Raw genomic sequence first — 56036 nt, forward strand, 5'->3', positions numbered from 1 at the left:
GCGACATGGTCGAGCAAGCCATCTCGCGCCACCTTCCGCCTGAACAATTCCAGATACTGAAGACAGCGGAGAACAGCGAACGCGAACTGATCGCAAGACTTGTTCGCAGGATTGGAGGATCAGCATGATAGAACATGTCCTCCTTGCCGCGCGCTGCGAGCTGCATGAACTCGCCGATGCACACCTGGTCGAGACGTTGGCGGTTGTAAGGACGCTGGGCATCGACCTCAGGGTAGTCGGCTGCCATATTGGTGGGATCGTCGTGACATCGATCTCGCTCTATCCTGGCGCCCGCTTCGACTTTTCGGTCGTGGACGACAACGAGGCCCTGGTGTTCGAGGCATTCGGCGTCGACGACGAGACGGTCGTCGACCTCGTCGCCATCCCGCTCGCCAACAAGGCTGCGGTCACGACGATGTTCGGCAGATGCGCACTTTTGGGGCTCTGCGCAGCGCTCAATCCGGCTACCTATTTCATGGGCGGCAGCCTCGCCGTCCACGAAACCGCGCTTGAGTGGATGAGGTCGGCCTGCCGCGGTGCCGCCATCGTCGAAGCCGGTCAGGCGGCACGTATCCTGCGTGACCTGCAGGGTCCGATCGCTGCCGCCAACATTTTGCATGGCCGCAGGCTGAAGTCGCTCATCGACACCGTTCCGACGCCTTCAATTCTGGTTCCGGAGAGGCGCGTTGCATGACCGGCGACCTGATACCCCTCACCGGACCCATTGCCGAGGAGAACTGCCCGCCGGCCTTCTCTGACGAGGCACTTGCCCTGCAATTTGCGGAGCAGCATCGAGATGACCTGCGCTACGTCGCGGCCTGGACTAAATGGCTGCGCTGGACTGGAAAGTGGTGGCAGATTGACGAAACGCTGTTCGCCTATGACCAGGTACGAGCCATTTGCAGGCAGGCTGCTTCCGAGTGCAATGATGGCAAGATTGCCTCATCCATTGCCAGTGCCAGGACCGTGGCCGCCGTTGAGCGATTGGCAAAGTCCGACCGCAGACTGGCTGCGGACGCCGATCAATGGGACGCAGACCCCTGGCTTCTCAACACGCCGGACGGCATTGTCGAGCTACGGACCGGCGGGACGCGCCCGCATAGCCCCTTAGACTACTGTACAAAAATTGCCGCAGCCTCGCCTGGAGGAAGTTGTCCCAACTGGCTGTCGTTCCTCGATTGTATTACCGCTGGCGACAGGGATCTCCAGCACTTCATACAACGCATGCTCGGCTACACGCTGACAGGAGATACATCGGCACATGCGCTGTTTTTCCTCTTCGGCAGTGGTGCCAACGGCAAGTCGGTGATGATCGATACGGTCGCGGGTATCTTCAACGATTACCATAGGACCGCGGCGATGGAGACGTTTACGGCCTCATCTCCAGAGCGGCACCCGACCGATCTGGCGGGCCTTCGCGGCGCGCGGCTGGTGACGGCAATCGAAACGGAGGAAGGACGCCGCTGGGCGGAGAGCCGCATCAAGACATTGACGGGCGGCGACCGGATCGCAGCGCGTTTCATGCGCCAGGATTATTTTGAATTCTCCCCGCAGTTCAAACTGGTCATCGCCGGCAACCACAAGCCGGGGCTTCGCTCTGTCGACGAAGCCATCCGGCGCAGGCTCCATCTGCTGCCCTTTACGGTGACTATTCCTCCAGAGGAACGCGATCCTCACCTGCCAGACAGGCTGAAGGGCGAATGGCCGGGCATTCTTTCCTGGATGATTCACGGCTGCCTTGACTGGCAACGGGCGGGGCTGATCCCACCAAAGGCGGTGCAGGACGCGACCGCTGCCTATCTCGACGCTGAGGACGCCGTCGCGGCCTGGATTGATGACTGCTGCGTGCGTGACCCAAGCCGGTGGACCTCCAGCACCGTTTTGTTTGAATCGTGGAAGACCTGGGCCGACGAGGCCGGCGAGTTCATAGGCTCCGCAAAGCACCTTAGCCAGACCCTCGAGACGAAAGGTTTCCAGCCCAATCGAAAAATGACTGGTCGCGGGTTTCAGGGTATCGCCGTCGAACGACCTGTCTGAGACGTATCCCGCTCCATGACGGATATGACGCCTGCTATGCTATCCACCGTTCACGCGCGCGTGTAACGGCGATAATCAGACAAAACGTCATATCCGTCATGGCCTGATTTTATGGGCGCGAATTGACGGCCTTTGCGCAATCGAGCGAAATGAAGAGAAAAACAGCAGGGATAGCAACAGCTTGGCCCTGATCTATACTTCCCGCATGCAATGAGGCTAGCGGGAAAATGGACAAGGGCAGCACCATCACTGACGAAACCTCGCACCGGGCGCCCGGTGATCAAGCACCTCCAAAAGTGCATGACGGGGCAGATCCCTGCCCTCTTGCGGTCGAGTACCGCCCTGCCTCTGACCTGATCCCTTATGCGCGTAATGCTCGCACGCATTCGGATGCGCAGGTGGCGGAGATTGCGGCGTCGATGCGGGAGTTCGGCTGGACCAACCCCATCCTGGTCGACGGCGAAAATGGTGTCATCGCCGGCCACGGCCGGCTGCTGGCGGCGAGAAAACTTGGAATGGCAGATGTTCCGGTGATCGAGCTTGCCGGTCTGAGCGAGGCGCAAAAGCGGGCCTATGTCATTGCTGACAACAAGCTTGCGATGAATGCCGGCTGGGATGCGGACCTGTTGGCGCTGGAGTTCGGCGACCTGCAGGACCTCGGCTTCGACCTATCCCTCACCGGCTTCGGCGAAACCGAGATCGGCAGCTTGATGAGCCGGGCAACACTCGGGCTCACCGATCCCGATGACGTGCCGGACGTGCCCGATGTCGCCACCAGCCGTCAGGGTGATCTGTGGCTTGTGGGCCGACACAGGCTGCTCTGCGGTGACAGCACCGATCGCGACGCCGCGGCGCGTGTGCTGGGTGGCGTGCGGCCTATTCTGATGGTGACCGATCCTCCCTATGGCGTCGACTATGATCCCGAGTGGCGCCTGAGGGCTGGTGTGGCCACCAAGGGCGAGCTTGCCACCGGCAAGGTGCTCAACGATGACCGGGCCGACTGGCGCGAGGCATGGGCGCTTTTTCCGGGCGATGTCGCCTATGTCTGGCATGCTGGCCTGCATGCGGGGACAGTCGCCGACAGTCTCGCCGCCACCGGCTTCCGGCTGCGCTCGCAGATCATCTGGGACAAGGGCCAGCTGGTGCTGTCGCGCGGCGATTATCACTGGCAGCACGAGCCCTGCTGGTATGCGGTGCGCGAGAGCGGCACCGGTCACTGGGCGGGTGACCGCCGGCAGACCACCGTCTGGCAGATTCCGAAGCCTGCCCGCAACGAAACCGGCCATTCGACGCAGAAGCCGGTCGCGTGCATGCGCCGCCCGATCGAGAACAACTCCTCACCCGGACAGGCCATCTATGAGCCATTCTGCGGCTCCGGTACCACCATCGTCGCGGCCGAGATGGCTGGTCGATGCTGTCATGCCATCGAGCTCAATCCCGCCTATGTCGACATGGCCATCCTGCGCTGGCAGGCATTTACCGGCGAGGCCGCGATCCTGGATGGCGATGGCCGCGCCTTTGCACAGGTCAAGGCAGATCGTTTTGAAGGGAAAGACTGATGGGGCGCCCGAGACATGAGCCGGATGCTTACCATCGGCGCCAGGTCGAGACGCTTGCCGGTTATGGCATTCCGGAGACGGAAATTGCCGGCCTGATCGGCATCGATCCAAAGACCTTGCGGCGCTACTATCGCCAGGAGCTCGACCATGGCCACACCAAGGCCAATGCCAAGGTTGCCGAGAACCTGTTCCGCAAGGCGACCGGCGAAGGTCGTGAGTCGGTGACAGCGGCAATCTTCTGGCTGAAGGCCCGTGCCCGCTGGAAAGAGACCAATGTCACCGAGATTGCGGGTGTTCCCGGCCAGCCTTTGAAACAGGTGCATGAGATCAGGCGCATCATCGTGTCTCCGGTCGAGCGCGAGGAATGGAAGCGTGAACGCGACGAACGCGTCAAGCGTCACATCGAGGCCGCACGCGATCAGGACCTGAGCATATGGAAGCCTGTCCAGTCATGAGTATCCATGAGAGCCACTTCACACCTATTCCCGGTCCTGCACAGGTAGAGGCTTTGGCGGGTTATGGGCTTTCGTCGGCCGACATTGCGAAGGTGCTGGATATCGATGAGGCGCTGTTGCGCTCGGCCTTCGAACACGAGCTCGACTGCGGCGGCATGAAGGCCAATGCCAAGGTTGCCGAGAACCTTTACCGCAAGGCAACGGGCGAAGGGCGCGAATCCGTCACCGCTGCCATCTTCTGGCTGAAGGCGCGTGCGCGCTGGAAGGAGACGAGTATCCACGAGGTGGAGGGCAAACTTGATACGAACGTCACATTCGTTACCACCTACGAAGAGCGTCCCTGCGACCGCTTGGAAACGAAAGTCCACGACGCCCGCCCGACGGGGCAACAGCCAGGAGAGACCTAGCAATGGAACAGGAACCTGAAGATCTCGGTCACGGCTTGCCGCTTGCCAAAGTGGAAGCTTTGGCCGGCTTCGGGCTATCGCCAGAGGAAATCGCCCATGTCCTGGAGGCAGATCTCGATGTCCTGAAATCGAGTTATGCCCGAGAACTCGAGAACGGCCGCATCAAGGCCAATCTGCGCGTCGCGGAAAGCCTGTACAGGAAGGCGACCGGCGAAGGTCGTGAGTCTGTCACCGCAGCCATCTTCTGGTTGAAAACTCGTGCCCGCTGGAAGGAAACCACCTCCACCGATGTTCAGGTCAGCTTCGCTACCCACGAGGAGATACTGGAGCAACTGCGCTGAGCGGGCCACGAACCAACCAGCGCCAATTAAGCGCTGCCTGTCGATCCAAATATTTCCGGCACGACCTGGGACCAGTTCAGACTTTCCCACGCTGAAAGAGGGCACTCTCTGATTGCCGACGCTCAGCGATCGGATCGTCCCAGGTAAGCTGCTCAATCTTGGAAATGACCAAATCGAACGTCTTTGACTCTTCCAACAGGGCCATATCGATGTCGCCGTTTTTCAGCGCGTTCAGCATGTTGACCTTGAGATCCGCGGCGGCCTCTTCACCCTCATTCTTGGCGACATGCCTCATCGCGTATTCGATGCACAGATAGAGCGTATTGAGGATAATCTTGACCTGTTCAATTTCGGGGCCTGCCATTTCCTCCATATTGTCAGCCATTTACGTTCTCCACATAGTCGTAGGGGAGCAACGCGAGCGCTCGTGAAGGGTTCCCCCGTTCATGTGGTCGCCGAACCCAAGATTTCGGTCTGCCTGTTACGCGCTGCCGACAGTCACCCGATCTGGAACCTATGCTGCGACCACGGGGCTCCCGTCGCCCATCGGCGTTCCTTCCGTCCACAGCGGCAGACTTCCCCCGAAAACTCCACAAGATCAGCAGCTTGACTTGCACATCGTCACGTATCGAGCACACTGCAAACGGTGGTTTGCAGTTTGAACACCCAAGGAGTTTTGCAACATGTCGAGCGCGGTGGCCTACTACAGGGTCTCGACACAACGACAAGGCCGTTCGGGTCTTGGCCTGGAGGCGCAGCGAGATGCAGTCGCCCGTTTTGCCGAAGCCGAGGGCATCTCGATCCTGGACGAGTTCAAGGAAGTGGAAACCGGTAAGGGAACTGATGCGCTCGATCGCCGCCCGCAATTGGCCGCCGCCCTCGCCTCAGCCCGGCTGGCAAAGTGTCCGGTCGTTGTCGCCAAGCTCGACCGCCTGTCGCGGGATGTCGCCTTCATTGCCGGCCTGATGGTCCAGCGCGTTCCATTCATCGTCGCCGAATTGGGCGCCGATGCCGATCCCTTCATGCTGCACCTTTATGCGGCACTCGCCGAAAAGGAACGTCGGATGATCTCGGAGCGAACGCGGGCCGCACTCGCCCTGCGAAAGGCAAGCGGTGCGGCTCTCGGCAACCCGACAAACTCCGCCGCAGCGGCAGCCAAGGGCCGAACCATCTCGATCGCCCAGGCTGACAGGTTTGCCACCGCCGTGCTTCCTATCGTCGAAACCATCCGCAGCTCCGGCATCACCAGCCTGCGCGGGATAGCGCGGGCCCTCAACAACCGCGGCGTCCGCACTGCCCGCAATGGCCGATGGCAGGTCTCCAACGTGCGCAATCTCTTGGCTCGATCACCAATGGCGAGATGAAGTCTCGAAATTCCTTTTATAGTCGGGAATAATACTACAGCGCTCAGGCGACCACTCGCAGTATATAAAATTGCACCCGCTGGGGCGCACCCCACATCATTCAAGACGTCATCGTGTTTGCACACCGGCAGATACCGGCGGCGACGTCCACCTCGTCGGCATGACGCTTCAGGAGATCGACGCCCTGCAGACGAAGATGCTGAAGCATCCGGCAAACTGCTTCAATTCTTCGGCGCTCGGTCGCTACCAGATCGTACGCACCACGCTGCGAACCGTCCGCAAATCGCTCAGCCTACCCGCCAATGCCCTGTTCGACTCCGAGATGCAGGATCGCTGTGCCTGCTATCTGCTCGGTCTGCGTGGCATCGACAAGTATCTTGCAGGCCGGCTTTCCGAAGACACCCTCATCGACAATCTTGCCCGTGAATGGGCCTCGCTTCCGACCGTCTCCGGCAATGGTGCCTATGCCGGTCAGAAGGCCGCTGTGAAGCCAGACCGAGTGCGGCAGTTCTTGTCGGAAGTCCGAGAACGCCATGCTGCAGGTCAGCCGGCCCGCGAAATCGTGGTCGAAAAGGAGATCGACAAGCCGGTCGTCCGCATCAGCGTCGAAGCAGAAATTTGCAGGCGTACTGATCGATGGAGCTGGATCACCACCATCTTCGGCTCTGGCGGCGCAGGCCTCGCCGCGTTCGCTGGCATGGACTGGCAGACCGTCACCGCCATCGGCGCACTCGCGCTGGGCTGCTTACTCATTACGCTTCTGCTGCGACGGCAAATCGTTTGTGCAGTGCAGGAGGTTCGCAGGATTATTGAAACCGGATGAATGGCAGTCATGGAAGGTCTATCGAGCACGGCGATGGGCACAACTGTGCTCCCCTTATCAGGACCGGCCTTGGCGCCTCGACCTCGCTGTTGCTGTGGTCTGCTGGGTTGCCGGAATCTTCGCTTTCCCGACACAGGTTGGATAGCGGACACAGCCGAGGAAGCGCCCGTATGCGCCGCTGCGCTCGACTAGCCAGCCATCTTCGCATTCCGGACAAGTCTGATAGCTGGCACCGCAGCCGCATCGGTCCTCGGTCGTCCCATCCGCTCGGCGGGGCAGAGCCGTTCCGCAGGATTGGCATGCAGGCATAAGATTTCCACAATGCTGGACATGCTCGCAGCGAAACCAGATGGGACCGTCCTGTCCCATGACGCCCAGCAACCGCCCGCCACATTCCCCGCAGATATGAGTTGCGGGTTCCGTGCCCGGCGCCGCAGTTGACTGTGTATCTCAACCGCAACATAACAGACTCGAAACTGCATAGCGTCTATCGTCGCTGGTATCGAGGCTGACGTTTATGCGTCGCTTGGCAGCACTGCTCACGCACCCTTACTTGTCGTAAACGCCTCCCGGATGGACGTAAATTGGGGCGGGTCGGTGCGTGGTCAGTTGGGCTACGCTATCGATCGCTTCTTACCCTACGTGACAGGCGGCCTGGCGTTCATTGACTATGAAGGCGGCACAACCGCAGCGCTGGGTCAGCCAGTGTTCCCTGGCACCGGCTACAGCAAGACGACGTTAGGCTGGACGGTTGGTGTTGGTGCTGCCTATGCTGTCACAGACAATGTAGTCTTGAACCTCGAATATCGCTATTCAGATTACGGCAAAGAAACGTTCTCGACGCCCGCCGCTAGCGGGGGACTAACGTCAGTTGATCTCAAAGACCACGCGATCAAAATGGGCATTTCTTTCAAATTCTGATCGCGCAGATCAAACACACTGCCTAGCCCGGCCATCGCGCCAGGCTTTTCCCTTGGTCCTAGGTGACCTGCCACTGAACTGTCACCCAGCGGCGATTAGAACCTCGGCCGTTTCTGATCCGATACCATTCTTTGAACCGCCGGAAGGTGGAGTTTTCCGGCTGCTTCACGATGGCGGGCTGGTGGCACCCTCGGGATTGATCAACGAGATCGGCACCTTAGGTTGCTCACGATGCCGTTTCGAGCATTCCAACCAATGTTTTACCTGCAACTCCGGCCGTCCCTGTAAGACGGACAGCCGCACGCGCTAGGGCCAGGTCTGCTGCCGGTCCCGTCGGCTGCGGCGCTACTGTTTCAGAACTCCTTCCCCATCCGCCGGTCGATTGATAACCTGCCCCCGCCAAAGGCCCTATGATCGCTCCGCCTGCGGCCCAGAAGGTCGAATTGAATTCTGCCCTGCTCTGGACCTGGTGCAAGAAGGCGGCTCCGCCATCTACAAGCAGGTTTCGCTGACCCTCGACCGTAAGATATTGCAGATTCTCCTTGAGGAAGGCCATGCCCTCCGATGTCAGGAAAGCGTCCGAGCTTTTCGAGCAGATGCTTTTACAGGCTTCTTAAGGCATGTGACCACCGGCTAGTGCAACACGATTTCGTTCCGGATCGACCCGTAGGCTGAGTGGCCCACCCGTCCGCAAAAACTGGGGCGGAGGAAGATGGGCGTCTAGCTCCAATCAGCCTTCGCCCATGCCCTCAACAGGTTCGGCAGCGCTTCCTTGACGCACCTTTTGCTCAATAAGGCTTCCGACTTCTGCGTCGATTTGGTTCCAATATGCGAACGCTCGGCTCAAAACCGGCTCACGCACGCCACCCAGAAGGCTGCCCGCAACCTGTTCAACAAGCCCGTCGCGTTGCGCATCGCTGAAGACCTTGCGCACCAAGGTGCCAGGCTGACCAAAATCGTCGTCATGCGAATGCAGATTGTAGGCGCTGCGGACCATGTCGCCATCGGCCTCCCAGCCATCGGCGACTGGGCCAACATTGTCTGCCCAGCTTCGCCCGCCGCTGTTAGGCGCATGGACAGGTGCATTTCCACTATGGTGATATGCCATCTGGCCATCGAACATGTATGTGTCGACCGGAACCCTCGGCTGGTTCACCGGCAACTGGTGAAAGTTCGTGCCGATGCGGTTGCGCTGCGCATCGTTATAGGCAAAGGCGCGGCCAAGCAGCATCTTGTCTGGCGACAAGCCAATGCCCGGCACTGTGTTACCCGGCGAGAAAGCCGCTTGTTCGATCTGGGCGAAGAAATTTTCCGGGTTGCGCTGGAGCGTCATGGTGCCGACCTTGATAAGCGGGTAGTCAACGTGCGGCCACACCTTAGTCAAGTCGAATGGGTTAAACCGGTAAGCCTTGGCTTCGACATAGGGCATGATCTGAACAGACAGCGTCCAGCTCGGATGCTCGCCACGTGCAATTGCTTCGAAGAGGTCGCGGCGATGGAAGTCGGCATCGCTGCCGGCGACTCTGGCAGCCTCGGCGTTATTGAAGAAAGCCATTCCCTGCGCGGTGTGGAAATGATATTTCACCCAGAATTTCTCACCCTTAGCATTGATCCACATATAGGTGTGAGAGCCATAGCCGTTCATGTGGCGCCAGGTACGGGGCAGACCGCGTTCTCCCATCAGGTAAGTGACCTGATGAGCTGTCTCAGGGTTGCTGGTCCAGAAATCCCACTGCATGTGATTATCGCGCAGGCCGGAATCGGGAAGCCGTTTTTGACTTCGGATGAAATGAGGAAACTTCATCGGATCTCGCACAAAAAAGATCGGCGTGTTGTTGCCGACAAGATCATAGTTGCCTTCATCCGTGTAAAACTTGAGGGAGAAACCGCGCACGTCGCGCCAAGTGTCTGGACTGCCCATTTCACCTGCCACCGTAGAGAAGCGCGCGAGCATCTCAGTTGACGCTCCCTTCTGAAACAACGCGGCCTTTGTGTAGGCCGATACGTCTTCGGTGGTATGGAACACCCCGAACGCCCCGGCACCTTTTGCATGCGGCTGCCGCTCGGGCACCTTCTCGCGATTGAAATGGGCCATCTGCTCCAGGAAATGCACGTCGTGAAGCAGAATCGGACCGTCCGCGCCGATAGTGAGCGAGTTTCTGTCGCTTGGTGACGGTGCGCCATTGCCCATGGTGGAGCCAGTGTATTTCTGCTCGTTTGAGTTGGTCATAGGATTATTCCTTTCTGAGACCATTTTGTCTTATCTCCACAAAATTTCTATATATGTGGTGCAACTCACACGTGTTTCAGCGTGAATTGGACCGATAAAGAACACGGAACCTCGGCGGCATGGGCTGAACCATTCCTTGACCCGGGACAGTCTGGACAGAGATGATCTGCCCGGCATCTATGCCATGCTTTGCCAGCGCAGCATTGAGGGCCGTAACCGTGTCCTCGGTATAAAGTTCATCGATTCTCTCCGTCTTACCAAAGTTATAGCTTTTATTTTCGACTACCATGGCAATACTCCTTAGCTCTTCGGTGAATACGGAAATACTGTGGGGAGGCTATCGCGGTTAGTGCCTTGCAGAAGCGTAGGGAGCAACCCGGCAAGGGAAATTTTATGTTAGGCATTGTTTATAACAAGGTATAACTGGATTTTAGTTTGCCACAATAAGAACCACGACGCCATCCCCCGCTGCGGCTATTTTGACAAAGTCGCTGAACTGCGCGCAGTGACCCAACAGCCAAATCCTTCTTTCGCTTTAGGTCAATTGACATATGACGGCAGGAACAGCCGAACCTCGTGCCTAAGTGCCACAAGGACCCGAGCCAAGCGGTCCAATCGCGTAAGGCGAGGCCGGAGCGGACTCATCTAATACTAATTACACACTCCATCACACTACGTCGGGCGAGCTACCCGTGGATTGTGAGAGTGGTGAGGCCCGGTGGTTGGGACCCAAGCCCGAGGAGGGGCTACCGGGCCTCGTACTGCGATTTATGCAGCATCTATACTAAATATAAGCGCAGGGATAGTTGAGCAAGAGGTGTTTTCCGATATGTCGTGGATAGACAAAGCTTGGTCTCAAAATTATTTGGCGGAGCCTTCTCTGCAACCAGTTCCTTAGCTAATTGTGCACGGCCTCCGACGCCGATGACTGAGGTGGTGCCGGTTTCTGAGGCAGGGGCATAAGGTGGATTTTCCGACGAAAAGGACGATCCAGCATGAAGACACGCAGACGGTTTACGGCCGAGTTCAAGGCCAAGGTCGCGCTTGAAGATATCCGCGGCGAGCGGACGATTTCAGAATTGGCGACGAAGCACCGGCTTCACCCCAACTAGATCACGCAATGGAAGCGACAGGCCATCGAGAATCTGGCCAAGGCGTTCGACGACAAGGCAACGGATGCACAGGTCGGCCGGGAGGCCGAGGTGACGAAGCTGCACGCCAAGATCGGCCAGCTTGTCGTCGAGCGGGATTTTTTGGCCAAGGCCTTCGATCGCTGAGCCTGGATCGGAGGAGAATGATGATTGACTCCGATCACAACCGGCTCTCGATCCGCCGCCAGTGCGAACTGGTCTCGATCTCGCGGGCCTCGTTCTACCGCCAGCCGGCTGGAGAGACTCCCGAGAACCTCGAACTGATGCGCGTCATCGACGAGGCGTTCATGGAGATGCCCTGGTATGGCTCGCGCCAGATGGCGCGGCACCTACGGCGTCAGGGCTGGTGCGTCGGCCGCAAACGTGTGCGTCGGCTGATGCGCAAAATTGGTCTGTCGCCGATCTACCAGGCCCCAAAGACCAGCGCGCCGCATCCGCAGCACCGCATCTATCCTTACTTGCTGCGAAGATGGAGGACCTTTTCCTCAATCTCGACCGGCGTCCGTTTGGCATGCCACTTCGGAATCGGCGGCCGATTAACCAGACCGGCGTCCCCATGTTTCCGGTAAGCTTCACGCCACCGGTAGAAACTGCCGCGGCCGACGCCAAAATACCGACATGTCTTCGCGACGTGACCAGTCACTGCAGCGTGCTGAAGAATTCGAAGCTTGCGCGCGATCTCGCGTTGAGCCTTGCTCATGAACACCTCCTTCGTCCCAGAATTGGGAGCTTATTCGAGATGTCCCGCGAGTACCGACATATCTACAGTCGAGAATATCCTTCATTCACAATCCCTCTCTGAAATCCGATTATGGCAAGGCGTCAAAATCCGGCCGTCGATGGCCTTCGATCAAGGCCCGTAGCCCGTCAGGCGCGACCACTTCGACCTTGTCGCCCCACTGATCGAGATGCCAGGCCATCTCGAGCCAGCCCCCAGCCGTGAATCGAACGATAAGGCTGCCGTCATCCTGTGGCTCAAGGATCTGCGTGGGGTGAAAGCGGAATTTGGCGGCGCGGGCAGCGGCCTCGGGCGCGAAACGCCAGATCACCTCGCCGTACTGCGCGGGATCCTGATAAACGCCGAACGCCGTGGCGGCATAGTCCTCCAGGATGAACTCCGGCGCGAAGGCAAAGCTTTCGTCCAGCACCTCGGCAGCATGGATCCGGTCCATGCGGAAGTTCAGGATCGTCTCGCTGCGCGCCGGTTGCCGGGCCACGAGGTAGCTGCGGTGACCCAGCAGCAGGCCGTGCGGTTCGATCACCCGTGGCGCGGCGTCCACCGATCCATAGGTGACGCGCCTCCGAGGCGACGGCGCTCTGGCTGCAGACCATGGCACCGCTCGCCCAAGGCGACACCGTCGAGTTGCAGGGCACCTTCCGCGCCGCCGACGGATACTTCGCCGCCGATCACACGTCCTTCTGGGGCTGCAAGGTCGGCTGAGCGGCGGAAGGAGGACCCGATGAACCCACCCCGATCCGAGGGCTACGTCCGCATGCCCGACGCCGAGTTCGAGGCGATCCTGACCCGGGCGGCCGAGGAAGGCGCGAAGCGCGCGCTGGCCGATGTCGGGCTCGACGGCGACGAAGCCGCGCTCGACATCCGCGATCTGCGCTCCCTGGTGGACTGCATCCGGCTGGTGCGCCGCACCGCCATGCAGACGGTGGTCCGCATGATCACCACCGGCGTCATGCTGGCGCTGCTCGCGGGCATCGCCATCAAGCTCAGGATCTTCGGCGGCAGCCCGTAGACGCGCCCCATCCCAATTCATCAGCCCAACCGCACCCGCCCTCGAGGCGGGTTTTTCGTTTTCGGAGGACCCCATGACCACGACCTTCCACCGCCATTGGCGCGACGTGTCGGAGAGCGCCTGGCGCTGGCCGAATTTCAGCCCGGCCGAGATCGCCTGCCGGGGCACCGGCAAACTGCTGGTCAACGAACCCGCGCTCGACAAGCTGCAGGCGCTGCGCGACCGGCTGGGCAAGCCGCTGATCGTGCGTTCCGCCTATCGCAGCCCCGAGCACAACCGCGCCGTCGGCGGCGCGGGCCGGTCGAAGCATCTCGACGGTGCGGCGTTCGACATCGCCATGACGAACCACGACCCGGTGGCGTTCGAGGCGGCAGCGCGCGCGGTCGGGTTCCTCGGCTTCGGCTTCTACCCGCGCTCCGGCTTCATCCATGTCGATCTCGGGCCCGCACGGCAGTGGGGCGAGCGGTTCCCGATCCGGGCGACTGCCTTCGCGGCGGAGACGCCGCCCGCGCGCGAGGTGCTGGCCGACAGCCGCACGATGAAAGGTGGTGGTGCGGCCGGAGTGGCGACGCTGGGCGCGGCGGGTGTCGAGATCGCGCAGAGCGTCCTGGCCGAGACGCAATCCGCCATCCTGCCTCTCGTGCCGTATCTCGACACGCTGCGCTGGGTGTTCATCGCCGTTGCGCTAGGCGGGATCGGCGTCACGATCTACGCCCGCCTCGACGACTGGAAGCGGGGGCGGCGGTGATCGCCGCGCTTATCACCGGGATCGCCGCCGGCCCGTGGATGCGGGCGGCGCTGCGCTACGGCGCCATCGCGCTCACAGTGCTCCTGTTCCTGCTTGCGCTTCGGCGGTCCGGCGAGCGAGCGGGACGCCTCGCCGAACGTCTCGAAACTTCGGAGAAGATCAATGACGTCCAACGCCGGATGCTGGAAGCGGCATCTCGCCGCCCTCGCGATCGCGACGAGCTTGCTGAGCGGCTGCGCGACGGTCGGTTCTGAGCCGGGCGGGCTTGCGGTGTGCCCTCCCGTCGTCGAGTACAGCCGCGAGCGCCAGGCGCGGGCGGCTGACGAGCTTATGCTGCTACCGGCGCCCTCGGCCGTCGCCGAGATGATGAGCGACTATGCGGTGATACGTGAGCAGGCGAGAGCCTGCGGATGTCGTTGAGCACCAGCGGCGCATCACATAGGAGAACGGCAGTTCGCCAGCGCAAGCGCGGTCAGCACGCCAGGGTTGCGTCGGCAAGAGCATCCTTGATCCGGGGAACCAGCTCTCGCGCCGTGCGCCCTGCACCGATCAGCGTTGCAGACGCGGCACCCGTCCAGTTTCCGTAGCCCGCCAGCCACAGCCGTGGCTCCTCGACCGCACGCTGGTCGAGGACCTCGATACGCCCATCAGGTTCGACGACGCCGAGCGGCCGAAGGTGCTCGGTTGCAGCACGGAAGCCTGTGCACCACAGGACCGCGTCGATCTGCGTCTCGGTCCCGTCCCGCCAGACCACGCCGGTCGCGGTGAAGCGCTCGAAGGGACGGACGGAAGTGAGCACGCCCCGATCTCTCGCCTCCTTCACAGGCGGGACCATGACGATGTCGCCCAGCGTGGTGGTCGCGGCCTGATCGACGTCTCCGAGCACGCGCGCGCTGGCACGCTCGAAGAGGACCCGGCCGTCGACGTCGTCAGGCAGAAAGACCGGCTCCTTCAGCGTAACCCAGATGGTCTCGGCGACCTCGCTCACTTCGGCGAGAATCTGGGCCCCGGAATTGCCACCGCCGACGATCAGCACCCGCTTTCCGGCGAAGGGCTGCGGGTTTCGGTAGTGCGCCGAATGAAGCTGAATGCCTCGGAAGAGCTCCCGGTCAGCATAGTCCGGAACATAAGGCGCGCCCCACGTCCCGGTGGCGCTGACGACCGCGCGTGCCGTCAGGCTGCGCTGATCCTTCAACCGGAGACGAAGCCGCTCGCCGTCGCGCTCCACGGCTTCTATTTCGCATGGGCGTTCAATCGCAAACCCATAGCGAAGCTCGTAGCGGGACAGATAGTCGACCACCTCGTCGCGTGTCGGAAAGCCTTTCGTCCGGCTCGGTGGCATCGGCCAGCCGGGAAGCGAGCTGTAACCCGCGGGCGAAAACAGGCGCAGCGAGTCCCATGTATGACGCCAGGCGCCGCCGGGCCGCTCCTCCGCGTCCAGCACGACGAAATCGAGACCGGCGCGGCGAAGGTAGTAGGCGACCGCGAGCCCGGCCTGTCCGCCCCCGATCACCACGACATCATGATCAGGGTCGCTCATGCCGAGCGCTTCTGCGGCGCGATGGCAATCGACGAGAGGTCCGCCGCCGCGTCCACGGCTTTTCCTGCGACCTTCCTTTCCGAGTAGCGGTCGACGAGACGCGCCGCATGAGGGCGGGTGAGGATGGTGAAGCGGACCAGCTCCTCCATCACGTCGACGATGCGGTCGTAGTAGCTCGAGGGCTTCATCCGGCCGGCCTCGTCGAACTCCTGATACGCCTTGGCGACGCTCGACTGGTTTGGAATCGTGATCATCCGCATCCAACGGCCCAGAAGGCGGAGCGTGTTGACCGCGTTGAAGCTCTGCGAGCCGCCCGACACCTGCATCACTGCAAGCGTGCGCCCCTGCGTCGGGCGCATCCCGCCCATGTTGAGCGGCAGGTTGTCGATCTGCGCCTTCATCAGGCCGGTGATCTGACCGTGCCGCTCGGGGCTGCACCAGACCATGCCTTCGGACCACATCGCGTGCTCGCGCAGCTCGTGGATCGCGGGGTGGTCATCGCCTGCAATCTGGTCGGGAAACGGCATGTCCGAAGGGTCGAAGATGCGGATCTCGGCGCCGAAAAGGTGCAGCAGCCGCGCCGCCTCTTCGGTCGCCAGCCGGGAGTAGGAGCGTGGCCGCAGCGATCCGTAGAGCAGCAGGATCCGCGGCATGTGGTCCTCAGGTCCAAGTTCGATCGCGGGGCGCTCCTGCACGAAGCGCCTGTCGAGAGCCGGAACATGGTCGGGGTCGGGCAGTGTGCGCAAACGCATGATGGACCCTCCTATTGCCGACCTACCGACGCCGCGGGAACGGCGGCAGGCGCGGAATCGCGGAACCAGCGCCGGCCGAGCCAGAGCGCGACATGCACCAACAGGATCAGCACCGGCACCTCCACCAGCGGCCCGATCACCGCGGCGAAGGCGACCGGGGAAGCGAGCCCGAAGGCGGCGATCGCGACGGCGATGGCCAGTTCGAAGTTGTTGCCGGCGGCAGTGAAGGCGATCGCCGTCGTGCGCGGATAGTCGCCCGCGATCAGCCTGCCCATGAAGAAGCTGATCACGAACTGCACGACGAAGTAGATCACCAGCGGCACCGCGATCAGAAGCGCGTCGAACGGCAGCTGTACGACGTCACCGCCCTTCAGGCTGAACATCGCCACGATGGTGAAGAGCAGCGCGACGAGGGTGATCGGGCTGATCGTCGGCAGGAAGACATCCTGATACCAGTCCGCCCCCTTCCGCGCGATCAGGATGCGCCGGGTGAGGTATCCGGCCGCGAAAGGAATGCCGAGATAGATCAGGACCGCCTCGGTGATGGTCCAGAAGCCGACATCGACGACGCTGCCCTCCAGCCCGAAGAGCGGCGGCAGGACTGACAGGAAGAACCAGGCGTAGGTCGAAAAGAACAGGATCTGGAATATCGAGTTGAAGGCGACGAGGCCTGCGACATACTGATTGTCGCCCTTGGCCAGCTGGTTCCAGACCAGCACCATTGCGATGCAGCGCGCGAGTCCGATCAGGATCACGCCGGTCATGTATTCGGGGTAGTCGCGCAGGAAGATCACAGCGAGCGCGAACATCAGTGTCGGCCCGAACATCCAGTTCTGGACCAGGGAAAGGGCAAGCACGCGCTTGTCGGCGAAGACGCGATGCAGCTCCTCGTACCGCACCTTGGCGAGCGGCGGGTGCATCATCAGGATCAGGCCGATGGCGATCGGGATGTTCGTGGTACCGACCGACATCGCATCGAGCGCGACGGGAAGGTCCGTGAAGGCGGTCCCGAGGAACACGCCGAGTGCCATCGCCGCGAAGATCCAGACGGTCAGATAGCGGTCAAGGAAAGACAGCCGGATTGCCGGCCCTGTAGCGTTGGACATTGGAAGTTTCCTGTCAGGCGAGTCTGTTGCCCGCGGTGTCGGTGATCTGCTCGCCATCCTACTTGGTGAAGGCGCCCTTCTGGGGCGGCAGGAGGTCGAGGACGGTCTCGGAGGGGCGGCACAGCTTGACGCCCTTCGGGGTGATCACGATGGGCCGGTTGATCAGGATCGGGTGAGCCTCGATCGCATCGAGCAGTTGCTCGTCCGTCAGGCCGGAGTCGCCGAGACCCAGCTCGCCGTAGGGCGTACCCTTCTCGCGCAGGATGTCCCGGACCGAGACGCCCATCCTTTCGACGAGCTGTTGCAGCAGCGTGCGCGAGGGCGGAGTCTTGAGGTACTCGATGACGTGCGGCTCGATCCCGGAGTTGCGGATCATGGCCAGCGTGCTGCGCGAAGTACCACACTCGGGATTGTGATAAATGATGACGGCGGTGTAGTTCGCGCTCATACGTCGGTGCCCTCTTTGATCCTGGTGTTGCTGAACGGATCGCAGGCAGCGGCGCTGACGGCGCAATCGCTGGCATCGCCGCCGCAGCAGTTCTCCGTGAGATAGGCCATCAGCCCGTTCATCGCTGCGAAGTTGGCAGTGTAGATCAAAGACCGCCCCTCACGGCGGAATGTCACCAGGCTGGCATGCTTTAGCTGGGTCAGGTGAAACGAGAGCGTGGCCGAGGGCAGGCCGAGCTTCTCGCCGAGATGCCCGACCGGACGTCCTTCGCTCCCGGCCTGCACCAGCAGCCGAAAGATATCGAGCCGGGTGTCCTGCGCGAGCGCGGACAAGGCAGAGATGGCATCCGTCTTTTCCATATCTCCAGAATAATGGAGATGTAGCTGGTGTCAATGCCAGGATTGCCCTGCCGATCAGCTTTAGCAGTGGCCATGGAAACGGCGCCGGAACTGCCTCCGGCGCCATTCACTTCCTACCGGCTCGATCCGCCGTAGACGATGCCGTTCGGGCGATCGCCGACCGGTACGGTCTTGACCACTTCCTGGCTCCCCACGTCGATGATCGACACGGTATCGTCGGCAATGTTGGTCACGAACACGAATGCCCCGTCAATCGATGCCGAGACGCCATGGGCGCCGCCGCCGGTGGTGAGGGTCTTCACGACCTGGCCGGTCGCGGTGTCGATCACGGACACGGTGTTGTTAGGCTCCGCGTCGGTGCCCTGGTTGGCCACATAGACGAAGGCTCCGTCCGGGGTCGCGAACATCTGGATCGGGTTCGGCCCCACCTCGATCCTGTTCGTCACCTCGCGGGTTGAGGTGTCGATGACCGCCACGCGGTTTTCGTCGCGAAGCGAGACATAGACCTGATCGCCGGAGGGCGTGAACCCGACCTGGACCGGTGCGGTTCCGACCGGAATGCGCGCCACCTGGGACAGCGCCTGCGTGTCGATGACGGACACGGACCCATCCTCGACATTGGCCACGTAGAGCTGGGTCTCGTCCGGGCTGAGCCGCAGGCCGTGCGGATAGTCCCCCGTCGCGATGCGCCCGATGACCTCGGCCTTTGCGAGATCGACCACGGCGATCTCGTCGCCGCCGGCCAGCGAGACAAAAGCGCGCCCCTGCCGGTCGGCGACCACATGGGCCGGGTGCGAGCCTACCGCGACGGTCGCCTTGGGCGCCGAGAGGTTCTGCGGATCGAGAATGACCAGCAGACCCTCGGCCGCGCCTTCCGCGCCGTGCCCGTGCCCGTCCGACCCGTGATCCCCCTCGGTGGCAGGATCTCCGACCGTCAGCAGCAGCTTGCCATCGGGCGTCAGATCGACGTTGTGGGGCGCAACCGGGATCAAAACCGTGTCGACCGCCCCCGTGCCGAGATCGATGGCGCTGATGGAATTGCCGCCCTCATTGGCGGAGTAGACGGCCCCGCCGGTCTGAGCAAAGGGCGCCGGCGCGTCGCCGGCCTTCTCCTCCAGCCATGCCTGCATTTCGGCGATCTCGCCTTCCTGCGCCGCGATGATCTGGTCCGCCCATGCCCTGGTCTGCGGGTCGTTCCCGTATTGCTGGACGATCCTCGCCATGTCGATCGCACCCTGATGATGCGGGATCATGCCCCGGACGAAGGCGACATCCGGATCGTCGGCCATGACGCCGTCCATCATCGGTCCGTGCATTTCATTCATCGACTCGACGTAGGCCCGGGTGAAATCCGGAAGGCTTTCGTTAGCCGGGGCCGCCCCGGCGTTTGGCGCGCCCATCATCCCCTGCATTATCCCACCCTGCATCATCTGGCGCATCGCGCCCATGCATTCCGGGGTCATGGCCTGCATCATGGCCCGGCACTGCTCGGGCATCATCCCTTGCATGCCGGTCATCTGGCCCGAGGGAGGCGTCGGCGCGGGAGCCTGCTGCACTTGCGCGGGCGGGGTCCCCGGGTGGTGGGCGTCATGCCCGGCCTGCGCGAGGGCAGCGCCTGGCGGGCCCGTCAGCAAGCTGACAGTAAGGGCGATTGCGATTGCTGTTCGGTTCATTGGATTTCATCCTCTGGTTCCGGAGCGCTGGCCCGGGTTCCGGGTCGCGGTTCTCCGTTCTGTTCGCTGGTCTTTCGGGTTTGCGCCGGAGCGGCCGGAGACATCTCTCGTTCTCGCGGCGATCCCTGCGCATCACGCAGCGATGAGACGTGGCGGCTTCAGGATGCCTTCCGGTGATCGGTCGTGCGGATCGGGGCGCACAACCGTGAAAACCTCACCGCTCACGGGCGGGCCGACCGTCGGCGGCGCGACGAGAACCGCGGCGGCCAGACAGGTCTGGCAGCAATCCGCAAGATTTGGGCTGCCGTCCGCATTCGCGCAGCCTGCCGATTGATCGGCGCCATGGTCGTCCGCCATGTGATGATTGGCGCAGTGGCTTGCCGTGCCGGCGGCCTGTTGCTGGTGGATGGCGTGTCCGCCGGGGCCGGCATGTACCGGGACCTGCAGAACCAGGGCGCCGATGGCAAACAGCAGGATGTAGACCGCAAACTGGCGCAATCGACAGCATTTCGCCCCGAAGGCAGCTCGCGCCCGCCCGGTCATGCGCCACCTTCCTTCCCGGCGGCACGCCGGGTCCGTGCGATGTCACGTTCACGTCGCGCGCCACCCGACGCCGCGAGACAGCCCCGCTGACGGAGGCAAGCCGCCTCGGCGAAGTGCTGTTTCGGATCATTCGCAAGCCGGGCGGTCATGTCGTCAGCCCCGTGTCAGATTTCCCGCGGACCGAGGAATCGCCCGAAGCTCCGGGTGGTCGGGCCGAACAGGAACGCTTCATAGGGCTCGGGATCGACGCCCGGAAAATCCATGCCGGGCGAGCCGGCGGGCATTCCAGGAACGGCCAGCCCTGTCGCGTCAGGCCGCTCGGCCAGAAGGCGACGGATCGCCGCGGCAGGCACATGGCCCTCGACCACATAGCCGCCCACCTCGGCGGTGTGGCACGATGCCAGTTCGACCGGCACGCCGAGCCGCTGCTTGAGGCTGTCCATGTCGGTGGTTTCCACCACCCGCACCGGGAAGCCTGCGGCCTCGATATGCGCGACCCAGCTATCGCAGCAGCCGCAGGACGGATCCTTTGTGACGCTCACCAGAGGCAGCGCTTCAGCATGCCCCCGGCCGATTGTAGACAGCAGCAGGGGAAGTGCGCCGGCAGCGGCCAGAATGGCGCGCCGGCTGATGCGGTGATCGTTTCTCATCGTCAAACCTCGCTTCATGGATTCATTGTCTCCCCGTCACGGTCCATGTGCGGCGCACAATGAGGTGAGCAGCGAATCGAAGGCCCGGCACCGCCATCATAGCTTCACCTTCCGCAAACGCGCGGCATTGGCGATGACACTGACCGAGGACAGCGCCATGGCGGCGGCGGCGATGATCGGCGACAGCAGGATGCCGAAGAACGGGTAGAGCACCCCGGCCGCGACAGGCACGCCGAGCGCGTTGTAGATGAAGGCGAAGAACAGGTTCTGGCGGATGTTGCCCATGACCGCTTCCGACAGCCGGCGGGCGCGGACGATGCCGGTGAGATCGCCCTTGAGCAGTGTGACGCCCGCGCTTTCCATCGCCACGTCGGTGCCGGTGCCCATCGCGATGCCAACGTCCGCAGCGGCCAGCGCCGGCGCGTCGTTCACCCCGTCGCCGGCCATCGCCACCACCTCGCCCGCAGCCTTGTGCCGCTGCACGACCGCGCTCTTCTGATCGGGCAGAACCTCGGCCTCGACCTCGTCGATGCCGAGCTGGCGCGCGACCGCCTTGGCCGTCGTCCAGTTGTCGCCGGTCAGCATGACCACGCGGATGCCTTGCTCCTTGAGGGCGGCCAGCGCCTCGGGCGTCGAGGGCTTGACCGGATCGGCGATAGCGAAGATGGCAGCGACGCGGCCATCCACCCCCATGAAGATCGCGGTTGCGCCGTCCTCGCGCAGCCGGTCGGCCTCATCGGCCAGCGGCGCGACATCGACGCCCTGCTCGGCGAGGAACTTGGCATTGCCAAGGGGAATGCGCATGCCTTCGACCACCCCCAGCGCGCCCTTTCCGGTCGGCGAGTCGAAATCCGCGACCGGCGCCATCGCGATCCCGCGTTCCTCGGCGGCGCGCACGATGGCGAGTGCCAGCGGATGCTCGCTCGCCCGCTCGACGCTGGCGGCAAGCCGCAGCGCCTCGTCCTCGGTGAAACCCGCGGCCGGAACAATGGCGGTGACGGCGGGCCGGCCCTCGGTCAGCGTGCCGGTCTTGTCGACGATGATGGTGTCGACTTTCTCCATGTGCTCCAGCGCCTCGGCGTTCTTGATCAGCACGCCGGCCTGCGCCCCGCGCCCGACGCCGACCATGATCGACATCGGCGTCGCCAGCCCCAGCGCGCAGGGACAGGCGATGATGAGAACCGAAACCGCCGCGATGAGACCGAAAGAGAAGCGCGGCTCCGGACCCCAGATCGACCAGGCGATGAAGGCAAGCACCGCGACCACGATCACCGCCGGCACGAACCAGCCCGACACTTGGTCGGCGAGGCGCTGGATCGGCGCGCGGCTGCGCTGCGCCTCGGCGACAAGCTGGACGATCTGCGACAACATGGTGTCGCGGCCAACTTTCCGCGCCTCGATCACCAGCGCGCCGGACTGGTTCATGGTGCCGCCGATGGCCGATGCACCGGCCTCCTTGGTCACAGGCATCGATTCACCCGTCACCATCGATTCATCGACGGCGCTGCGGCCTTCCAGCACTTCGCCATCGACCGGCACCTTCTCGCCGGGACGCACCCGCAGGCGGTCGCCGACATGCACGCTGTCGAGCGGAACCTCCTCCTCCATGCCATCGTCGCGAATGATCCGGGCGGTCTTGGGGGCGAGGTCGAGCAGCGCGCGGATGGCGCCGCTGGTGCTCTCTCGCGCCCGCAGTTCCAACACCTGCCCGAGCAGCACCAGCACGGTGATGACCGCCGCCGCCTCGAAATAGACCGCGACGGAACCGTCATGCTGGCGAAACGCATCGGGAAAGATACCGGGCGCAACTGTGGCGACGACGCTGTAGATCCAGGCGGTCCCGGTGCCCATGGCGATCAGGGTGAACATGTTGAGGCTGCGGTTGACCAGCGACTGCCAGCCGCGCTGAAAGAATGGCCAGCCGGCCCAGAGAACGACCGGCGTTGCGAGGATCAGTTGCAGCCAGTTCGAGGTCAGCTGGCCGACATAATGGCTCAAGCCAAGAAAATGGCCGCCCATTTCGAGGACGACCACTGGTATCGTCAGCGCCAGTCCGATCCAGAACCGACGTGTCATGTCGATCAGTTCCTCGTTGGGTCCGGCCTCGAGACTGACCAGCACCGGCTCCAGCGCCATGCCGCAGATCGGGCAGGAGCCGGGGCCGACCTGCCGGATCTCCGGGTGCATCGGGCAGGTATAGATCGTCCCCTCGGGCACCGGCTCTGCCGTGGCCGCCGCGGTCGCCGGATCGAGGTAACGTTCCGGCTCTGCCAGGAACTTGGCCCGGCAGCCGGCGGAGCAGAAGTAATACGGCCGGCCGGCATTCTCGGCCTTGTGCTCGGTCGTGTGCGGGTCGACCATCATGCCGCAGACAGGGTCCTTGACCTTGTGCGTGTCGTCCCGCGCGACGGCGGCGTGGTCATGCGCGTGATCGTGCACATGGCCGTGGTTGTGGTGATGGTGATCTGTCTTGCTGGCCATTTCTCACGCCTCCTTGGCGGTTTGCCCGATCATGCGTTGACTGCGAATTCGGTCATCATGCCGGTCTCGAGATGCGGCATGTGGTGGCAATGCAGCATCCAGCGCGCGACCTCGCCGGCGTCGAGCGCGATATCGACCATCGACATCGGCGGCACGTATACCGTGTCGCGCAGCGCGCCTCGGACCGCACGTCCGTTCAACCCGACGACTTGGAACACATGTCCGTGCAGATGCATCGGGTGGCCCATCATCGACATGTTGTGGAAGGACAGCACGACCCGCTCGCCGCTCTGTGCGGCAAGCGGGCGATGCTGGCCCCAGACGGCCCCGTTGATCGTCCACACATAGGGCTGCATCGAGCCGCCCAGCATCACCATGTGGCTGCGGTCCACCGGCCGATCCGGCAAAGCGCCCGCGGCGATCAGACGCGTCTCCTGCGCAAGGTCGCTGTCGAAGGCAGGCGCTTCGGCCTCCGCCATGGTGTCGATGCGCCGTATTTCGGCGCCCTGCGTGGCAAGGATCAGCCCGGTCCGCTCTCGCGCGCCTTCCCGCAGCGCGAGGATCGGCCAGGCGCCGCCCTCCTGCGGCAGGTCGATCTCGAGGTCGAGCCGTTGGCCCATGGCCAAGCCGAACCGCGTGCCGGGGACGGGCTGAACGGCATGGCCATCGACCGCGACGAGCCGGGCCTGCGCTTCGCCAGTCTCGATCCAGAACACCGTTGCCGCGGCGGCGTTGATCACCCGCAGGCGGATGCGCCCGCCGCGCTCGACCTGCACCACCTCGGGATCCGAAAGCGTGCGGTCGTTGGCGAGATAGGCGTCCCAGTCGTAGTCGTTGAGGTCCATCGCCATGCCGTCCATGGCGCCCATTCCCGTCATGCCACCCATGGCGCCGTGATCCATGCCACCCATCGGCATGTTCCCCATCGCGCCGTGGTCCATGGCCGCCATGCCGCCCATGACCGCGCCGTGGCCGCCTCCATGACCGCCGGCGGTCCCGTGGCCGCCAAGGATCTCGGCCATCACCTCCTCGGGTGCCTTGAACGAGAAATCATGCAGGAACAGCACCACCTCCTGCCGGTCGGCGGCGACATCCTCGGCGCTGCGCACGATCAGCGGCGCGGCCAGAAGGCGCATCTCGTGCAGCGGCACATGCGCGTGCATCCAGTAGGTGCCGGGCAGCGGCGCGAAGTCATAGGCGCGAGTCTCGCCGGGGGCGAGCATCGGCAAAGGCATGTCGGGCACGCCATCCTGTGCGTTGGGCGGGATCTGGCCGTGCCAGTGGATCAGCGTGTCAGTATCGAGATCGTTGCGCAGATCCACCCGGAACCGCGCGCCGGGATCGAGTGTCAGCCCCTGTCCGGCTGGCCCGGCAAGACCCCAGACGGTGGCGGCGCGACCGTCGATGTCGAGCGTCCGGGTGGCGGCGTGCAGCGACAGCGGGGCGGCGCCCTGCGCTGCCGCGATCCGGGGCAGATGCGCATAGGCCAGCATGGCGGCGCCAGCGGCAAGAAAGCCGCGTCGTGAAAGGGTATTCATGGTCGTCTCCTCGGGACAGCTCGTCCCGTTCATCAAAACCGACAGGACGCCGCGGGCCTCGGCCCGGACGCGCGATCAGAGGAGACGGTGCTTGGGAGGTCGTTCGTTCAGTCCAGGTGCCCGACCGGCAAGCACTGCACCGGTGGGCAGGTCATGGCTGGCAGGCGCGTAAACGCTGGGCGAGTCTTCCCTCGGAAATGTCAGAAAGACCAAAAGACCTGAACAAAGCAACTCACAGCTTCCAGCATCCATCGATCCGCAGTGCTGTTCGCCGTCACAGGAACGGTCGCTGCCGGCCGCAACCTGCATCATCTCGCCGACATGCACCGAGTGATCCGGCTCTGCGCTCAAGCGCGCCGCATGCGCGGAGGTCACCGTCGTCATGACGGCGATCGCGAGTACGGCAAGCATGGTGACGAGGCGCGAGAACATGCCGGAAAGATAGGCGCTGGTCACGGGAATGTCCATTGCCTCCGGCGTCGCGCCTCTGGCAGAAATTCATCCTCGGCATGTAGCCAATAGAAATTCCTCGCCACCAATCATGCAACTCATGCGAAAAGAACTCCGTAATATCTTGTGGCCCGGGTTGCTCGTCGGAGGCCTGGTCATGGCGGTCTTCGCTGGCAGGCACTATGCCCAGACCGCATCCAACGCCGCGTCATCTGCAGAAGTCATCGAACAGGGCCGGCAGATCTATGCGGACCAATGTGCGTCCTGCCACGGTGCGCAGCTCGAGGGGCAGCCGGACTGGAAGACGCCCCTTCCGTCCGGGCGTCTCCCGGCGCCACCACACGATGCCGACGGCCACACGTGGCACCATCCCGATGACATCCTGTTCCGGATCGTCAAGGAGGGCACGGCCGCCATCGTCGGGGGCGGCTATAAGAGCGACATGCCGGGCTTTGCCGTCCTCAGCGACGCAGAGATCCAGGCTGCGCTCGCCTATATCAAGAGCACCTGGCCGGAGCGCGAGCGGACCTACCAGGAGAATGTGTCGCAAGCACGCTGAGCGCTGATGGCACCTTCGGGATGGAGCTTCGCTGCAGGCCGGAGCTGCCCGTGCGACCGGCTGCTCAGTTTTCCGAGGCCCACCCGGTGACAGTTGTGGCTGCCGGACAGAAGCGGCATATTTGGATCAACCCGATGGCGACACCTTTGGGAGCGATGTTCGTGGGATTATTCATGGATTACTTGGCCTTTGAAGCGCGCCCGATCATGGCGCAGCGTCGGGTTTTCCCTCAATGAACAATCCCGGCTCCAGTTCATCGAAGCGGGTTCAAGACCGCACGGAGCGGCTCAACAAGAACTGCTTCTGCGTTACACTGGACCTTCCATCGCTGCGCGAGGCGCTGGAGCAGGAGGCAGGTGAGCCGGCGTTCTTCGAGACGTTCATCGGCCCCAAGACCCACCTGTTCTCGCACGTGCCGGTGTTCCTTTCGGCCACCACCGTCAATGAGATGCGCGCGATCGCAGTGGCTGTGGAGACCACCGCCCAACTCGAGGCATACAAGACCGCGGTCCTCTCCTGGGCGCCGGAAATCGCGTGGGGGGATCACGGCCCGCTCGGGGCATTGATGGGCTACGACTTTCATCTCGGCGAAGACGGCCCCCGGTTGATCGAAATCAACACCAACGCCGGCGGCGCGTTTCTCAATGCCTTTCTTGCACGAGCGCAGCGCGCGTGCTGCGCCGAAATGGATATCCCCCCGGCGCTGCCATCGTTCGAGGACGCGGCGTTTCGCATGTTCCAGAACGAATGGATTCGGCAGCGGGGAACGGGCACGCCACAACGCATCGCCATCATCGATGACAATCCGCCGGAACAGTACCTTTATCCCGAGTTCGTGCTCGCGCGGCAAGTTTTGGCGGCACGAGGGGTAGACGCGGTCATCGCCGACGCCGGTCACCTTAGCTACGACGATGGTCAGCTCAGCGTCGACGGAAAGACGATCGATCTCGTTTACAACCGGGTCACCGATTTCGCCTTTGATCAGCCCGAGCACAAGGCATTGCAGGAATCCTACCGTGATGGCGCGGTTGTCGTAACGCCGAATCCGCACAACCACGCGCTCCTTGCCGACAAGCGCAACCTTTCGCTTCTTTCGAATTCCGCGACACTTGAGGCATGGGGAGTCGACCCGGGGATTCGGGCCGGGCTTGCTGCCGTTCCACGCACCGTTCTGGTCAATCCCGACAACGCTGATGCACTTTGGAAATCCCGCAAGGACCTGTTCTTCAAGCCGACAGGAGGACATGGTGGCAAGGCGGTATATCGTGGCGACAAGCTGACGAAAGGAGTCTGGGCGGAGATCGCGGGAGGCGGATACGTTGCCCAGACGCTGGTCCGCCCCAGCGAGCGCATGATCAAGATCGACGAGACACCCCAGAGGCGCAAAATGGACGTGCGACTGTATACCTATGATGGGCAGGTGCTTCTGGTGGCCGCGCGCCTTTATCAAGGCCAGACCACAAATTTCAGGACGCTAGGGGGTGGGTTCGCGCCGGTGTTCGTGATCTGAAGCGAGAGCTGTTGGGATCTTGTATAATGAAATCAATCCCTTAAGGTGGAGAAGGTTGGACGTCAGACCCATCCCCTCCGCCAAACACCGTCGACTACCGCACAATGTGTTTGGCTACTTCTCGCTTTATCAAGCAAATAGCCTGTTTCGGGTCGGCTGATCGGCAGAGAACGCCACTCGACCATGCGGCGTACGCTAGGCACGGCAGGCATGGGGTGCCAGCCGCCGGATGGCGATCCGGTGTTGAAGCGCTCGGACGAACGCCGCCGGGTGCGCCGGATTGATGTCGAGCACCACGAATTGGTGCGACGAGCCGGGTCAGGAGCACAGGCTCTCGAGGCAAGCTCCTAGACTTATGAGCCGTTAGCTGCGGTCGTCTTTCTTAAGACTCTGGACGTGCGTGAAGCCGAACCTGCCCTTGATACACAGGTTCCCGTGGTTGACGTCGTGATCGTGGGGCGAGGTCACCTTGACGATTTTGTTGTCCTGGACATGCAGCTCAACATTACAGCCGACGCCGCAATAGGTGCACACCGTGGTTGTTTGCGTCTGCTTCGATTCGTTCCAGGTGCCAGCAGCGCGCATGTCGTATTCGGACTTGAACGAGAGCGCACCTGTCGGGCAGACCTCCACGCAGTTGCCGCAGAATACGCAGGCAGAGTCCGGCAACTCAGCGGCGAACTCGGTGGATATCTGAGAGTCGAACCCCCGCCCCGCGATCTGGATCGCGTAGCTGTTCTGCCACTGGGACCCGCAGGCATCTACGCATTTGTAGCATAGGATGCACTTGTCATACTCACGCACATAAAGGTCGTTGTCGATCTTGTCAGGCTGAGCCATCGTAGCTGCGACACTGCCGTTTCCGGCGTGGTGTTCGCCCGGTTCGTGGACGTCGCGACTGAGGCTCACGCCGGCCCGTTCGCCGTAGCGGCCCGGCTCGGCGTCATAGCGCTCCATCCACTCGGGAATATGCGGCGTGGTGGACAGATCGACGGAAGAGCCAAGCAATTCCAGCACGAGGCGGCGGCTGTGCCGCACGCGATCGGTATCGGTCATGACCTCCATGCCAGCCTGGACCTTACGGGAGCAGGAGGGCACAAGGACGCGCGAGCCTTTCAATTCAACCATGCAGACGCGGCAGGCATTCTTGGGCGTGAGCGTATCGCCGTAGCAAAGCGTGGGTGTGTCCTTCCCTACCGCGTTGCAGGCCGTCAGGATGGTGCTCCCCTCCGGGACGCTCACTTCCTCGCCGTCGATGGTGATCGTGATTTGCTGGACGGGCGCACCAGTAGCACGCCGGTAGTGCGTATTCATCTGCTTTCCTCCAGTAGGCCGAGGCGGTCGATGGCTGACTCAACGGCGTTCCAGGCGGCCTGACCGAGACCGCAGATCGAGGAATCCTTCATCACCAGGCCGACATCGCGCAGCAATTGGACGTCGCGCCCCTTGGCCGCAGCATCCTGGCGGTTGTGCGTGATGCGCAGCAGCGCCTCCTCCTGACGTACCGTACCTACCCGGCAGGGCACGCACTGACCGCAGGACTCGTCGCGGAAAAACCGCGCGACACGCAACAAAATGCCGGACAGGTCAACGGTGTCGTCGAAGGCCATTATCACGCCTGAGCCCAAAGTGGCGTTGTTGGCGCGGACACCTTCGAAGGTCAGCGGTATGTTGAGTTCATCAGCGCGCACGAACACGCCTGCCGCGCCGCCGAGCAGCACAGCCTGAAGCGTTCGACCCTTTGGAACTCCACCGGCCAGTTCAAGAACGTCACCAAGTGTCGCGCCGAAGGGCACTTCGTAGACGCCGGGGCGCACGAGGTTGCCTGACACACAGAAAAGCTTGGGCCCGGTAGAGCCCTCGGTGCCAATCTTGGTGTATTGCGCGGCACCCATCTGCATGATCAGAGGCACGTTGCACAGGGTCTCGACGTTATTGACCACTGTCGGCTTGTTGAAAAGACCTTGTTCGAACGGGAAAGGCGGCTTGGAGCGCGGTTCACCGCGATAGCCCTCGATCGAATTGAAGATCGCGGTCTCCTCACCGCAGATATAGGCGCCGGCACCGCGTCGGATCTCGAGCTCGAAGCTCCACCCGGTATCCAGGATGTTGGTGCCCAGGAACCCGCGTTCGCGAGCCCTTTTGATGGCGTTGCTCAACATCCGGAAGGCGCGAGGATATTCGCCGCGCAGATAGATGTAACCGCGCTCGGCGCCGATGGCGTAGCCGGCAATGGTCATCGACTCGATCAACGCGAACGGGTCGCCCTCGAGGATCGCCCGATCCTTGAACGTTCCGGGCTCACTTTCATCCGCGTTGCAGACAAGGTAGCGAGGCGTCGCCGGCTGCTTGGCAGTACTTTCCCACTTGATGCCGGCCGGGAACGCCGCCCCGCCACGACCCATCAGTCGAGAATCCTTGACCTCGCTGATGACCTGTCCGGGTTCCATCTCGAAAGCTCGCCGCAATCCAGCGTAACCGCCGGTTGCGAGATAGTCGTCGAGGCTCTCTGGATCGACCTGGCCGACGCGCTTGAGCAGCATCAGGCCTTCCTGACCGGCCTGTGGCACGGCCATGATCGGTGGTGCCTCGGCTGCGAGGGCAGCGGGACCGGCGCTCAATGCAAGGGCGACCTCCTCGACCGTGGCGGGTCCAATCAGGTGCTCATGAGGCGGATCACCAGCCTCCACTGCAAGCGCGGCCGGAGCGCGCTCACAAACGCCAAGGCAAGGGCTGTGCTTCCAACCGTTCATAGCCCCAGCCGGGCCCAGCCGCTTCTCAAGGTCGGCGCACAAATCCTTGGAGCCGCGTGTCATGCAGGCAATATCGGTGCAAACGTGAACGACGCGCTTCGGCCGCATGTTGGTCGAAAACAGCGCATAGAACGTCGCGACGCTGTAGACGTCGGCCGCCGACACACTGAGGCGCTTTCCGATGTAGTTCAGCGCGCCGGGACTGATCCAGCCAACGCGGTCGTTCACAGCGTGCAGCGCTTCCATAACGAGGTGACGCCGGCTCCGTGCCGCATGACCGGTGTGAGCGCGGCGATGGTCCTGCTCGTCACGTTCGCCGCCGTGCCAGCCGCCCTCGCCGGGTCCCCCAAGCCGCCGATCGATTGCGTCGCGTTCTTCAGCGAACGGCTCGGCATTGGAGAACTTCAAGTCCACAATTCATCCTTCCTATTTCGCGGTGGCAAATTCGCTACCATGGCGTTCGTGATCGGTGGTCTCGGCAACGACATCCTCTTCGGGCAGAGGCTCGTTGGTCTTCTCCACCTTGACCGCTGTCGCCTTGAACTCCGCGGTCTTGGCGATCGGGTCGTTTGCTTCGATGGTAAGCGAGTTCACATCCACGTCGTCGGGGAAGTTGCAGGCCATGAAGAGCAGTCCAGGACGCAGGCCCGGGTCAAGACGAGCAGGCGCCAGAACTGTTCCGCGGCGTGAACTTACCCGCACAACCTCGCCTTCGTTGAGGTCAAGCCGATCCATATCCTCCGGAGAAATATCCACGCAGCCACCGAAGCGGATCGGCGAATTGAAGCCGCCGGACTGCACGCCGGTGTTATAGTCGGTCAGTCGACGGCCGGTCGTCAGGCGCAACGGAAACTCGTCGTTCAGCTTGTCCACCGGTAGTCGGTGCTCGATGATACCGAACGGCGCCAGACGTCCACGCTTCTCGGGATCCTTCTCCCAGAGGCGGCCGTGCAGGAACGGTGACTCAGGTCCGTCCTCGTCAGGGAAAGGCCACTGCACCCCGCCCCGCTCTTCGAGTACCCGATAGGACATTCCATGGTGCGCCGGCGACAGCGCACGCAACTCGTCCCAGATTTGCTCTGCCGTTTGTATCGGCCAGACATAGCCCATGCGCTCCGCAATCAGACGCATGATCTCGACATCGTCCTTCGCGCTTCCCGGTGGCTCCAACGCCTTGCGCACGAGTTGCACCCGGCGTTCGCTGTTGGTGAACGTGCCCTCGCTCTCGCACCATGCAGCGGTGGATGGAAGCACCACGTCGGCGAACGAAGCGGTTTTGGTGAGGAAGATGTCCTGCACAACGAGATGGTCCAGATTTTGCAGTCGTCTGGCCACCGCCGTGGTGTCGGCATCTGACTGCACCGGGTTCTCACCGATGACATAGACGCTGGTGAGGTGGCCCTCATCCATCGCTTCCATCATCTCAGAGAGTGTCAAACCACCCTTCGGAGGCATGGTGACGCCCCACATGCGCTCGAATTTTTCCCGGTGTTCGCGGTTCTCGACGCTCTGGAACCCTGGCAGATTCTTGGGGATCGCCCCCATGTCGCCACCGCCCTGGACGTTGTTCTGGCCACGGACAGGAACCAGGCCCGCGCCCCAGCGACCAATCTGGCCCGTGAGCAGCGCAAGGTTGCACAGGGCCCGCACGTTGTCGGTGCCGTTGTGGTGCTCGGTGATGCCGAGCGTCCAGCACAACTGAGCGCGTTCCGCCTTGGCATAGTCATGCGCAAGTTCCCGGATCAGCTCCGCAGGCACGCCCGTCTCACGGGACGTGACTTCCAGCGTCCACGGCTCGCATGCCGCGACATAGTCTTCGAACCCGGTAGAGGCGTTCGCGACAAACTCCTCGTTCACCAAGCCGGCATGGATTATTTCGCGACCAACACCATAGGCCAGCGCCACGTCGGTACCGACGTCGAGACCGAGCCACGAGTCAGCCCACTCAGCCGTCTTGGACCGACGAGGATCGACAGCATAGACCTTGGCGCCCTTGTGGATCGCCTTCAGGGCGTGATGGAAGAAAATCGGATGAGCTTCCCGGGCATTGGAGCCCCAGAAGATGATCAGATCCGCGTCCTCAATCTCGTTGTAGGACGAGGTACCACCGCCTGCACCAAACACCGTCACCAGACCGGCGACGCTGGGGGCGTGTCAAGTTCGGTTACAGGAATCGATGTTGTTGGTACCGATCACGGCCCGAGCGAACTTCTGGGCAATGAAATTCATCTCGTTGGTCGCACGGGAACACGAGAACATACCGAACGCGTCGGGGCCGTGAAGCTCGCGATTGCGCAGGAAGCCCTCAGCAGCGCGATCAAGGGCCTCGTCCCAAGAAGCAGGCCGCAGGACACCGTTGTCGCGGACAAGCGGCTCGGTCAGTCGAGTATAGTTCTGATTTGACTGTCTGCCCACGCCGGCCTCCACTGTATTGTTGGAGCTTATATACCACGATCCAAATGGCCAGTGATATATGAAATATTGTGCATATTTCCATACTTACGCCCGACATGTGGTGTGCGCGTCGCGCCGCCGTCGCCCGAGGAGCGCGTGTTGCCATGAGCAACGGCCGTGCTCATCGGCGCTCCAGTCGCGCAGATCGAATCACGGATTTTTGCGCTCTTGTTCGACTTGACAATCGTGCCGGTCTGCATACGCTTTTGCGGTGATTACTTTTGCCGCTCCCGAGGTTCGGGGCGCTATTCTTTCAGTCGATCCGACGTGTATCGCAACTGAAGTGCATGCCCGCCCGTCACTAGGGCGAACGGCGATATTGTCATCACGTGTTCATGGGAACCAGTCTCCGCTTCAGGCGGTCAGCGTCGGTTTGTTCGCACAGCCGGCACCGATCGAACGCGGCTGGCAACTGCCTTTCCCCCGGACGATCCTGCATCAAGAAAAAGAACACTCAAACAAGGAGATAGACAATGACCGATCGCCGTCAGTTTCTGGTTGGCACAGCAGCCTGCCTGGCAAGCGCAACATTGATGCCGGGCTTGGCACGTGCGGCCCGACAATTTGATCCGCAGCCGGGAGAATGGCGAACCTTCCGTGTCGTCACTCGGCTCGAAATTCCAACCGACAAGGGCGCCGTGCAGGCATGGGTCCCACTGGCATCGGTGAACGACGAATGGATGCAGCCAATGGGCGAGAAGTGGACCGGCAATGCAGTGTCGGCTACCATTGCGACCGACCCGGCAAGCGGCACGAAGCTGCTCCACGCTACATTCGCGAATGGCGGTTCGCCGGCTGTTCTTGAAGTCGAGAACACAGTCAGGATGCGGGATCGGTCGGTCGCAGGAACGGAATCCAGCGGCAAGCAGAATCTAAGTGACAGCGAACGACAGCTATATCTGGCTGCCACGGATCTGGTGCCGACGGATGGCATCGTCAAACAGACCGCCGACGAGATTACCAAAGGCCTTAACGATGATCGCTCCAAGGCGAAGGCCATCTATGAGTGGATCGTCGAGAATTGCCACCGCGACGGCGACGTGCGCGGTTGCGGTACAGGCGATGTCGTGGCGCTACTGGAAACCGGCGGCCGCGGTGGCAAATGCGCCGATCTGAACGCACTTTTCGTGGGACTGGCCAGGGCCTCCGGCGTGCCGGCCCGCGACATCTATGGTGTTCGGGTCGCGCCTTCCCGGTTCGGTTACAAGAGCCTTGGCGCCAATTCCGACATCGTCAGCAAGGCCCAGCATTGCCGTGCCGAGGTTTATCTGTCCGGACAGGGATGGGTGGCTGCCGATCCGGCCGACGTGCGCAAGGTCATGTTGGAAGAGCCGCCGCGCGACAATGCGATCGATTCGCCGGCAGTCGTTGCCGTTCGCGAGAAATTGTTCGGAGCGTGGGAAGGCAACTGGCTTGCCTACAACACCGGCCATGACCTTGTTTTGCCAGGATCATCTCACAAGGTGGCGTTCCTGATGTACCCGCAGGCCGAGGTCGGCGGAACACTGGTCGACTCTCTCGATCCCGACAAAGTCAGCTACACGATCAAGTCGACCGCGATCTGAGTCTGAATTGCACCATACCCGCCGGATCGATGCGACCCGACGGGTGTGGTAGTATTAGCCTAGCCTACCAAACCCAGCCAGCAAGCACTGGCGATCAAGGAGACGAGAAATGAATGTCCAGAACGTGTCGCTGCCGGGATCGGGCGAACCTGTGCGGTTGACAGAACTGGCGCATGGCGGCGGCTGCGGTTGCAAGCTGGCCCCGTCCGTTCTCCAGGAACTGCTTGGTGGCCAGGCCGAGACATCGTTTGCCCAACTGCTCGTCGGAACCGAGACAGGCGACGACGCGGCTGTCTGGCAGGTGGACGACAAGACCTGTGTCGTCGCGACCACCGATTTCTTTATGCCGATGGTCGATGATCCGCGCGATTTTGGTCGCATTGCCGCGACCAATGCGATTTCCGACATCTATGCGATGGGAGCAACGCCAATCATGGCGCTTGCGATCCTTGGAATGCCGTTGTCGAAATTGCCCGTTGAATCGGTGCGCGAAATTCTCGCCGGCGGCCGTGCTGTTTGCCTTGAGGCAGGCATACCCATTGCCGGCGGCCATTCGATCGATGCTCCGGAACCCATTTATGGCCTGGCGGTGATCGGCATTTGCAGTCCGCAGCAGGTTCGCCGCAACAAGAGCGCACAGCCGGGCGATGCACTCATCCTCACCAAGGGTATTGGCGTCGGCATTTACTCCGCGGCCATCAAGAAGAGCCGCTTAGACCGCGCCGGCTATGATGAGATGATTGCCTCCACCACCAAGCTCAACCGGATAGGAAGCGAGCTTTCGAAGCTGCCTCATGTCCATGCCATCACCGATGTCACAGGTTTCGGCCTGCTCGGCCACTCGCTCGAAATGGCGCGGGGATCGAACCTGACCATCCGCCTGAAGGATCGGGATGTGCCATTCTTCCAGCAGGCGGAGGCTCTCGCCCGCGAGGGATTTATTACAGGCGCATCCATTCGCAACTGGGCCAGTTATGGAGACAGCATATCACTCCCGGACGGCTTGCCGGACTGGCGCCGAAACCTGCTGACTGATCCGCAGACATCGGGGGGACTGCTGATTGCCTGCGCCGACGGACAGGCAAAAGATGTCTTGCTGGCCGTGCAGTCGGCCGGGTTCCCCCGCGCCAGTATCGTTGGAAGCGTCCATGCCGGTGCCCCCCGCGTCGAGGTAGTCGCCGGCCCCTGAACGATGCTGCCCAGAGCTCGAATTTTGATGAGCCGGCAACCGTTGGCGCAACTGCTTGTGAACCCGGCCAACGCATGGGTTTGATCCAAACTTAGTCGTTGATTCGCAGGGAACGCACGGCGTGTTCAATTGCTTGCGTTTGCTGCCGCATGGCGGGTTGATCCCCCATTACTGATCGGCTACTGAACGCCATGGCTTCCGGCGCAATTTCACTGCCGCAGCGGCGACTTCCTTCGGTCGACCAGTTGCTTCGCCTTGACGAGGCAGTCGTCGCAATCAAGCTGTTTGGCCATGCGCAGGTCGTGGCGGCTCTTCGCGAAAGCCTGCAATCCTTGCGTGGCGCGATGAGTGAGGCTGGCGGGCACGACATCAAAGGGTCCGTTCCGGCAATCGACGATATTTTGAGCGAGGCGATTGCCCGCCTCGAAGCGAGCGCAGCGCCTCGGATTCGACAAGTTTTCAATCTGACCGGTACAGTTCTTCATACCAATCTCGGCCGCGCCGTTCTGGCGGATGAGGCAATCGAGGCGGCCGCGCGGGCCATGCGGAACCCGACTGCGCTCGAATTCGACCTTGGCAAGGGCAGCCGCGGCGAACGGGATGAGCTTGTTCGCGGGCTTCTTAGCGAATTGACGGGCGCGGAAGACGCCACCGTTGTCAACAACAATGCCGCCGCAGTACTGCTTACGCTCAATACTCTCGCCAGCGGCCGCGATGCGGTCATCTCACGAGGCGAACTGATCGAAATCGGCGGCGCATTTCGCATGCCCGATATCATCGCCGCTGCAGGCTCACGCATTCTTGAAGTCGGGACGACCAACCGCACCCATTTACGTGACTATGCCAGGGCGATAGGGCCTGATACGGGCTTGCTACTGAAAGTGCATACATCGAACTATCGCATACAGGGCTTCACGAAGGAGGTCCCCGCCCCCGAACTGGCCTTGCTTGCGAAAGAGCACAGCATCCTTCTGGTCAACGATCTCGGGTCGGGGACGCTTGTCGATCTGTCGCGCTTCGGTCTTTCGAAGGAGCCGACCGTGGCCGACGCCATTCGCGAAGGTGCCGACATCGTTACATTCTCCGGTGACAAGCTGTTGGGTGGACCGCAGGCCGGCTTCATCATCGGCCGCAAGGAACTGATCGCGCGCATCAATCGCAATCCGATGAAGCGTGCGATGCGTGTCGATAAGATCAGACTGGCGGCGCTTGAGGCGACGCTGCGCCTCTATCTGCACCCTGAGCGGCTGACGGAGCGGTTGCCGACATTGCGGCATCTGGTGCGCTCCTCGACCGAGATCGAGGCCCTTGCACAGAAGATCATGCCTGCCGTGGCGGCATCAGTCGGCAGCAGGTTCTCCGTTGAGGTAGCCGCTTGCGCAAGCCAGATCGGATCGGGTGCGCTACCGCTTGAAACCGTTCCCAGCTTTGGTCTTGCAATACGTACCGCCGATCCGAAAGCAAGCGGGCAGGCAATCGCCAGCTTGACAGCGGCATTCCGCGCCCTCCCCGTCCCTGTCATCGGTCGCATCGCGGATCAGGCCCTGATCTTCGACCTGCGATGCCTTGAAGATTCCGCCGCCTTCACGTCCAATCTCTCGCACCTTGAGCTATCGGGGGTGCAGTAATGGGCGTTTTCGAGCGGTTTCTTGGGCATGAGCAAAACGACGAGCCCTCGATCCGGGCGCTAGCTCCTGCAGCGCCTTTGCCGGAGCCGGTGACATGATCGTCGGCACGGCAGGCCATATCGATCACGGAAAAACGTCTCTGGTTGGCGCCTTGACCGGAGTTGATACGGACCGGTTGAAGGAAGAAAAGGCGCGAGGCATTTCGATCGACATCGGTTTTGCCTACATGCCTGTGGCAGACGGTCCAACGATCGGCTTCGTCGATGTGCCTGGACATGAGCGTTTCGTCCGCAACATGCTTGCTGGTGCGACCGGCATCGACTTTGCAGTTCTTGTCGTGGCCGCAGACGACGGGGTCATGCCCCAAACGTCCGAGCATGTCGCCATCCTTGATCTGCTCGGTGTTTGCGATGGCGTTGTCGCCCTCACGAAAGCCGATCTGGTCGGACCGGACAGGCTCGCCGCCGCGCGCAACGAGATTTCCAACCTCCTGCTTGGAACGAGGATGGCGAATTTCGAGATCATCCCTGTTTCGCCGGTAACCGGGATGGGCATTGCGCAATTGCGCGACCATCTGGTCGCTGCCGCTCGCACACGACAGGAGAGCAGGCTACGCGACGGCGCATTCCGGCTCGCGGTGGACAGATCCTTCACGCTCACGGGTGTCGGGACGGTGGTGACTGGAACCGTGCTGTCGGGCTCGGTGACGGTTGGCGACAATCTGTTGGTGAGCCCCACCGGCTTGCCGGTGCGTGTGCGGGGTATCCGTGCCCAGAACATGAAGGTCGACCGTGGCGTCACAGGTGACCGTTGTGCGCTCAATCTGGCGGGCGATGGCGTTACAAAGGACGCCATATCCCGCGGCGATATAGTATTGGACCCCGGTATCCACGCGCCGTGCGACCGCGTTGATGCCCGCTTGCGCGTGTTGCGCTCGGAGACGAAGCCCGTGCCCCAGTGGATGCCGGTTCGGCTTCACCACGGCACAATGGAAGTCGGCGCCCGCATTGTATTGCTCGGCGAGCAACCGATTTCTCCCGGCGAAGAAGGATTTGTGCAACTCGTGCTGGAACGGCCGGCCGCAATGACCTCTGGCGATCGGTTTGTGATACGCGATACGAGCGCACAGCGCACTATTGGCGGCGGCGTGTTGCTCGATCTGCGCGCGCCAAGTCGCAAGCGACGCACTCCGGAGCGGATGGCCGAGTTACAGGCATATTTGTCCGATACCCCGGAAAAAGTACTGTCGCAGTTGCTGGAAGGCCCCCCCTACCTTATCGACATTGACAATTTTCAGCGGGACTTTGCGCTTATACCCCAACAAATCGACGCCATGTCCGACCGCCTCGGCTTGAAGCGCCTGCGTGCCGGCGGCAAGACCCTGGCGCTGGCAGCGGCGGCATGGGAACGGATTCGGCAGGCAGTCACCGATCGGCTGGAACAGTTCCATGCGGATAATCCTGCCCTGCCGGGGATCGGCGTCGAGCGGCTTCGCCTGCATATCGAGCCCCGACTATCGGCGCCGGCATTCATTGCAGCGTTACGAGAACTGACTGATTCCGGTCATGTTGCCATGGACGGCACCTGGGTGAAGTCGCCAGACCATATCGTTCAACTGACGCCGCAGGATGCGGTACTCTGGGGAATAATCAGGCCGATGCTTGGCGGTGCGGCGCGCTTTCGACCGCCGCGAGTCCGCGACATAGTCGAGAGCAAGGGCGTTCGTGAGGCCGAGGTTAGAGACCTGCTTAAACGCCTCGGCCGGATGGGACGCGTAGTTGAAATCGATCGCGACCACTTTCTTTTACGCGGCACGATCGCTGAAATCGTTGGCATTGCACGCGAGATCAGCGAAGCTTCCAGCGACGGCCAATTCGCTGTTGCGACGATGCGCGACAGGCTCGACAATGGTCGCAAGGTAACGATCCAAATTCTTGAATTCCTTGATCGTCACGGCGTGACCTTCCGCCGTGGGGACCTGCGCCGAATCAACAAGAATCGACTCGATCTTTTTGGAGCACACAAAACTGCTGATCCAGCAGGAACAACCGATGCAACTGGAAGAGATGCGTCCCCGGTGGGGCGTCCGGACTTCAAATCCGGGAAGGGCCGCGAGACGGTCCTTGGTGGGTTCGACTCCCACTCTCTTCCGCCACGCACTTGAGGGGCCCGCAGCGGTCGGAGGCGAATGTCCCGCTCTGGCTACCTCATTGGGAAGGTCTGCACGATAAGTCAGAGTTCCGGCGATTTGACGTGGTCTGGTAAAAGTGGTCCGGACTGGATGCTGGATCTCTGACGGGATTTCCTAATTGAGCAGGTCACACTGAGATCGGCTCTCAAAAGGTCATAATTGTCCAGTATCCGCTTGCCCCAGGCGAGCACCTTTACGCCATCGCCAGTAAGCCCCCGAAAAGATTGCCCGCGCTCGATCAATTGAACATCAAGGTCCTTTTCGAGCTTCTGTATCGCTGACGAGAGCGTAGGCTGGCTCACACCGCAGGCCCTTGCGGCCCTGCCGAAGTGTTTCTCTTGCGCTAAGGTGACGAAAAACAGGAGGTGTCTGATCTGCATGAGGCGGCCACCATAATATGCACAGTCGGAACCGCGCAACTATGCTGGCCTGCCAAATCAACTCAGCTTGAAACCGGGATATCATAGGTGAAGGCCGCAGTCGCAACATCAGCATGATCGTGACGTAGGCCGTTGATGCCGATTACGCCCATGTAGATCCCGATCAACAGCATGAGGACGCCTGATGCGTAGGGCGCGCGGCGTGCGAACGTGCTGAAGCCAGACCAGCGTTTTTGAATATGGCGAACGCTCAACGAGGCAAGCACCCCCGCTGCTACCATTGTGACGGCCAGCCCGATGCTGAAGCACAGCACCAGAACCGCGCCCAACGACAGTTGCTTGAGCTGAAGGCAAAGCAGCAGAACGGTGATTGCAGCGGGACAAGGGATAAGCCCGCCCGTCAATCCGAACATGACGATCTGGCCCGTGGTTACGTTGCGATTGGAGAACCGGCGCGCGATGTCGCTGGCGTGGGCGCGCTCGTGCGCATCCATGTAGTCGCCATCTTTGCCGACCTCGAGACCGTGAGTGTGACCAACCTCGATGAACTGAACATCGTAGTCATGAGTGTGGCTTCCATGACCGAGACTGATGCGCGCCTTGAACTCATGCGGCTCAGCAATCTCCTGCAAGCTTTCGAGATATTGGCCTTTGTCGACGAAGGTAAACGCCTGCCGCGAACCGTCGGTTCGCTCGGTTACCAGGGTCGCATCATTCGCCGCCCAACGATGCCCGCTTTGAACATGAATCCGAAACCTGGGTGGCGCACCGTCTTCGAAGATGTTCAACGTAAGTACGCCATGCCCGGTATCGACCTTTTGCCCCTCGCCCTCGTGGTGGTGATGGTGGTCGTGGCCGGCTTCCAGAACTTGGCTGCGCCATGTGCGCCAGATCATCCATGCCGCGATGCCGACAACGATCACCCCCGAAATCAACTGGAAATACGGTTCACTCGCTTCTGCATCCAAGCCTTGGCCGATATATTGCCCACCAAGAGCAACAAGCCAGACGATTGCCGTATGTGAGATTGCGGCCGATACGCCAAGCAGGACAGCCTGGGCAATCGTACCCCGCACGGCAATAATGAAGGCCGCCATCATCGTCTTGGAGTGGCCCGGCTCAAGGCCGTGCAGAGCGCCCAAAAGAATCGCAGTTGGTATAAAAAGCCATGCGTATGCAGTTCCTTGCTGCAAGAGCTCAGGAAGCGAGGCCATGAGGCTGTCTTTCTTGGAGACTTGGGGGCTATTTCACATAAGTGCGTATGACTTCGATGAGTTCGCTAGCCCCGCGTTGACGGGCACCCTCGCTGTCGGCCGCGAGGATGTGGGATTCGATATGCTCCTCGATCAATTCACGCGTGAGGCCATTGAAGGCCCCGCGCACCGAGGCGACCAGTTGCAACACATCCGCACAGCCGATCTCATTTTCAAGCGCACTTTCGATCGCTTGAACCTGACCCTTGATGCGACGCACCCGGGCAAGCAGTTTCGACTTTTCCTGTATCGTATGGGACATGATCCAACCTTCCATATACTATAGGGGGGTATACTATATGAGTCAATTCCTAAAACGTATCTTTTAAGCGCTCACAAGGCGCGCAACTGGTGCAGCATTGCGCATTCCAAACTTTTGAGTCGACCAGTATAGGCATTGTCAACATCACCAGGTATCGGCCAAAATCGGACGCACAGACTGGTGCAGCGCCCGGTCCGAGGGGTGCTCACCCATGCTTTGTGGGTGCGCCGAACAAGCCGCCAGGCGCGAACGCTTCGCGCAAGTACTCGGCGAATTTCTTCGCCGCCGGACGCATGATGTGGCGTCTAAGGCTGAGACTCATGACATGCACCGGCAGCAACTTCTCCCGGATCGGCAGCACCGCGATACGTGTTCCATCATAGCCAAAGGTCGTTCCGGGGACGGCATTGTGGATGGTGTAGCCATGGCCATGCCCGACCAGTCCGCGAATAAGCTCATATGAATGCGAACGATAGACGATGCGAGGCTCGATCTTGCAGGCAAGGAAGAGGCTGAAAAAGTACTCGCGCGAATGGGGAAGATCGAGAAGGATGAAGGGCTCGTCCGCAAGTTCCGACAGGCTGATGTCGGCGCGGTCGGCAAGCGGATGTTGGGCTGACAAAAGCACATAGGGCGGCAGTTCCGCCAAAAGTTCGCCAGTCACCTCTTCAGTAAGGGCATAGGCATAGGAAAGCGCCATTTCGAAACGACCGGAGATCAGGCCGTCCAGCATTTCCTTCTGGTTCCCCTCCTCCAGGTTGACCATGATGCCAGGCATCCGCTGTGAGAACTCTGTGAGCAGCCCCGGCATGAAGCGCGTAGCCAAGGTGACAAAGCTGCCAACCGTAATTTCGCCTGACAGGCCGTCACTTAGCGTCATCGCGTTACGGCCAAATTCGCGCGCATGATTGAGCAGGAGCCGCGCCTCGCCAACAAAACGGCGGCCGGCAACCGTGAGCGTCACGCCACGCGCGTGATGACGAACGAAAATCTGGGCGCCAAGTTCGGTCTCCATATGGGCAATCGCATTGGAAACGGACGGCTGAGAAACATTCAGCAAACGGGCCGCTTCCGTCACGCTGCCGGTGTCGGCGGTGGTGACTATGTAGTCGAGTGTGCGGAAGGACATGTGCATAGCTTCAATCTATCTTGTTGCCATATTAAAAGTATTTTTCATTATGCGACTTCTGTGATCAAGTCATAAAAAAAGACGATCAAGAGAGACCGTCAGGAGGGACGGAACCTCTGATGCCGTAGGGGCGGCAATTGACGCATGGCGCCAATGAGGAATGGGCCAGCGGATTAACTTCAAGGGCTTCAATGTATACGCGTGGCAAGCTATAGCTTGAAACGATAGGCATTTTTTGCCCAAAAATCCCCCTGCTTTTGAATATCTGCATACAATAAGCCAAAACCAACAAGGAGGAGTTGAAATGTTGGGAATTAGGAAACTTGCAGTTCTCGCAGCAGTCGGCCTCAGCCTTACGGCCGTTCCTTCAGCCTTCGCCCAAACCAAACTGCGGCTGGCCGTTGAAACGACCGGTCGCGATCCCACCAACGTGATGTTGTCGACATTCCGCGACGAGCTCAAGAAGTCCGCGGGCGACGAGGTTGCCATCGAGTTCTTCGAAGGTGGCGCGCTGGGTGATGAAAATGCCTTGGCCGAGTTGATCCGCGCCGGGCAGGTCGAAGTCGTTTCCATGGGTTCGGACATTGTCTCCCTCGACAGCAAGTTCGCCGTCTTCGATATGCCGTTCCTGCTCAAGGACAAGGCAACCGCCCGTGCCGCCATGGATGGCGAGCTTGGCGAAATGCTGGCGAAGTCCCTTCGCGAGACCGTCGACCTCGAAGTCATCGGCTATGGGGAATTGGGCTTCCGCGTCATTAGCAACAACGTTCGCCCGATCGTAAAACCAGAAGACCTGAGTGGCTTGAAACTGCGTACGCCAAGCAATGAGGGCCGTATCCTGGCGTTCAAGACGCTTGGCGCGGCGCCGACTCCGATGCCTCTCGGCGAAGCCTATGTCGGATTGCGGCAGGGCGCGATCGACGGCCAAGAAAACCCGCTTTCGGTCATCAAGGAGTTCTCGCTCTTTGAAGTTCAGAAGTACATCTCGCTGACCAATCACGTCTATACGCCAATCTCGCTCACCATGAACGGCAAGGCGTGGGATGCCCTCACCCCCGAGTTGCAAGCCAAGCTCAAGGCTGCTGCCAAAGTCGCTGGTGATGAAACACGCAAGCTCTCCGACGAAAGCGACGCCAAGCTTGTGGATGAGTTCAAGGCTGCCGGCGTGACGATCAACGAGATCGATCCGGTCCCCTTCCAGGAAGCGGCTGCGCCTGTAGCAGAAAAGATCTCCAGCGTCGTGACGCCAGAGTTCATGACCCGCGTACAGGAAGTCCTGAAATGAACGACTTGCATAACCTCTCCTCCCGTTTCCGCTATGACGGAAACGGGTCGAAGGCACGGATTGGACTGATTTTCATGGCCTCCAGCGTGGTCATGGAATCCGAGATGTGGGCCATGGCCGCCGAGGGCGTGGCAGTCCACACAACGCGTATCAAATTGCCGAAGGTGACCGTCGAGGGCATCGAGGAAATGATGAACGCGCCGGAACTCAAGCAGGCAGCGCGCCTGCTCGGGTCAGCCCCGATCGACGTGCTGTGTTTCGGCGGCACGAGTGCTTCGTTCCTGCACGGCACCGCCTATGACCATGCATTGATCAAGAAGTTGAAGTCCTGGGCACCAGGGCCGAAAATCACGACGGCTTCCACTGCGACCCTTGCAGCACTGGCCGAGGTAAAGGCAGGGCCAGTCGTGCTTGCCACGCCCTATGTCGACGGCGTGCATGCACGAGCCATTCGCTTTCTCGAGGAGAATGGCCACAAGGTTCTGAAGCACAAGAACCTGGGCATCGATACGGACCAGGCTTTGGCCGAAGTGCCGATCGAGCGCGTGTACGACATGGTGATGGAAATCGATCATCCGGACGCCACGGCCGTATTTATCAGTTGCACCAATTTCTGGTCGGTGGGCGCCATCGAGGCGTTGGAAACCGCACTCGGAAAACCGGTCATTTCCGCCGTGCAGGCCTCGTTCTGGCACTGCCTCGAAGTGAGCGGGGTGAATGGCGCAAAGCCCGGCTATGGACGTCTTTTCAACAAGCGTATCGCACCCGCGGAGGTTCACGATGGCTGAAGAAACTGAACTCGCCGCCACCGACTTCGAAATGAGCCCGCCACCTGCTGGTCGGTTTTCAAAGGGCCTCAATTTCGTCCTCGAAAACCTTGCCATGGCGTTGATGGCCATCCTCACGCTGCTGGTGTTTGCCAACGCCTTCTCAAGATACGCCTTCTCCGCACCACTTCCGTGGACTGAAGAAGCCGTGACCTATCTGCTGGTCTGGCTGGCAGCGGTGGGCATCATCATCGCGGGCCTGCGCCAGACGCTAATTTGCTGTGACATCGTTACCTACCGGCTGCGGCCGGGGCCCCAGCGGAGCGTCGCGACCTTCTGCGCGCTCCTTGGATCGGCGACCATGTTCTACTGCGCCTGGTTGACTTGGCAATATCTGCAGATCTTCGGTTCCGACCTCAGTCCTGTCCTGCGCATACCCAAGGGCGTGTTGATCTCTGCCTTGCTGGTAGCGCTGCTCGGTCTGGCGGTAACCCTCCTCGTCCCGCTTTTCAGGAGGAAGTAGAGCGATGCTCTCCCTAGCCCTTATTACAATTCTCACGCTGTGCGTGCTGGCGGTTATGGGCATGCCTATAATCATCGCCCTCGCCGCCTCGGTCATCGCTTTTCTGTTCTTCTCCAGCGGGTGGGAACTGGCACTGCCGCAACAGACTCTGGTCGGGGTCAGCGACTACATTCTCGTTACGCTTCCCCTATTCATCCTTGCCGGCAACATCATGAATGTCAGCGGCATTGCCGACAGGCTCTTCGCGTTCGCCAGCGCGGCAGTCGGCTGGATGCGCGGCGGCCTAGCGCATGTCGACGTGATGGTTTCCATCATGTTTGGCGGCATGATCGGAACCTCGGTCGCCGACTTGGCCGGAACCGGCTCGGTCATGATCCCGAAGCTGAAGAAGGCAGGGTATCCGGGTCCCTTTGCCTGTTCCATCACCGCCACGTCCTCGGGCATTGGCATCCTGATCCCGCCAAGCTCACCCATGATCCTCTACTCGGCTGTCACCGGCACTTCGCTCGGCGCCTTGTTCCTGGCCGGCGTTATCCCCGGTCTCCTCATGGGCCTCGTGCTGATGATCACGATCGGAATATTGGCGCGCCGCAATGGCTGGAGCCCGATGCAGAGTTTCGAATGGCGCGAACTTATGCGCACCGGCAAGGAAGCCATCCTGCCAATGGGCATGCCCGTCCTGATTCTCGGAGGGCTGGTATTTGGCATTTTCACGCCGTCCGAGGCCGGAGCATTCGCGGTCGCATACGCCATCATCCTCTCAATGGGCGTCTATCGATCCATGAGCTTTGTGGATCTGCGAAAGTCGCTGGTCGAAGCCACCGTGCTCACCGGCGAAGTCCTGCTGGTCGTAGGCTTTTCGGTGGCGCTCGGTTGGGCTCTGTCCGCGGCGCGGGTTCCGGTGGCCCTGCTGGATATGATGCAGTACCTGTTCCCATTCGAGTCCACGATCCCGCAAATCTTCCTGATGCTGGGTTTGGCGCTCATCGCAGGCATGGTGCTCGACCCATTGATCCCGATGATCATGCCGGTGCTGCTGCCGTCGCTGCTGGCTCTCGATGTCGACCTGGTGCACTTCGGCGTCCTGATGGTGGTCACGGTGGTCATCGGACAGGTCACGCCGCCAGTCGCATTGGCGCTGATCGTGGCAGCCCGGATCGGACGGGAGGATATCGTAGCGACCTTCAGGGCGAACACGCCGCTGCTTCTGAGCATGTTTGTCCTGCTGATATTGCTCATCTTCTTCCCTGCCCTCACCACCTGGCTGCCAAGCCTGATGATGTAGGCGACAGCCGGAACAAGGCCTGCCCTGCATGGGCAGGCCACATCTCTCCCAAACTCACGGCTGGTGTCGGGTTCAGCGTCCGTGCGCACTCAGACAGCCGATTTGAACAAGGTTACGACAATGCAAAATCCACAAGGCCAGGAAGGCCTCACAAACGGCGGAGCAAACGCCGAAGGCGCGCTTCTCTTCTACAGCGAATTCGATGATCCAGGTGAATGGCGTGACGTTCTGAAGTCGGAACTCCCGTCCCTCGATTTTCGCGTTTACCCCGAGGTCGGCAATCCCGAAGACGTGCGCTACGTTCTTGCCTGGAAGCCCTTCCCCGGGTTCTTCGAGCCGTTCCCCAACTTGTCGCTTGTCGTCAACCTCGGTGCAGGAATCGATTCACTGGCAGGCCGGGCGGATCTTCCGGACGTGCCGATTGCGCGACTGTCCGATGATGGGATGATCGCGCTCATGAAAAGCTACGTGCTCTTTTCGGTCATCCGCTACGCTCGCGACATACCGGACTTCGAGCAGGCCAAGCGTCTGAGTGAGTGGCGATACATCCACCCTCGCCCCCTGCATCGGATCAAGGTCGGCGTGCTGGGCCTCGGGCATCTCGGATCAGCAGTAGCGTCCGCGCTGGCCAACCTTGGCTTTTCTGTCCACGGCTGGGACCACGTGGAAAAGACCATAGCGGGCGTGGAATGTCATTTCGGCGGGGCGCGGGACGAATTTCTGTCCCAGGTAGAAATTCTCGTGAATATGCTGCCGCTCACCACGCACACCAAGGGTCTTATCGATGCTTCGGTGTTCAGTGCGCTTCCGAAAGGCGCAAAGTTCATCAACGCTTCGCGAGGACCCGTTGTCGATGAGCCGGCATTGATCGAAGCGCTACGCTCCGGCCAGATTGGCGGCGCGACGCTCGATGTGTTCTGGACCGAGCCGTTGCCGGCCGACCACCCATTCTGGCAAATGGAGAATGTCCTGATCACCCCGCACCTTGCCAGCATCACGGTACCGGAAACGGCCGCTCGCGACGTCGCCGAAAACATACGTCGCGTAAGGAATGGCCACGAACCACTGCATCTGGTCAATCCAAGCCGGGGATACTGATTTCTACCATCAGGACATGGAAAGGGCCGGAAGCTACCGGCCCTTTTTGCTGTCTATAGGTAGGCAGAAACTGCGGCGCTCTAGTTCTGTGCTCCGCACCAATCGTAGATCGACAGCGCCATTACCTTGATCGAAGTGACGTAGTCGTCGATCGAGACATACTCGTCATTGGCATGCATGACCGCCGTAGAGCCGGGGCCAAAGATGACGGTCGGCGTGTTGCCGTAGCTGTTAAGGAACCGGGTGTCGGCCGCGCCCTGCCGGCCGCTGATGGTTGGCTGCTTGCCGGTGATCTCGGTGTAGGCGCGGCTCACGGTGTCCACAATGCCGTGATCGCGCGGTATCTCCGAGGCTTCCGCATCGTAGCCGACAAAGCGCACCACCGGCGGATGATCCTTCATCCATGGGTCCTTGGCGGCGGTTTCGGCGATCTTCTTCACCAGGCTTTGCTTGACGCCTTCGTGGTCCTCGCCGGGAACCGTGCCGATGCTGCCCTTGAGAACAGCACTTGCCGGGAACGCGCTTGGATAGTTGCCGGCCTGGAAGCTGCCGATGATGCATGGCAAGGAGTCCAGCGCGCTCGGGTAAAGCGGATGCTTCACGGTTGCAACGCGATGGTCTTCCAGTTCCTGCACGGCCTTGACGATCTTGTTGCCAAGCTCGATGGCGCTGATGCCAAGGTACCGCTGCTGGATGCCGGCCGGCTTGCCCTGAACGTCGATCTGGAACCAGATGCGGCCGATACAGGCAGGCTGCACGTGCAGGTCACTGGTCTCGCCCGAAATGCCGGCGTCCGCCTTGTAGCCACGAATGACGGTGTCGAGCGTACCGTGACCGGAAACCTCTTCGTCAATCACGACATTGATGAAAACGTCGCCCTTCAGCTTGACGCCCGCCTGCTTGAGATACTCGACAGCGAGAATATGGCTGGCCACGCCGCTCTTCATGTCGCAGGAACCGCGGCCATAGACACGGCCGTTCTCGATCTTGGCCGACCAGGGATTGTCGCTCCAACCTTCGCCATTTCCGACCGGAATGACGTCGGTGTGCCCGTTGAGCAGCAGCGACCGACCGCCGCCAACACCCTTGCTTGTAGCCACGATGTTGGGACGGCCTTCATATCCACGATCGACGGGGCGGTAACCGGGGTGCTTCTTCAGTTCTTCCCAGTCAGTGTCCCACATATCCACGTCCAGCCCGATGCCCTTCATGTAGTCGGCAACGAATGCCTGGATGGCGGCTTCATCTCCGGTGACGCTCGGGATTGAAACCATCTTCTGCAGGAACTGGACGGCCTTGTCCCTGTTCTTGTCGATGGTGTCCAGAATGGCCTGGCGCTGCGTCGTCATCTTCAACTCCAATGTTGCAAATGGTGGAAAGGCCGCGCGGCACAAGCAGCCGCGCGACTGGAAATCAATTCATCTGGTCAGGCAGCCACAACACCAGATCCGGCGCGGCAATCATGATGCCCATAAGCAGAATGTTGATCAGGATGAAGGGAACGGCCGCGCGATATATGTCGCCCATGGTGGTGTTTTTCGGCGCGATGCCTTTCATGACGAACAGGGACAATCCAAAGGGCGGGGTAATCGTCGCCATCTCCAGGTTCACCATCATGATGATGCCGAACCAGATCGGATCCCAACCCATCTGATGCACGATGGGCAGGAAGATCGGGATCGTGACCAACACGATGGACGTCTGCTCGATGAACATTCCGAGGAACATCACAATGAGCTGCATCAGGATAAGCAGCACCAACGGATGCACAGGCAGGTCGCTGGCAAGATTGGTGATCGCGCTGGTCGTACCCGAGAAGCTCAGCAATTGGCTGAACGCTGCCGACCCCGTGAGAATGATCAGGATCATGATCGAAAGCTGGGTTGCCGATCCGACACCTTGGAGGAGAACCTGCCAGTTCAGCTTGCGGTAAAGGATTGCAAGAACGAACGTGAGGAACGTACCGATCGCGGCAGCTTCCGTCGGCGTCGCGGTGCCAAAGAAAATGAGGCCGATGATCATGAACACGATGCATATCGGCGGCACGAGATAGAGAGCGGCGTCACGCAGCCGCTGTCCAAGAGGAACATGCGGAGCCTCGTAGCTCGGTGCTTCGTGAGGCCGCAACGTGGCGCGAATGACCAGGTAGCCGATGCACAGGATTGCAAGCAGGATTCCGGGCACGATGATGCCGATCAGAATCTTGGCCACCGAGAAGCCACCCAGGCTTGCCAGTACGATAGCCAGCGTACTCGGCGGAATGAGGATGGCAAGCCCGCCGCTGGCGAGGATCGGGCCGATCGACATCGATTTGGCGTAGCCGCGCCGCTCCATTTCAGGGGTCAAGGTCGAACCCAGCATGGCGACGGAACCCATTGCCATGCCGGTGAGTGTTCCAAGCAGTGCGCCTGCGCCAATGGCGAGAACCGATAGTCGCCCGGCGACAAAGCCCAGCCACTGGTCGAGCACCTCTATCATTCGCTGGGCGATGCCCGAATGGAACATGATCGCGCCCATCAGGATGAACATCGGAACAGGCACGAGCACGAAGGTCGAAATCGAACTGTCGATGCTCAAAATGAGCTGGTTGAAGCCGGAAACGCCGCCCCAGAGGTAGAACACGCCAGCCAGGTTGACCAACAGGAAGGCAATGGCGACCGGCAAGCCAATGATCATCAGCGTGCCAAGGCCAGCAAAGAAAAGAATAAGGAATTGCCACCAGAGCATGACGATCAGGCCTCCAGTCGAGGTGTGTCGGAAATGACGGCTTCGCCCCTGAGGAAGCGCAGCGCCCGTCTCAGGAATTCAATGCCGAGAAGCAGGCAGCCAAGCGGGATGACCCACAGATTTACGGCCCGCGGGATCTCTATTTCAGCCGCGATCAGAATGCCGCGTTGCAGGGACAGCAGAACCGCCTGCGTCGCAAACCATGTTATTACGAAGCAAACGGCAGCTCCGATCAGCGAGCTGACAAACATCACGATGCGCTGAACATTCGGGCGCAAGTTTCCGATGACTATGTCGACCGAAACGTGGCCGTCGCGTCTAAGGACCCAGGCTGCACCAAGGAAGGTGATGTAGACCATCATGGTGCCGCTGATCTGATCTATGCCGAGAATTCCGTGATTGAAGAAGGCTCTCAAAGCCACCTTCAGCACGGTTGCCAGCATCATCACAACCAGCAAGACGCCAGCCACGACGGCGAAAAAATCGAGGACGAAATCGAATGAGCGTTCAAGCTTGCTCATGGGGAACCTGACTGTTTGGTTGTGAGGCGGACCCGGCATTCGGAAAGTCCGGCTCGATTTGTTGCTCTTGAAAACCTGGGTCTGTTGGCTTCCGAGCTTGGCTACCGCAACGATCAGGCCAAGTTCGACCTGATCGAAAAATTCCTAGCGATACGTTTGGTCAGAATTGTCGCCACGTCATCAGGCTGTTCTGACACGAAAATGCCAGCCGGAGTTTCCGACTGGCATCCGTTCTCACTTGGCGGCAAACAACGCTTTGACTTCAGCGATGCGGTCGGCGCCGAGTACGGACTCGTAGTAGGCCCACAACGCATCGTTGGCGACCTCGGTCCAGCGCTTGGATTCCTCATCGGAAATGTTGAGGATTTCCATTCCGTCCTTGGTCATGATTGCTTCCTGCTCCTTCTGGTTCTTGTCGAACCAGTCGAGAGCGAACTGCTGGGTTTCAGCGATAGCTTTCAGGAGGATTTCCTGAACTTCCGGCGACAGGCTCTCCCACTTGGCGAGGTTCATGGCAACGCTACCGCCGCTGCGATACATCGGCTTGTTGATCATGTACTTGGTGACGGTCTGCCAATTGTAGCGCGTGAAAGCGTCAGCCACCGGCCAGCTGAAACCTTCGACGGTGCCGCGATCCATGGCCAGGAAGATTTCCGACGGCGGCAGCGTAACGGATTCTGCTCCAACGGCCTGTACGAAATGGCGCGTAAGCGGAGCAACGCGCAGCTTCTTACCCTTCAGGTCGTCGATCGATTTGACCGGAAAGTTCGTGGAAATGTAGTGAGCGCCCTCACCCGGATCGCCGGCGGCATGACCGAGGTAGCGCACGCCCTTGGCCGCATAGATCTTGGTCATGTAGTCGTAAAGCGCAGAGCCGGGTCCGCCATCCGGGACCGTCAGCGGCGAGAGTTCGGTGATATCGCCACCCGGCACAACACCGGCCCAATAGTTGGGAGCGCCGTACCAGACATCGAAAACGCCGTTGACAAGAGCTTCCGGCTGATCGAACGGCGGCAGCACATCGTCAGCGCCGATGTAGGTGATGGAAACCTTGCCTTCGCCGAGGCGATTGACGTTTTCCATGAAGTTCTTGCCGACCTCGGCCGTTGGCGAAAAGCCCGGAGCCCAGGCGCCAACCATCTTGAGCGTAACGGCATCTTCGGCGCGAGCGGATACGCTGCCCAGCAGGGCCAAACCCAGGGCAAGCGTGGCACAGCCACGTGCAAAGGTTTTCATTGCAAACATCAATCTCTCTCCCATGGGCGCGGCGGCGGCCGCGCTGGTTACAATTGCCTAGCCTTTCACAAGGGGATCCTCTATCCGGCAGCTTGATTTAATGCGAGGCGATCACATTTGTCTACAATTTTTTTTCTATTGCATACAAACAACGGCTCGACTAGTTTGCCTTGCATTGACGGCCCTTGCCGCAGTTTCATATTGATGGCGAATACCCGTCGGATCTTCGCTTTCAAACAGAGGAACCGATGAGACCAGCATCATTCGAGTACCATCGAGCCACATCGCTCGATCACGCACTTGAGCTCCTTCATCAATTTGGAGACGACGGTCGCCCGATCGCGGGCGGGCAAAGTCTGGTGCCAATGATGAACTTTCGGCTGGCGCGGCCTGGCCACCTGGTCGACATCAACAGGTTGCCGCTCAACAAGATCGAGATCGATGGCCCGGTCCTGCGCATCGGCGCACTGACAAGGCACATCGCCTATTTCGACAACCCGCTGATCGCGAAGTATTTTCCAGCTTTTCTCGACGCCGTGCATTACATCGGCCATCCAACGATCCGCCGCAATGGTTCGATCGGGGGCAGCATCTCCCACGCCGACCCGACGGCCGAACTGCCCGCTGTCGCAGTCTTGCATGATGCCGATATCGTCGTTCGCTCGCTGGAGGCGACACGCAAGATCAAGGCGACGGAGTTCTTCCTCAGCGCCTATGTCACCGCGCTCGAGCCAGGTGAGATGGTCGTAGCCATCGAGTTTCCCCTGCCGCCCGATGCCTATACCGGCAGCTTTGTGGAACTGAGCGAACGCAGTGGGGATTTCGGCATGGCCTCTGTTGGCATCACGCTGGAGTTCGGCAACGGCGATATCACCAAGGCCGCGATGGTCTGCTCGGGCGCGGATCTGTTTCCGATTCGCGCGCCTGAGATCGAAGACTATCTCGTCGGTAAGCCACTGGCGTCACCAGGTGCCGCGGAAGCTGGAGCCAGCTTCGCCGCATCTATTGATTCGGTCGATGACCACATCGCATCGGCGGACTATCGCCGCAGCCTGATTGCCGAACTGTCGCGACGCGCCATCGAAATTGCCTGCACGCGAGCGCTGGAAAGATCATGATCGAGATCACACTTGAAGTTAACGGCGTGAAAAAGACGCTGAGCGTCGAGCCAAGGCGCTTGCTCGCTGACGTCCTGCGCCACGAATTCGGGATGTCGGGTGTCCATATCGGTTGCGCCCACGGCGCATGCGGCTGTTGCACAGTGCATCTTGATGGAACGCCACGCCTCTCCTGCCTTACATTTGCGGTCCAATGCGACAATTCATCGATCCGGACGGTGGAAAGCCTTGGCGGAACAACGGCCGATCATCCGTTGCAGAAGGCGTTCAGGAGCGAGCATGGGCTGCAATGCGGCTACTGCACCCCGGGCTTTCTCATGACGCTGGTACCTTTCGTCGATGAAATGGTCATCCAGAAACGAATCCCCGACGATGAGGAAATCCGGGAGGCCATGAGCGGCAATATTTGCCGTTGCACAGGATACCACGGCATCGTTTCGGCGGTTCGCAAGGCGGTGACCGACAGCCTGAACTCAGGAGCGGCATGAGATGAACGCGGAACGCCCAAAATTCATCGGAGCCCGTGTCCAACGCTTCGAAGATGTCAGGTTGCTATCCGGCACCGCGCACTACATTGCCGACATCGATCTCCCTAACATGCTGCATCTTACGTTCGTGCGGGCTGAAACCGCGCATGCGACTATCCTCGACATCGACAGTTCCGCCCTCGCCGATCTCGGTTTCCCGACATGGGTTTTCACCGGCAAGGACACAGCAGGCCTCTCGATGAAGGCACATCAGGACTACCCGGAAATGCAGTATTCCGAGCAGCCGCTTCTGGCCGAGGGAAAAGTGCGCTTTGTCGGAGAACCGGTGGCAGTGGTTCTGGCCGAGGATGCCTACAAGGCCGAGGACGCGGCCGAGCATCTGCTTGTCGACTACGATCTCCTGCCCGTCGTCGGCAATATGGAACAGGCACGCGATCCTTCGATACCGCCGCTGTTCGATGGCTGGACCAGCAATGTGATCGTGCAGCGCGGAATGAAGGGCGGGGATATCGAAGCCGCAAAAGCGGCGGCGGCCCATGTCTTCAAGCGCACATACAAGACCCAGCGCCAGGCAGGCGTCCCCATGGAAGGGCGCGGCGTCGTCGCCTACTACAACCCTGCCGACCGCGTGCTGACGGTGTGGTCGTCCACCCAGATGCCGCACCTGGTGCGCACATATATCTCAGAAGAACTTGGGCTGCCGGAGTCGCGCATTCGCGTGGTGGCCCCGGACGTCGGCGGTGGCTTCGGCGTAAAGGGGCAAGTCTTTGGCGACGAGATCCTGATCGGCTGGCTGGCCATGAAGACAGGCCGGCCCGTGAAGTGGATCGAAGACAGACGCGAGCATCTGATTGCGTCCATTCACGCACGCGACCATGAGCACACATTGGAAGCCTACGTGTCCGCCGATGGCCGGCTGCTCGGCCTGAAGGCTGACATCACTGTCGATAACGGCGCTTATTCAACCTATCCTTTCACCTCTGCGGGTGAGCCGGGAATGGTCGGCAAAGTGCTGCCGGGACCCTATGATTTCCGGGCCTACGAGGCGACTTTCCGTGCGGTTGCGACCAATAAGTGCCCGATTGGAACATATCGTGGCGTTGCGCGCCCATCTGCGGTTTTTTCGCAGGAGCGGCTGATGGACGACATTGCGAAAGAGCTGGGACTGGATCCGTTCGAGTTTCGACTCAAGAACATAATCCGCCAGTTTCCATACAAGAACGTGCTCGGCTTCACCTACGACGAAGGCTCCTACGCCCAAGCTTTGGAAGAAATGCAGGTGCTTCTGGCCGAGGAGTTCAAGGCGGCTGAGGCCTCGCACACGTCATCGACCAAACGCATCGGCGTTGGAATCGCCTGCTTCATCGAGCAAACCGCGCATGGCACACCGGACTTCACCCGCCGCCGCGTACCGATCGAAACCGGATACATCGCAGCTCGCGTCGACATGGCGCCTGACGGCGAAGTGACGATCGACCTTGGCTTGCAGAACCACGGCCAGGGGCTCGAAACCACGATGGCGCAAGTCGCGGCCGACGCCTTGGGTATCCGGCCGGAGAATGTCTACGTGCGCCACGGCGACACCATGACGACACCCTACTCCGTCGGCACCTGGGGAAGTCGCGGCGGTCCGCTGGGCGGCGGCGCGGTGCATGTGGCCTCGACCAAGATTGCTGACAAGTTGCGCGCAATCGCAGCCCATCTGCTGCAAACGAAACCGGACCAGATCGAATTGGTCGATGGGCGCGCGGTACAACGCGACAACCCCGGCAGCTATGTCGAGATCAAAAAACTGGCTCGCATTGCGCAACGCAATGTCGAGCAGTTGCCGGAAGGCATGAGCACCGGGCTCGAGGCGCATGCCAGCGTCGATGGCGCGCCGGACGGATGCTACTCCAATGCCGTGCACGCAGCCGTGGTCGAGATCGATGTTCCGACTGGCAAGATCAAGCTGCGCCGTTTCGTCGTGGTCGAGGATTGCGGCACTATTCTCAACCCGCTTGTCGTCGATGGACAGGTACGTGGCGGCGTCGTTCAGGGCATCGGCTCAGCCATGCTGGAACACTTCATCTACGACGCCGAGTGCCAGCCTTTGACGACGAGCTTCGCAGACTATCTGATGCCGCTCGCACCGGAGATACCCAATATCGAGGTGCACCATATCGAAACCCCGACGCCGTTGACGCCGCTTGGCGCCAAGGGCCTTGGCGAAGGCGGCGCGATCGGGCCGGCCGCCGCAATCGCAAATGCCGTCTCGAACGCGCTTGGCGTTGCGGTGACATCGACGCCGTTGAACATGAATTCAGTTTGGAAGCTATCGCAGCATCTGCGCGAGACGGCATAGTCCGTTTCCTCAAACAAAAAGGCCGGCGAAGGTTTCCCCTCGCCGGCCTTTTCTATTTTGGCTGCTTGTTCAGGCAGTAGCGTTGAAGTTCTCGATCAGTCGATCCCAGATAGGCACCATATCCATCAACCCATCCCAGAAAGCGGGACTACGCCCCCGGACGAAATCCTCCAGCGTTACACCTTGCTGTTCGACCCAGGTGTAGTAGCCGAGGTTGAAAATGCGCTCGCGTTCCACGCGCGTGAGTTCCAGGAGCGTGTCCGTACCGGCACCCGCCAGATGTTCGCCGAATACCTCTGCCGCCGACAATGCATCAAAGGCACCGCCAAACGACGCGTCGAGCACCTTCGACAATTGCGATTCATACATCGCGGCACCATCGGTAGCGACCGTCAGGATCGCGTCGTCCGGCCCTAGATCGAGGTATTTGGCCAGCTTGATCGCAGC

General features: G+C 61.1%; 53 protein-coding genes, 1 tRNA gene and 3 pseudogenes (1 of these 57 running past the window's edge). 28 read left to right on the forward strand and 29 right to left on the reverse strand.

Annotated features, from left to right (window positions below):
* Nucleotides 1–124: 124 nt before the first annotated feature.
* The 6 genes from ACODTY_RS12625 (at nucleotide 125) to ACODTY_RS12650 (ending at nucleotide 4799) form a co-directional block, all read left to right on the forward strand.
* The gene (locus ACODTY_RS12625; RefSeq protein WP_488994612.1) at nucleotides 125–694 is read left to right on the forward strand and encodes a hypothetical protein; all 570 of its coding nucleotides are present in this window, start codon (nucleotides 125–127) and stop codon (nucleotides 692–694) included.
* Nucleotides 691–2037, forward strand: coding sequence for a phage/plasmid primase, P4 family (locus ACODTY_RS12630; RefSeq protein WP_488994613.1), 1347 nt, complete (start codon nucleotides 691–693; stop codon nucleotides 2035–2037). Before ACODTY_RS12625 ends, ACODTY_RS12630 begins: the two co-directional genes overlap by 4 nt.
* Nucleotides 2038–2264: 227 nt before the next feature.
* Nucleotides 2265–3596, forward strand: coding sequence for a site-specific DNA-methyltransferase (locus ACODTY_RS12635; RefSeq protein ID WP_488994614.1), 1332 nt, complete (start codon nucleotides 2265–2267; stop codon nucleotides 3594–3596).
* Entirely contained in the window at nucleotides 3596–4051 is a 456-nt protein-coding gene (locus ACODTY_RS12640) for a hypothetical protein (RefSeq protein ID WP_488994615.1), read from the forward strand. The genes ACODTY_RS12635 and ACODTY_RS12640 overlap by 1 nt, the downstream gene beginning before the upstream one ends.
* Nucleotides 4048–4458, forward strand: coding sequence for a hypothetical protein (locus ACODTY_RS12645; protein WP_488994616.1), 411 nt, complete (start codon nucleotides 4048–4050; stop codon nucleotides 4456–4458). The genes ACODTY_RS12640 and ACODTY_RS12645 overlap by 4 nt, the downstream gene beginning before the upstream one ends.
* A gap of 2 nt (nucleotides 4459–4460) precedes the next feature.
* Nucleotides 4461–4799, forward strand: coding sequence for a hypothetical protein (locus tag ACODTY_RS12650; protein WP_488994617.1), 339 nt, complete (start codon nucleotides 4461–4463; stop codon nucleotides 4797–4799).
* Between the two features lie 76 nt (nucleotides 4800–4875).
* On the opposite strand, the gene ACODTY_RS12655 is transcribed toward ACODTY_RS12650, so the two are convergent.
* Nucleotides 4876–5184, reverse strand: a complete 309-nt coding sequence (locus ACODTY_RS12655) for a hypothetical protein (protein WP_488994618.1) — start codon at nucleotides 5182–5184, stop codon at nucleotides 4876–4878.
* A 298-nt stretch (nucleotides 5185–5482) separates the two neighbouring features.
* On the opposite strand from ACODTY_RS12655, the gene ACODTY_RS12660 reads away from it, so the two are divergent.
* Together ACODTY_RS12660 and ACODTY_RS12665 are read left to right on the forward strand one after the other, a co-directional pair.
* Nucleotides 5483–6163 (forward strand): recombinase family protein, encoded by a 681-nt coding sequence (locus tag ACODTY_RS12660; RefSeq protein ID WP_488994619.1) that lies wholly within the window; start codon nucleotides 5483–5485, stop codon nucleotides 6161–6163.
* Between the two features lie 70 nt (nucleotides 6164–6233).
* Nucleotides 6234–6986, forward strand: a complete 753-nt coding sequence (locus ACODTY_RS12665) for a lysozyme family protein (protein ID WP_488994620.1) — start codon at nucleotides 6234–6236, stop codon at nucleotides 6984–6986.
* 57 nt (nucleotides 6987–7043) lie between these two features.
* Here ACODTY_RS12665 and ACODTY_RS12670 read toward each other — a convergent pair whose 3' ends face one another.
* A complete protein-coding gene (locus ACODTY_RS12670; RefSeq protein ID WP_488994704.1) occupies nucleotides 7044–7355 on the reverse strand; it encodes a topoisomerase DNA-binding C4 zinc finger domain-containing protein in 312 nt (103 codons plus the stop codon).
* Nucleotides 7356–7559: 204 nt separating this feature from the next.
* On the opposite strand from ACODTY_RS12670, the gene ACODTY_RS12675 reads away from it, so the two are divergent.
* Nucleotides 7560–7907 (forward strand): outer membrane protein, encoded by a 348-nt coding sequence (locus ACODTY_RS12675; protein ID WP_488994621.1) that lies wholly within the window; start codon nucleotides 7560–7562, stop codon nucleotides 7905–7907.
* 730 nt (nucleotides 7908–8637) lie between these two features.
* Here the strand turns inward: ACODTY_RS12675 and ACODTY_RS12680 are convergent.
* Together ACODTY_RS12680 and ACODTY_RS12685 are read right to left on the reverse strand one after the other, a co-directional pair.
* Entirely contained in the window at nucleotides 8638–10137 is a 1500-nt protein-coding gene (locus ACODTY_RS12680; protein ID WP_488994622.1) for a catalase, read from the reverse strand.
* A gap of 76 nt (nucleotides 10138–10213) precedes the next feature.
* Nucleotides 10214–10426 carry a hypothetical protein gene (locus ACODTY_RS12685; protein WP_488994623.1) on the reverse strand — a complete coding sequence of 71 codons (213 nt, stop codon included), beginning with the start codon at nucleotides 10424–10426 and terminating at the stop codon, nucleotides 10214–10216.
* Between the two features lie 706 nt (nucleotides 10427–11132).
* Between ACODTY_RS12685 and ACODTY_RS12690 the strand changes: the two are divergent.
* Nucleotides 11133–11755: pseudogene (locus ACODTY_RS12690) on the forward strand (IS3 family transposase); the annotation flags it as partial.
* Here the strand turns inward: ACODTY_RS12690 and ACODTY_RS12695 are convergent.
* Nucleotides 11746–11988: pseudogene (locus ACODTY_RS12695) on the reverse strand (helix-turn-helix domain-containing protein); the annotation flags it as partial. The pseudogenes ACODTY_RS12690 and ACODTY_RS12695 sit on opposite strands and share 10 nt — an antisense overlap.
* A gap of 109 nt (nucleotides 11989–12097) precedes the next feature.
* Nucleotides 12098–12625 carry a helix-turn-helix transcriptional regulator gene (locus tag ACODTY_RS12700; protein WP_488994624.1) on the reverse strand — a complete coding sequence of 176 codons (528 nt, stop codon included), beginning with the start codon at nucleotides 12623–12625 and terminating at the stop codon, nucleotides 12098–12100.
* Between the two features lie 123 nt (nucleotides 12626–12748).
* On the opposite strand from ACODTY_RS12700, the gene ACODTY_RS12705 reads away from it, so the two are divergent.
* The 3 genes from ACODTY_RS12705 (at nucleotide 12749) to ACODTY_RS12715 (ending at nucleotide 14038) form a co-directional block, all read left to right on the forward strand.
* The gene (locus ACODTY_RS12705) at nucleotides 12749–13036 is read left to right on the forward strand and encodes a DUF6127 family protein (RefSeq protein ID WP_488994625.1); all 288 of its coding nucleotides are present in this window, start codon (nucleotides 12749–12751) and stop codon (nucleotides 13034–13036) included.
* Nucleotides 13037–13109: 73 nt separating this feature from the next.
* On the forward strand, nucleotides 13110–13784 hold the full coding sequence (locus ACODTY_RS12710) for a YcbK family protein (RefSeq protein ID WP_488994626.1): 675 nt from the start codon (nucleotides 13110–13112) through the stop codon (nucleotides 13782–13784).
* A complete protein-coding gene (locus tag ACODTY_RS12715; RefSeq protein ID WP_036709847.1) occupies nucleotides 13781–14038 on the forward strand; it encodes a hypothetical protein in 258 nt (85 codons plus the stop codon). The genes ACODTY_RS12710 and ACODTY_RS12715 overlap by 4 nt, the downstream gene beginning before the upstream one ends.
* A gap of 218 nt (nucleotides 14039–14256) precedes the next feature.
* Here the strand turns inward: ACODTY_RS12715 and ACODTY_RS12720 are convergent, their stop codons facing one another.
* From ACODTY_RS12720 to ACODTY_RS12770, 11 genes are all read right to left on the reverse strand, one after another.
* Complete coding sequence (locus ACODTY_RS12720; RefSeq protein WP_036709846.1) at nucleotides 14257–15324, reverse strand: ArsO family NAD(P)H-dependent flavin-containing monooxygenase; 1068 nt, start codon at nucleotides 15322–15324, stop codon at nucleotides 14257–14259.
* Entirely contained in the window at nucleotides 15321–16076 is a 756-nt protein-coding gene (gene arsH, locus ACODTY_RS12725; protein WP_263568231.1) for an arsenical resistance protein ArsH, read from the reverse strand. The genes ACODTY_RS12720 and arsH overlap by 4 nt, the downstream gene beginning before the upstream one ends.
* Before the next feature lie 11 nt (nucleotides 16077–16087).
* A complete protein-coding gene (arsB, locus tag ACODTY_RS12730; RefSeq protein ID WP_488994627.1) occupies nucleotides 16088–17182 on the reverse strand; it encodes an ACR3 family arsenite efflux transporter in 1095 nt (364 codons plus the stop codon).
* A 58-nt stretch (nucleotides 17183–17240) separates the two neighbouring features.
* The gene (gene arsC, locus ACODTY_RS12735; RefSeq protein ID WP_488994628.1) at nucleotides 17241–17630 is read right to left on the reverse strand and encodes an arsenate reductase (glutaredoxin); all 390 of its coding nucleotides are present in this window, start codon (nucleotides 17628–17630) and stop codon (nucleotides 17241–17243) included.
* Nucleotides 17627–17989, reverse strand: a complete 363-nt coding sequence (locus tag ACODTY_RS12740; RefSeq protein ID WP_052174986.1) for an ArsR/SmtB family transcription factor — start codon at nucleotides 17987–17989, stop codon at nucleotides 17627–17629. The genes arsC and ACODTY_RS12740 overlap by 4 nt, the downstream gene beginning before the upstream one ends.
* A 113-nt stretch (nucleotides 17990–18102) precedes the next feature.
* Nucleotides 18103–19662 carry a CopM family metallochaperone gene (gene copM / locus ACODTY_RS12745; RefSeq protein WP_263568232.1) on the reverse strand — a complete coding sequence of 520 codons (1560 nt, stop codon included), beginning with the start codon at nucleotides 19660–19662 and terminating at the stop codon, nucleotides 18103–18105.
* Nucleotides 19663–19794: 132 nt separating this feature from the next.
* The gene (locus ACODTY_RS12750) at nucleotides 19795–20205 is read right to left on the reverse strand and encodes a hypothetical protein (RefSeq protein ID WP_183333630.1); all 411 of its coding nucleotides are present in this window, start codon (nucleotides 20203–20205) and stop codon (nucleotides 19795–19797) included.
* Between the two features lie 164 nt (nucleotides 20206–20369).
* Nucleotides 20370–20855 (reverse strand): DUF411 domain-containing protein, encoded by a 486-nt coding sequence (locus tag ACODTY_RS12755; protein WP_183334281.1) that lies wholly within the window; start codon nucleotides 20853–20855, stop codon nucleotides 20370–20372.
* Between the two features lie 96 nt (nucleotides 20856–20951).
* The gene (locus tag ACODTY_RS12760; protein ID WP_488994629.1) at nucleotides 20952–23336 is read right to left on the reverse strand and encodes a heavy metal translocating P-type ATPase; all 2385 of its coding nucleotides are present in this window, start codon (nucleotides 23334–23336) and stop codon (nucleotides 20952–20954) included.
* A 29-nt stretch (nucleotides 23337–23365) separates the two neighbouring features.
* Entirely contained in the window at nucleotides 23366–24874 is a 1509-nt protein-coding gene (locus ACODTY_RS12765) for a multicopper oxidase family protein (RefSeq protein ID WP_488994630.1), read from the reverse strand.
* Nucleotides 24875–24949: 75 nt separating this feature from the next.
* Nucleotides 24950–25330: a hypothetical protein gene (locus ACODTY_RS12770; RefSeq protein ID WP_203561093.1), complete on the reverse strand. Its 381-nt coding sequence runs from the start codon at nucleotides 25328–25330 to the stop codon at nucleotides 24950–24952.
* Nucleotides 25331–25481: 151 nt separating this feature from the next.
* On the opposite strand from ACODTY_RS12770, the gene ACODTY_RS12775 reads away from it, so the two are divergent.
* Nucleotides 25482–25883: a c-type cytochrome gene (locus tag ACODTY_RS12775; RefSeq protein ID WP_163464899.1), complete on the forward strand. Its 402-nt coding sequence runs from the start codon at nucleotides 25482–25484 to the stop codon at nucleotides 25881–25883.
* A 232-nt stretch (nucleotides 25884–26115) separates the two neighbouring features.
* A complete protein-coding gene (locus ACODTY_RS12780) occupies nucleotides 26116–27393 on the forward strand; it encodes an ATP-grasp domain-containing protein (RefSeq protein ID WP_488994631.1) in 1278 nt (425 codons plus the stop codon).
* 363 nt (nucleotides 27394–27756) lie between these two features.
* On the opposite strand, the gene ACODTY_RS12785 is transcribed toward ACODTY_RS12780, so the two are convergent.
* Genes ACODTY_RS12785 through ACODTY_RS12795 form a run of 3 tightly spaced genes read right to left on the reverse strand, consistent with a single transcriptional unit; the run spans nucleotide 27757 to nucleotide 32621 of the window.
* Entirely contained in the window at nucleotides 27757–28707 is a 951-nt protein-coding gene (locus tag ACODTY_RS12785; protein ID WP_488994632.1) for a 2Fe-2S iron-sulfur cluster-binding protein, read from the reverse strand.
* Nucleotides 28704–30560, reverse strand: coding sequence for an NAD(P)H-dependent oxidoreductase subunit E (locus tag ACODTY_RS12790; protein WP_488994633.1), 1857 nt, complete (start codon nucleotides 30558–30560; stop codon nucleotides 28704–28706). Before ACODTY_RS12790 ends, ACODTY_RS12785 begins: the two co-directional genes overlap by 4 nt.
* 12 nt (nucleotides 30561–30572) lie before the next feature.
* Nucleotides 30573–32621 (reverse strand): molybdopterin oxidoreductase family protein, encoded by a 2049-nt coding sequence (locus ACODTY_RS12795; protein ID WP_488994705.1) that lies wholly within the window; start codon nucleotides 32619–32621, stop codon nucleotides 30573–30575.
* A 452-nt stretch (nucleotides 32622–33073) separates the two neighbouring features.
* Between ACODTY_RS12795 and ACODTY_RS12800 the strand changes: the two genes are divergently transcribed.
* The 5 genes and pseudogenes from ACODTY_RS12800 (at nucleotide 33074) to ACODTY_RS12820 (ending at nucleotide 39137) form a co-directional block, all read left to right on the forward strand.
* The gene (locus ACODTY_RS12800; RefSeq protein ID WP_488994634.1) at nucleotides 33074–34165 is read left to right on the forward strand and encodes a transglutaminase family protein; all 1092 of its coding nucleotides are present in this window, start codon (nucleotides 33074–33076) and stop codon (nucleotides 34163–34165) included.
* Between the two features lie 109 nt (nucleotides 34166–34274).
* Nucleotides 34275–35354, forward strand: a complete 1080-nt coding sequence (selD, locus tag ACODTY_RS12805; protein WP_488994635.1) for a selenide, water dikinase SelD — start codon at nucleotides 34275–34277, stop codon at nucleotides 35352–35354.
* A 191-nt stretch (nucleotides 35355–35545) separates the two neighbouring features.
* Nucleotides 35546–36982, forward strand: a complete 1437-nt coding sequence (gene selA / locus ACODTY_RS12810) for an L-seryl-tRNA(Sec) selenium transferase (RefSeq protein WP_488994636.1) — start codon at nucleotides 35546–35548, stop codon at nucleotides 36980–36982.
* 94 nt (nucleotides 36983–37076) lie between these two features.
* A pseudogene (selB, locus tag ACODTY_RS12815) lies at nucleotides 37077–38909 on the forward strand (selenocysteine-specific translation elongation factor); the annotation flags it as partial.
* Between the two features lie 132 nt (nucleotides 38910–39041).
* A tRNA-Sec gene (locus ACODTY_RS12820) sits at nucleotides 39042–39137 on the forward strand.
* A 77-nt stretch (nucleotides 39138–39214) separates the two neighbouring features.
* Here ACODTY_RS12820 and ACODTY_RS12825 read toward each other — a convergent pair.
* From ACODTY_RS12825 to ACODTY_RS12840, 4 genes are all read right to left on the reverse strand, one after another.
* Entirely contained in the window at nucleotides 39215–39553 is a 339-nt protein-coding gene (locus ACODTY_RS12825; protein ID WP_488994637.1) for a LysR family transcriptional regulator, read from the reverse strand.
* A gap of 62 nt (nucleotides 39554–39615) precedes the next feature.
* Nucleotides 39616–40767 carry a nickel/cobalt efflux transporter gene (locus tag ACODTY_RS12830; RefSeq protein ID WP_488994638.1) on the reverse strand — a complete coding sequence of 384 codons (1152 nt, stop codon included), beginning with the start codon at nucleotides 40765–40767 and terminating at the stop codon, nucleotides 39616–39618.
* Nucleotides 40768–40795: 28 nt separating this feature from the next.
* Nucleotides 40796–41068 carry a metal/formaldehyde-sensitive transcriptional repressor gene (locus tag ACODTY_RS12835; protein ID WP_488994639.1) on the reverse strand — a complete coding sequence of 91 codons (273 nt, stop codon included), beginning with the start codon at nucleotides 41066–41068 and terminating at the stop codon, nucleotides 40796–40798.
* Nucleotides 41069–41273: 205 nt separating this feature from the next.
* A complete protein-coding gene (locus ACODTY_RS12840; protein WP_488994640.1) occupies nucleotides 41274–42197 on the reverse strand; it encodes a LysR family transcriptional regulator in 924 nt (307 codons plus the stop codon).
* A gap of 304 nt (nucleotides 42198–42501) precedes the next feature.
* Between ACODTY_RS12840 and ACODTY_RS12845 the strand changes: the two genes are divergently transcribed.
* The 5 genes from ACODTY_RS12845 to ACODTY_RS12865 all read left to right on the forward strand — a co-directional run bounded on the left by ACODTY_RS12845 (nucleotide 42502) and on the right by ACODTY_RS12865 (nucleotide 47155).
* Nucleotides 42502–43482, forward strand: coding sequence for a TRAP transporter substrate-binding protein (locus ACODTY_RS12845; protein ID WP_488994641.1), 981 nt, complete (start codon nucleotides 42502–42504; stop codon nucleotides 43480–43482).
* Nucleotides 43479–44270: a maleate cis-trans isomerase family protein gene (locus tag ACODTY_RS12850; RefSeq protein ID WP_488994642.1), complete on the forward strand. Its 792-nt coding sequence runs from the start codon at nucleotides 43479–43481 to the stop codon at nucleotides 44268–44270. Before ACODTY_RS12845 ends, ACODTY_RS12850 begins: the two co-directional genes overlap by 4 nt.
* A complete protein-coding gene (locus ACODTY_RS12855; protein WP_488994643.1) occupies nucleotides 44263–44772 on the forward strand; it encodes a TRAP transporter small permease in 510 nt (169 codons plus the stop codon). Before ACODTY_RS12850 ends, ACODTY_RS12855 begins: the two co-directional genes overlap by 8 nt.
* A 4-nt stretch (nucleotides 44773–44776) precedes the next feature.
* The gene (locus tag ACODTY_RS12860; protein WP_488994644.1) at nucleotides 44777–46057 is read left to right on the forward strand and encodes a TRAP transporter large permease; all 1281 of its coding nucleotides are present in this window, start codon (nucleotides 44777–44779) and stop codon (nucleotides 46055–46057) included.
* Between the two features lie 120 nt (nucleotides 46058–46177).
* The gene (locus tag ACODTY_RS12865; protein ID WP_488994645.1) at nucleotides 46178–47155 is read left to right on the forward strand and encodes a 2-hydroxyacid dehydrogenase; all 978 of its coding nucleotides are present in this window, start codon (nucleotides 46178–46180) and stop codon (nucleotides 47153–47155) included.
* Between the two features lie 80 nt (nucleotides 47156–47235).
* Here ACODTY_RS12865 and ACODTY_RS12870 read toward each other — a convergent pair whose 3' ends face one another.
* The 4 genes from ACODTY_RS12870 to dctP all read right to left on the reverse strand — a co-directional run bounded on the left by ACODTY_RS12870 (nucleotide 47236) and on the right by dctP (nucleotide 51648).
* The gene (locus ACODTY_RS12870; protein WP_488994646.1) at nucleotides 47236–48504 is read right to left on the reverse strand and encodes an ArgE/DapE family deacylase; all 1269 of its coding nucleotides are present in this window, start codon (nucleotides 48502–48504) and stop codon (nucleotides 47236–47238) included.
* A 64-nt stretch (nucleotides 48505–48568) separates the two neighbouring features.
* A complete protein-coding gene (locus ACODTY_RS12875) occupies nucleotides 48569–49882 on the reverse strand; it encodes a TRAP transporter large permease (RefSeq protein ID WP_488994647.1) in 1314 nt (437 codons plus the stop codon).
* Between the two features lie 5 nt (nucleotides 49883–49887).
* A complete protein-coding gene (locus tag ACODTY_RS12880; RefSeq protein WP_488994648.1) occupies nucleotides 49888–50403 on the reverse strand; it encodes a TRAP transporter small permease in 516 nt (171 codons plus the stop codon).
* Nucleotides 50404–50637: 234 nt separating this feature from the next.
* On the reverse strand, nucleotides 50638–51648 hold the full coding sequence (dctP, locus tag ACODTY_RS12885; protein WP_488994649.1) for a TRAP transporter substrate-binding protein DctP: 1011 nt from the start codon (nucleotides 51646–51648) through the stop codon (nucleotides 50638–50640).
* A 239-nt stretch (nucleotides 51649–51887) separates the two neighbouring features.
* On the opposite strand from dctP, the gene ACODTY_RS12890 reads away from it, so the two are divergent.
* From ACODTY_RS12890 to ACODTY_RS12900, 3 genes are read left to right on the forward strand one after another with little or no spacing between them, the layout of a single operon-like run.
* Nucleotides 51888–52757 (forward strand): FAD binding domain-containing protein, encoded by an 870-nt coding sequence (locus ACODTY_RS12890; RefSeq protein WP_488994650.1) that lies wholly within the window; start codon nucleotides 51888–51890, stop codon nucleotides 52755–52757.
* Nucleotides 52754–53245: a (2Fe-2S)-binding protein gene (locus ACODTY_RS12895; protein WP_488994651.1), complete on the forward strand. Its 492-nt coding sequence runs from the start codon at nucleotides 52754–52756 to the stop codon at nucleotides 53243–53245. The genes ACODTY_RS12890 and ACODTY_RS12895 overlap by 4 nt, the downstream gene beginning before the upstream one ends.
* Before the next feature lies 1 nt (nucleotide 53246).
* Entirely contained in the window at nucleotides 53247–55589 is a 2343-nt protein-coding gene (locus ACODTY_RS12900; RefSeq protein ID WP_488994652.1) for a xanthine dehydrogenase family protein molybdopterin-binding subunit, read from the forward strand.
* Between the two features lie 69 nt (nucleotides 55590–55658).
* Here ACODTY_RS12900 and ACODTY_RS12905 read toward each other — a convergent pair whose 3' ends face one another.
* Nucleotides 55659–56036 carry the end of a pyridoxal-phosphate dependent enzyme gene (locus ACODTY_RS12905; protein ID WP_488994653.1) on the reverse strand. The gene runs 1098 nt beyond the window's last position, so 378 of the gene's 1476 nt are visible here — the last part of the coding sequence; its start codon lies off the right edge, out of view; the stop codon is at nucleotides 55659–55661.

This window comes from Mesorhizobium sp. FG116, assembly GCF_057809835.1.

What these genes read in the sequence shown, in the direction of transcription:
- ACODTY_RS12625 (WP_488994612.1), top strand. Translation starts at nt 125, where the DNA reads ATGATAGAACATGTCCTCCTTGCCGCGCGCTGCGAGCTGCATGAACTC.
- ACODTY_RS12630 (WP_488994613.1), top strand. Translation starts at nt 691, where the DNA reads ATGACCGGCGACCTGATACCCCTCACCGGACCCATTGCCGAGGAGAAC.
- ACODTY_RS12635 (WP_488994614.1), top strand. Translation starts at nt 2,265, where the DNA reads ATGGACAAGGGCAGCACCATCACTGACGAAACCTCGCACCGGGCGCCC.
- ACODTY_RS12640 (WP_488994615.1), top strand. Translation starts at nt 3,596, where the DNA reads ATGGGGCGCCCGAGACATGAGCCGGATGCTTACCATCGGCGCCAGGTC.
- ACODTY_RS12645 (WP_488994616.1), top strand. Translation starts at nt 4,048, where the DNA reads ATGAGTATCCATGAGAGCCACTTCACACCTATTCCCGGTCCTGCACAG.
- ACODTY_RS12650 (WP_488994617.1), top strand. Translation starts at nt 4,461, where the DNA reads ATGGAACAGGAACCTGAAGATCTCGGTCACGGCTTGCCGCTTGCCAAA.
- ACODTY_RS12655 (WP_488994618.1), bottom strand. Translation starts at nt 5,184, where the DNA reads ATGGCTGACAATATGGAGGAAATGGCAGGCCCCGAAATTGAACAGGTC.
- ACODTY_RS12660 (WP_488994619.1), top strand. Translation starts at nt 5,483, where the DNA reads ATGTCGAGCGCGGTGGCCTACTACAGGGTCTCGACACAACGACAAGGC.
- ACODTY_RS12670 (WP_488994704.1), bottom strand. Translation starts at nt 7,355, where the DNA reads ATGGGACAGGACGGTCCCATCTGGTTTCGCTGCGAGCATGTCCAGCAT.
- ACODTY_RS12675 (WP_488994621.1), top strand. Translation starts at nt 7,560, where the DNA reads ATGGACGTAAATTGGGGCGGGTCGGTGCGTGGTCAGTTGGGCTACGCT.
- ACODTY_RS12680 (WP_488994622.1), bottom strand. Translation starts at nt 10,137, where the DNA reads ATGACCAACTCAAACGAGCAGAAATACACTGGCTCCACCATGGGCAAT.
- ACODTY_RS12685 (WP_488994623.1), bottom strand. Translation starts at nt 10,426, where the DNA reads ATGGTAGTCGAAAATAAAAGCTATAACTTTGGTAAGACGGAGAGAATC.
- ACODTY_RS12705 (WP_488994625.1), top strand. Translation starts at nt 12,749, where the DNA reads ATGAACCCACCCCGATCCGAGGGCTACGTCCGCATGCCCGACGCCGAG.
- ACODTY_RS12710 (WP_488994626.1), top strand. Translation starts at nt 13,110, where the DNA reads ATGACCACGACCTTCCACCGCCATTGGCGCGACGTGTCGGAGAGCGCC.
- ACODTY_RS12720 (WP_036709846.1), bottom strand. Translation starts at nt 15,324, where the DNA reads ATGAGCGACCCTGATCATGATGTCGTGGTGATCGGGGGCGGACAGGCC.
- arsH (WP_263568231.1), bottom strand. Translation starts at nt 16,076, where the DNA reads ATGCGTTTGCGCACACTGCCCGACCCCGACCATGTTCCGGCTCTCGAC.
- arsB (WP_488994627.1), bottom strand. Translation starts at nt 17,182, where the DNA reads ATGTCCAACGCTACAGGGCCGGCAATCCGGCTGTCTTTCCTTGACCGC.
- arsC (WP_488994628.1), bottom strand. Translation starts at nt 17,630, where the DNA reads ATGAGCGCGAACTACACCGCCGTCATCATTTATCACAATCCCGAGTGT.
- ACODTY_RS12740 (WP_052174986.1), bottom strand. Translation starts at nt 17,989, where the DNA reads ATGGAAAAGACGGATGCCATCTCTGCCTTGTCCGCGCTCGCGCAGGAC.
- copM (WP_263568232.1), bottom strand. Translation starts at nt 19,662, where the DNA reads ATGAACCGAACAGCAATCGCAATCGCCCTTACTGTCAGCTTGCTGACG.
- ACODTY_RS12750 (WP_183333630.1), bottom strand. Translation starts at nt 20,205, where the DNA reads ATGACCGGGCGGGCGCGAGCTGCCTTCGGGGCGAAATGCTGTCGATTG.
- ACODTY_RS12755 (WP_183334281.1), bottom strand. Translation starts at nt 20,855, where the DNA reads ATGAGAAACGATCACCGCATCAGCCGGCGCGCCATTCTGGCCGCTGCC.
- ACODTY_RS12760 (WP_488994629.1), bottom strand. Translation starts at nt 23,336, where the DNA reads ATGGCCAGCAAGACAGATCACCATCACCACAACCACGGCCATGTGCAC.
- ACODTY_RS12765 (WP_488994630.1), bottom strand. Translation starts at nt 24,874, where the DNA reads ATGAATACCCTTTCACGACGCGGCTTTCTTGCCGCTGGCGCCGCCATG.
- ACODTY_RS12775 (WP_163464899.1), top strand. Translation starts at nt 25,482, where the DNA reads ATGGCGGTCTTCGCTGGCAGGCACTATGCCCAGACCGCATCCAACGCC.
- ACODTY_RS12780 (WP_488994631.1), top strand. Translation starts at nt 26,116, where the DNA reads ATGAACAATCCCGGCTCCAGTTCATCGAAGCGGGTTCAAGACCGCACG.
- ACODTY_RS12785 (WP_488994632.1), bottom strand. Translation starts at nt 28,707, where the DNA reads ATGAATACGCACTACCGGCGTGCTACTGGTGCGCCCGTCCAGCAAATC.
- ACODTY_RS12800 (WP_488994634.1), top strand. Translation starts at nt 33,074, where the DNA reads ATGACCGATCGCCGTCAGTTTCTGGTTGGCACAGCAGCCTGCCTGGCA.
- selD (WP_488994635.1), top strand. Translation starts at nt 34,275, where the DNA reads ATGAATGTCCAGAACGTGTCGCTGCCGGGATCGGGCGAACCTGTGCGG.
- selA (WP_488994636.1), top strand. Translation starts at nt 35,546, where the DNA reads ATGGCTTCCGGCGCAATTTCACTGCCGCAGCGGCGACTTCCTTCGGTC.
- ACODTY_RS12825 (WP_488994637.1), bottom strand. Translation starts at nt 39,553, where the DNA reads ATGCAGATCAGACACCTCCTGTTTTTCGTCACCTTAGCGCAAGAGAAA.
- ACODTY_RS12830 (WP_488994638.1), bottom strand. Translation starts at nt 40,767, where the DNA reads ATGGCCTCGCTTCCTGAGCTCTTGCAGCAAGGAACTGCATACGCATGG.
- ACODTY_RS12835 (WP_488994639.1), bottom strand. Translation starts at nt 41,068, where the DNA reads ATGTCCCATACGATACAGGAAAAGTCGAAACTGCTTGCCCGGGTGCGT.
- ACODTY_RS12840 (WP_488994640.1), bottom strand. Translation starts at nt 42,197, where the DNA reads ATGTCCTTCCGCACACTCGACTACATAGTCACCACCGCCGACACCGGC.
- ACODTY_RS12845 (WP_488994641.1), top strand. Translation starts at nt 42,502, where the DNA reads ATGTTGGGAATTAGGAAACTTGCAGTTCTCGCAGCAGTCGGCCTCAGC.
- ACODTY_RS12850 (WP_488994642.1), top strand. Translation starts at nt 43,479, where the DNA reads ATGAACGACTTGCATAACCTCTCCTCCCGTTTCCGCTATGACGGAAAC.
- ACODTY_RS12855 (WP_488994643.1), top strand. Translation starts at nt 44,263, where the DNA reads ATGGCTGAAGAAACTGAACTCGCCGCCACCGACTTCGAAATGAGCCCG.
- ACODTY_RS12860 (WP_488994644.1), top strand. Translation starts at nt 44,777, where the DNA reads ATGCTCTCCCTAGCCCTTATTACAATTCTCACGCTGTGCGTGCTGGCG.
- ACODTY_RS12865 (WP_488994645.1), top strand. Translation starts at nt 46,178, where the DNA reads ATGCAAAATCCACAAGGCCAGGAAGGCCTCACAAACGGCGGAGCAAAC.
- ACODTY_RS12870 (WP_488994646.1), bottom strand. Translation starts at nt 48,504, where the DNA reads ATGACGACGCAGCGCCAGGCCATTCTGGACACCATCGACAAGAACAGG.
- ACODTY_RS12875 (WP_488994647.1), bottom strand. Translation starts at nt 49,882, where the DNA reads ATGCTCTGGTGGCAATTCCTTATTCTTTTCTTTGCTGGCCTTGGCACG.
- ACODTY_RS12880 (WP_488994648.1), bottom strand. Translation starts at nt 50,403, where the DNA reads ATGAGCAAGCTTGAACGCTCATTCGATTTCGTCCTCGATTTTTTCGCC.
- dctP (WP_488994649.1), bottom strand. Translation starts at nt 51,648, where the DNA reads ATGTTTGCAATGAAAACCTTTGCACGTGGCTGTGCCACGCTTGCCCTG.
- ACODTY_RS12890 (WP_488994650.1), top strand. Translation starts at nt 51,888, where the DNA reads ATGAGACCAGCATCATTCGAGTACCATCGAGCCACATCGCTCGATCAC.
- ACODTY_RS12895 (WP_488994651.1), top strand. Translation starts at nt 52,754, where the DNA reads ATGATCGAGATCACACTTGAAGTTAACGGCGTGAAAAAGACGCTGAGC.
- ACODTY_RS12900 (WP_488994652.1), top strand. Translation starts at nt 53,247, where the DNA reads ATGAACGCGGAACGCCCAAAATTCATCGGAGCCCGTGTCCAACGCTTC.